General features: G+C 71.1%; 52 protein-coding genes (2 of these 52 cut by a window edge). 19 read left to right on the top strand and 33 right to left on the bottom strand.

Going from position 1 to position 57263, the window contains the following annotated elements; translation table 11 throughout:
- Both HC031_RS17275 and HC031_RS17270 read left to right on the top strand, forming a co-directional pair.
- Nucleotides 1-991 carry the final stretch of a multicopper oxidase family protein gene (locus HC031_RS17275; RefSeq protein WP_240942611.1) on the top strand. 1007 nt of this gene lie to the left of the window's left edge, so 991 of the gene's 1998 nt are visible here — the last part of the coding sequence; its start codon lies off the left edge, out of view; the stop codon is at nucleotides 989-991.
- Between the two features lie 122 nt (nucleotides 992-1113).
- Nucleotides 1114-3291 carry an MMPL family transporter gene (locus tag HC031_RS17270; RefSeq protein ID WP_205862848.1) on the top strand — a complete coding sequence of 726 codons (2178 nt, stop codon included), beginning with the start codon at nucleotides 1114-1116 and terminating at the stop codon, nucleotides 3289-3291.
- A 76-nt stretch (nucleotides 3292-3367) separates the two neighbouring features.
- Here HC031_RS17270 and HC031_RS17265 read toward each other — a convergent pair whose 3' ends face one another.
- Both HC031_RS17265 and HC031_RS17260 read right to left on the bottom strand, forming a co-directional pair.
- Entirely contained in the window at nucleotides 3368-4324 is a 957-nt protein-coding gene (locus HC031_RS17265; protein ID WP_167926348.1) for an NAD-dependent epimerase/dehydratase family protein, read from the bottom strand.
- Nucleotides 4315-5382, bottom strand: a complete 1068-nt coding sequence (locus tag HC031_RS17260; protein WP_167926347.1) for a cytochrome P450 family protein — start codon at nucleotides 5380-5382, stop codon at nucleotides 4315-4317. Before HC031_RS17260 ends, HC031_RS17265 begins: the two co-directional genes overlap by 10 nt.
- Before the next feature lie 196 nt (nucleotides 5383-5578).
- Here HC031_RS17260 and HC031_RS17255 point away from each other — a divergent pair, with 196 nt between their 5' ends.
- Nucleotides 5579-6751, top strand: coding sequence for a cytochrome P450 (locus HC031_RS17255; RefSeq protein ID WP_167926346.1), 1173 nt, complete (start codon nucleotides 5579-5581; stop codon nucleotides 6749-6751).
- 11 nt (nucleotides 6752-6762) lie between these two features.
- Here the strand turns inward: HC031_RS17255 and HC031_RS17250 are convergent, their stop codons facing one another.
- The 4 genes from HC031_RS17250 to HC031_RS17235 form a co-directional block, all read right to left on the bottom strand.
- Nucleotides 6763-8220: a class I adenylate-forming enzyme family protein gene (locus HC031_RS17250; RefSeq protein WP_167926345.1), complete on the bottom strand. Its 1458-nt coding sequence runs from the start codon at nucleotides 8218-8220 to the stop codon at nucleotides 6763-6765.
- A complete protein-coding gene (locus HC031_RS17245; RefSeq protein ID WP_338090703.1) occupies nucleotides 8220-8960 on the bottom strand; it encodes a glycosyltransferase in 741 nt (246 codons plus the stop codon). Before HC031_RS17245 ends, HC031_RS17250 begins: the two co-directional genes overlap by 1 nt.
- The gene (locus HC031_RS17240) at nucleotides 8957-9976 is read right to left on the bottom strand and encodes a 3-oxoacyl-ACP synthase III family protein (RefSeq protein WP_167926343.1); all 1020 of its coding nucleotides are present in this window, start codon (nucleotides 9974-9976) and stop codon (nucleotides 8957-8959) included. Before HC031_RS17240 ends, HC031_RS17245 begins: the two co-directional genes overlap by 4 nt.
- A gap of 334 nt (nucleotides 9977-10310) precedes the next feature.
- On the bottom strand, nucleotides 10311-11801 hold the full coding sequence (locus tag HC031_RS17235; RefSeq protein WP_167926342.1) for a purine-cytosine permease family protein: 1491 nt from the start codon (nucleotides 11799-11801) through the stop codon (nucleotides 10311-10313).
- A 303-nt stretch (nucleotides 11802-12104) separates the two neighbouring features.
- On the opposite strand from HC031_RS17235, the gene HC031_RS17230 reads away from it, so the two are divergent.
- The gene (locus tag HC031_RS17230; protein WP_167926341.1) at nucleotides 12105-13613 is read left to right on the top strand and encodes an aldehyde dehydrogenase family protein; all 1509 of its coding nucleotides are present in this window, start codon (nucleotides 12105-12107) and stop codon (nucleotides 13611-13613) included.
- Between the two features lie 38 nt (nucleotides 13614-13651).
- Nucleotides 13652-15034 carry an NAD(P)/FAD-dependent oxidoreductase gene (locus HC031_RS17225; protein ID WP_167926340.1) on the top strand — a complete coding sequence of 461 codons (1383 nt, stop codon included), beginning with the start codon at nucleotides 13652-13654 and terminating at the stop codon, nucleotides 15032-15034.
- Between the two features lie 42 nt (nucleotides 15035-15076).
- Here HC031_RS17225 and HC031_RS17220 read toward each other — a convergent pair whose 3' ends face one another.
- On the bottom strand, nucleotides 15077-16579 hold the full coding sequence (locus HC031_RS17220) for a PucR family transcriptional regulator (protein ID WP_167926339.1): 1503 nt from the start codon (nucleotides 16577-16579) through the stop codon (nucleotides 15077-15079).
- Between the two features lie 205 nt (nucleotides 16580-16784).
- On the opposite strand from HC031_RS17220, the gene HC031_RS17215 reads away from it, so the two are divergent.
- From HC031_RS17215 to HC031_RS17205, 3 genes are all read left to right on the top strand, one after another.
- The gene (locus tag HC031_RS17215) at nucleotides 16785-17378 is read left to right on the top strand and encodes a dihydrofolate reductase family protein (RefSeq protein ID WP_167926338.1); all 594 of its coding nucleotides are present in this window, start codon (nucleotides 16785-16787) and stop codon (nucleotides 17376-17378) included.
- Nucleotides 17379-17456: 78 nt separating this feature from the next.
- Nucleotides 17457-17870, top strand: coding sequence for a YciI family protein (locus tag HC031_RS17210; protein WP_167926337.1), 414 nt, complete (start codon nucleotides 17457-17459; stop codon nucleotides 17868-17870).
- Nucleotides 17867-19012, top strand: coding sequence for an RNA polymerase sigma factor (locus HC031_RS17205; protein ID WP_167926336.1), 1146 nt, complete (start codon nucleotides 17867-17869; stop codon nucleotides 19010-19012). Before HC031_RS17210 ends, HC031_RS17205 begins: the two co-directional genes overlap by 4 nt.
- 7 nt (nucleotides 19013-19019) lie before the next feature.
- Here the strand turns inward: HC031_RS17205 and HC031_RS17200 are convergent, their stop codons facing one another.
- Together HC031_RS17200 and HC031_RS17195 are read right to left on the bottom strand one after the other, a co-directional pair.
- Entirely contained in the window at nucleotides 19020-19193 is a 174-nt protein-coding gene (locus HC031_RS17200) for a hypothetical protein (RefSeq protein WP_205862847.1), read from the bottom strand.
- 607 nt (nucleotides 19194-19800) lie between these two features.
- The gene (locus HC031_RS17195) at nucleotides 19801-20571 is read right to left on the bottom strand and encodes an IclR family transcriptional regulator (RefSeq protein ID WP_167926335.1); all 771 of its coding nucleotides are present in this window, start codon (nucleotides 20569-20571) and stop codon (nucleotides 19801-19803) included.
- A 66-nt stretch (nucleotides 20572-20637) separates the two neighbouring features.
- Between HC031_RS17195 and HC031_RS17190 the strand changes: the two genes are divergently transcribed.
- Genes HC031_RS17190 through HC031_RS17175 form a run of 4 tightly spaced genes read left to right on the top strand, consistent with a single transcriptional unit; the run spans nucleotide 20638 to nucleotide 24528 of the window.
- On the top strand, nucleotides 20638-21795 hold the full coding sequence (locus HC031_RS17190; protein WP_167926334.1) for a cupin domain-containing protein: 1158 nt from the start codon (nucleotides 20638-20640) through the stop codon (nucleotides 21793-21795).
- Nucleotides 21792-22622, top strand: coding sequence for a fumarylacetoacetate hydrolase family protein (locus HC031_RS17185; protein ID WP_167926333.1), 831 nt, complete (start codon nucleotides 21792-21794; stop codon nucleotides 22620-22622). Before HC031_RS17190 ends, HC031_RS17185 begins: the two co-directional genes overlap by 4 nt.
- Nucleotides 22622-23245: a maleylpyruvate isomerase family mycothiol-dependent enzyme gene (locus tag HC031_RS17180; RefSeq protein ID WP_167926332.1), complete on the top strand. Its 624-nt coding sequence runs from the start codon at nucleotides 22622-22624 to the stop codon at nucleotides 23243-23245. The genes HC031_RS17185 and HC031_RS17180 overlap by 1 nt, the downstream gene beginning before the upstream one ends.
- Before the next feature lie 14 nt (nucleotides 23246-23259).
- Complete coding sequence (locus HC031_RS17175; protein ID WP_167926331.1) at nucleotides 23260-24528, top strand: FAD-dependent oxidoreductase; 1269 nt, start codon at nucleotides 23260-23262, stop codon at nucleotides 24526-24528.
- A 128-nt stretch (nucleotides 24529-24656) separates the two neighbouring features.
- Here HC031_RS17175 and HC031_RS17170 read toward each other — a convergent pair whose 3' ends face one another.
- Complete coding sequence (locus HC031_RS17170) at nucleotides 24657-25337, bottom strand: WHG domain-containing protein (RefSeq protein WP_167926330.1); 681 nt, start codon at nucleotides 25335-25337, stop codon at nucleotides 24657-24659.
- Nucleotides 25338-25438: 101 nt separating this feature from the next.
- On the opposite strand from HC031_RS17170, the gene HC031_RS17165 reads away from it, so the two are divergent.
- Together HC031_RS17165 and HC031_RS34415 are read left to right on the top strand one after the other, a co-directional pair.
- Nucleotides 25439-27601: an MMPL family transporter gene (locus tag HC031_RS17165; RefSeq protein WP_167926329.1), complete on the top strand. Its 2163-nt coding sequence runs from the start codon at nucleotides 25439-25441 to the stop codon at nucleotides 27599-27601.
- Between the two features lie 210 nt (nucleotides 27602-27811).
- The gene (locus HC031_RS34415) at nucleotides 27812-28426 is read left to right on the top strand and encodes a YetF domain-containing protein (protein ID WP_205862846.1); all 615 of its coding nucleotides are present in this window, start codon (nucleotides 27812-27814) and stop codon (nucleotides 28424-28426) included.
- 226 nt (nucleotides 28427-28652) lie between these two features.
- Here HC031_RS34415 and HC031_RS17155 read toward each other — a convergent pair whose 3' ends face one another.
- A complete protein-coding gene (locus HC031_RS17155) occupies nucleotides 28653-30236 on the bottom strand; it encodes a DHA2 family efflux MFS transporter permease subunit (RefSeq protein ID WP_167926327.1) in 1584 nt (527 codons plus the stop codon).
- Between the two features lie 539 nt (nucleotides 30237-30775).
- On the opposite strand from HC031_RS17155, the gene HC031_RS17150 reads away from it, so the two are divergent.
- Nucleotides 30776-31117, top strand: a complete 342-nt coding sequence (locus HC031_RS17150; protein WP_338090702.1) for an MmcQ/YjbR family DNA-binding protein — start codon at nucleotides 30776-30778, stop codon at nucleotides 31115-31117.
- Nucleotides 31118-31162: 45 nt separating this feature from the next.
- Here HC031_RS17150 and HC031_RS17145 read toward each other — a convergent pair whose 3' ends face one another.
- The 12 genes from HC031_RS17145 to HC031_RS17090 form a co-directional block, all read right to left on the bottom strand.
- Nucleotides 31163-32041 (bottom strand): 3-hydroxybutyryl-CoA dehydrogenase, encoded by an 879-nt coding sequence (locus tag HC031_RS17145; protein WP_338090701.1) that lies wholly within the window; start codon nucleotides 32039-32041, stop codon nucleotides 31163-31165.
- Between the two features lie 156 nt (nucleotides 32042-32197).
- Entirely contained in the window at nucleotides 32198-32872 is a 675-nt protein-coding gene (npdG, locus tag HC031_RS17140; protein WP_338090700.1) for an NADPH-dependent F420 reductase, read from the bottom strand.
- Between the two features lie 20 nt (nucleotides 32873-32892).
- A complete protein-coding gene (locus tag HC031_RS17135) occupies nucleotides 32893-33687 on the bottom strand; it encodes an ABC transporter permease (RefSeq protein WP_167926324.1) in 795 nt (264 codons plus the stop codon).
- Nucleotides 33684-34493, bottom strand: coding sequence for an ABC transporter permease (locus HC031_RS17130; RefSeq protein WP_167926323.1), 810 nt, complete (start codon nucleotides 34491-34493; stop codon nucleotides 33684-33686). Before HC031_RS17130 ends, HC031_RS17135 begins: the two co-directional genes overlap by 4 nt.
- On the bottom strand, nucleotides 34486-35349 hold the full coding sequence (locus HC031_RS17125) for an ABC transporter ATP-binding protein (protein ID WP_167926322.1): 864 nt from the start codon (nucleotides 35347-35349) through the stop codon (nucleotides 34486-34488). The genes HC031_RS17130 and HC031_RS17125 overlap by 8 nt, the downstream gene beginning before the upstream one ends.
- A gap of 88 nt (nucleotides 35350-35437) precedes the next feature.
- Entirely contained in the window at nucleotides 35438-36454 is a 1017-nt protein-coding gene (locus HC031_RS17120) for an ABC transporter substrate-binding protein (protein ID WP_167926321.1), read from the bottom strand.
- Nucleotides 36455-36462: 8 nt separating this feature from the next.
- Nucleotides 36463-37224: an isochorismatase family protein gene (locus tag HC031_RS17115; protein ID WP_167926320.1), complete on the bottom strand. Its 762-nt coding sequence runs from the start codon at nucleotides 37222-37224 to the stop codon at nucleotides 36463-36465.
- A 98-nt stretch (nucleotides 37225-37322) separates the two neighbouring features.
- On the bottom strand, nucleotides 37323-37877 hold the full coding sequence (locus HC031_RS17110; RefSeq protein ID WP_240942610.1) for a (2Fe-2S)-binding protein: 555 nt from the start codon (nucleotides 37875-37877) through the stop codon (nucleotides 37323-37325).
- 5 nt (nucleotides 37878-37882) lie between these two features.
- A complete protein-coding gene (locus HC031_RS34410; RefSeq protein WP_167926319.1) occupies nucleotides 37883-38749 on the bottom strand; it encodes an FAD binding domain-containing protein in 867 nt (288 codons plus the stop codon).
- On the bottom strand, nucleotides 38746-41088 hold the full coding sequence (locus HC031_RS17100) for a molybdopterin cofactor-binding domain-containing protein (protein WP_167926318.1): 2343 nt from the start codon (nucleotides 41086-41088) through the stop codon (nucleotides 38746-38748). The genes HC031_RS34410 and HC031_RS17100 overlap by 4 nt, the downstream gene beginning before the upstream one ends.
- The gene (locus HC031_RS17095) at nucleotides 41085-41381 is read right to left on the bottom strand and encodes a hypothetical protein (RefSeq protein ID WP_167926317.1); all 297 of its coding nucleotides are present in this window, start codon (nucleotides 41379-41381) and stop codon (nucleotides 41085-41087) included. Before HC031_RS17095 ends, HC031_RS17100 begins: the two co-directional genes overlap by 4 nt.
- Before the next feature lie 53 nt (nucleotides 41382-41434).
- Nucleotides 41435-42427, bottom strand: a complete 993-nt coding sequence (locus HC031_RS17090) for an LLM class flavin-dependent oxidoreductase (protein ID WP_167926316.1) — start codon at nucleotides 42425-42427, stop codon at nucleotides 41435-41437.
- A gap of 75 nt (nucleotides 42428-42502) precedes the next feature.
- Between HC031_RS17090 and HC031_RS17085 the strand changes: the two genes are divergently transcribed.
- Nucleotides 42503-43690: an acyl-CoA dehydrogenase family protein gene (locus tag HC031_RS17085; RefSeq protein WP_167926315.1), complete on the top strand. Its 1188-nt coding sequence runs from the start codon at nucleotides 42503-42505 to the stop codon at nucleotides 43688-43690.
- A gap of 10 nt (nucleotides 43691-43700) precedes the next feature.
- Nucleotides 43701-44342, top strand: a complete 642-nt coding sequence (locus HC031_RS17080) for an SRPBCC domain-containing protein (protein ID WP_167926314.1) — start codon at nucleotides 43701-43703, stop codon at nucleotides 44340-44342.
- Here HC031_RS17080 and HC031_RS17075 read toward each other — a convergent pair.
- The 5 genes from HC031_RS17075 to HC031_RS17055 are packed head-to-tail and all read right to left on the bottom strand — an operon-like array spanning nucleotide 44310 to nucleotide 49729.
- Nucleotides 44310-44795: an Atu1372/SO_1960 family protein gene (locus HC031_RS17075; RefSeq protein ID WP_205862845.1), complete on the bottom strand. Its 486-nt coding sequence runs from the start codon at nucleotides 44793-44795 to the stop codon at nucleotides 44310-44312. The two genes, HC031_RS17080 and HC031_RS17075, sit on opposite strands and share 33 nt — an antisense overlap.
- The gene (locus HC031_RS17070) at nucleotides 44792-45451 is read right to left on the bottom strand and encodes a GntR family transcriptional regulator (protein WP_338090699.1); all 660 of its coding nucleotides are present in this window, start codon (nucleotides 45449-45451) and stop codon (nucleotides 44792-44794) included. Before HC031_RS17070 ends, HC031_RS17075 begins: the two co-directional genes overlap by 4 nt.
- A gap of 30 nt (nucleotides 45452-45481) precedes the next feature.
- On the bottom strand, nucleotides 45482-46675 hold the full coding sequence (locus tag HC031_RS17065) for a CaiB/BaiF CoA transferase family protein (RefSeq protein ID WP_338090698.1): 1194 nt from the start codon (nucleotides 46673-46675) through the stop codon (nucleotides 45482-45484).
- The gene (locus tag HC031_RS17060) at nucleotides 46621-48246 is read right to left on the bottom strand and encodes a thiamine pyrophosphate-binding protein (protein WP_167926312.1); all 1626 of its coding nucleotides are present in this window, start codon (nucleotides 48244-48246) and stop codon (nucleotides 46621-46623) included. The genes HC031_RS17065 and HC031_RS17060 overlap by 55 nt, the downstream gene beginning before the upstream one ends.
- A gap of 31 nt (nucleotides 48247-48277) precedes the next feature.
- Nucleotides 48278-49729: an aldehyde dehydrogenase family protein gene (locus tag HC031_RS17055; RefSeq protein ID WP_167926311.1), complete on the bottom strand. Its 1452-nt coding sequence runs from the start codon at nucleotides 49727-49729 to the stop codon at nucleotides 48278-48280.
- A 73-nt stretch (nucleotides 49730-49802) separates the two neighbouring features.
- Between HC031_RS17055 and HC031_RS17050 the strand changes: the two genes are divergently transcribed.
- Complete coding sequence (locus tag HC031_RS17050; protein WP_167926310.1) at nucleotides 49803-50975, top strand: amidohydrolase family protein; 1173 nt, start codon at nucleotides 49803-49805, stop codon at nucleotides 50973-50975.
- Nucleotides 50976-50993: 18 nt separating this feature from the next.
- Entirely contained in the window at nucleotides 50994-52118 is a 1125-nt protein-coding gene (locus HC031_RS17045) for an MFS transporter (RefSeq protein WP_167926309.1), read from the top strand.
- A gap of 21 nt (nucleotides 52119-52139) precedes the next feature.
- Here HC031_RS17045 and HC031_RS17040 read toward each other — a convergent pair whose 3' ends face one another.
- The 5 genes from HC031_RS17040 to HC031_RS17020 all read right to left on the bottom strand — a co-directional run.
- On the bottom strand, nucleotides 52140-53252 hold the full coding sequence (locus HC031_RS17040; RefSeq protein ID WP_167926308.1) for an XdhC family protein: 1113 nt from the start codon (nucleotides 53250-53252) through the stop codon (nucleotides 52140-52142).
- A gap of 34 nt (nucleotides 53253-53286) precedes the next feature.
- Entirely contained in the window at nucleotides 53287-53877 is a 591-nt protein-coding gene (locus tag HC031_RS17035; RefSeq protein WP_338090697.1) for a nucleotidyltransferase family protein, read from the bottom strand.
- 86 nt (nucleotides 53878-53963) lie between these two features.
- Complete coding sequence (locus tag HC031_RS17030) at nucleotides 53964-54512, bottom strand: GNAT family N-acetyltransferase (protein WP_167926307.1); 549 nt, start codon at nucleotides 54510-54512, stop codon at nucleotides 53964-53966.
- A 37-nt stretch (nucleotides 54513-54549) separates the two neighbouring features.
- The gene (locus tag HC031_RS17025) at nucleotides 54550-57081 is read right to left on the bottom strand and encodes an ABC transporter permease (protein ID WP_240942622.1); all 2532 of its coding nucleotides are present in this window, start codon (nucleotides 57079-57081) and stop codon (nucleotides 54550-54552) included.
- Between the two features lie 5 nt (nucleotides 57082-57086).
- Nucleotides 57087-57263: the 3' end of an ABC transporter ATP-binding protein gene (locus HC031_RS17020; protein ID WP_167926377.1), read on the bottom strand. It continues 540 nt past the right edge of the window; only the last 177 of its 717 coding nucleotides appear in the window; its start codon lies beyond the right edge, outside the window; it ends in the stop codon at nucleotides 57087-57089.

The raw sequence follows: 57263 nt of genomic DNA, 5'->3' as shown, positions 1-57263 counted from the left end.
GGACCGTGGCGTGCGCAAGGGGCTGTACGGGACCCTCGTCGTGACGCCACGCGACACGCAGCAGGCGGACGGGGCCGCTCCCGCGAAGCAGCTGGATCTGACTCTGCCGGTGCACACATTCGACGGCACCGTGGTGATCGCCGGCCAGGACGGGCGTACCGAACACACCGCGCCAGCCGGTACGCCCGTGCGGTTGCGGTTGATCAACACCGACTCGGATCCACACCGGTTCGCGCTGGCCGGCACGCCCTTCCGGGTGGCGGCCGTCGACGGCCGGGATCTCCACCAACCCGGCGAGGCCCGTGATGCGGGACTCCGCCTGCCCGCGGGCGGACGGTACGACCTGATCTTCGCCATGCCCGACACCCCGGTGGCACTCGTTGTCGACAACGATCACGACGGCGGCGTGCGACTGCGTCCGGGAGGCGCCGCCGCCGGTGAGGATCCGACCGTCGCGGACACCTCCGGCTGGCCGGAGCTCGACCTTATGCGCTATGGCGAGCCGGCCGCGGTGCCGTTCGATGCCGGCAAAGCCGACCGGCACTTCACGATCGTCCTGGACCGGGGGGTGGCCATGGTCGACGGTGCGCCGGCGTTTGCGCAGACGGTCAACGGTCGCGGCCACCCGTCGATCCCGGATCAGCTCGTCACCGAGGGCGACATCGTCCGGTTCACCGTGGTGAACCGGAGCCCGGAAACTCACCCCTGGCATCTGCACGGCCATCCCGTGCTGATCGTGTCCAGGGACGGCAAGCGGTCCTCCGGGAGTCCACTGTGGGTGGACACGTTCGATGTCCGACCGGGACAGGTGTGGGAGGTCGCGTTCAAGGCCACGAACCCTGGGATCTGGATGAACCATTGCCACAACCTGCCCCACGCACATCAGGGAATGATGCTGCGGCTCCGCTATGACGGCGTCACCACGCCGTTCGCCGGCTCGCACACCACCCACGCGGGCGCAACGGGCAGTAGTCCGCACGGTGGCCACTGACCCACCGCCCGGACGACCCGTGACGCGTTCCCATCGGTCCGCCCCCACCAGCCACCAAATCACGCGCGCCCCGACCGCCCCCTGACCACAACCTCCGACCACGACCGCTCGAGGAGAAGATGATGACAACCGAGACTCCCCGTACGGATGGAGCGCTGGCGGGACTGGCCCGGTTCTGTTACCGGCGCCGCCGCCTGGTCCTCCTGACCTGGATCGTCGGCGTCATCGCCGTGGCGTTCGTCGGCTTCGGCTACGGCGCGGCCGCCGACAACGACTTCTCCGGCGGAAACTACGATTCCGCGAAGGCGCAGGCTCTAATCCGGGAGCACTTCCCCCAGCAGCAAGGGGACACGCTGACTCTCGCGATGAAGGCGGAGAAGGGGATCGACGACCCCGCCGCCCGGCAAAAGATCGAGAAGGTGCTCGCCGATCTGGACGCCTCACCCATCACCGGGCCGGTGGCCTCGCCGTATCAGGACAAGAGTCTGGTGACGCAGGATCGTCGTATCGCCCGTACGATCATCCCGCTGACCTCGACGGATGTGAAGCTGACCGAGGTCAAGCGCCTGGTGACCACGGTCAAGGAGGCCTCCGGTGACGGCGTGACGCTGGGGCTGGGCGGGAATCAGGCGGAAAAGGCCGAGACACCCAAGCAGGGGCCGGCCGAGAGCGTGGGCATCCTGGCGGCGGCGGTGATCCTGTTCATCGCCTTCGGGTCACTGGTGGCGATGGGCCTGCCGATCGTGACCGCGCTGCTGGCGATCCTCGGCGGCATCGCCCTGATGAAGCTGGTGGGGTACCTGGTCCCCGCGCCGGATTTCACCGTGATCCTCTCCGCGATGATCGGGCTCGGTGTCGGCATCGACTACGCGCTGTTCATCGTGACCCGCTACAAGGACAGCCTGGAGGACGGTGACGAGCCCGAGAGCGCCACGGTCAAGGCCGTCACCACCGCCGGCCGCGCGGTGCTGTTCGCCGGCACGACCGTCGTGATCGCGCTGCTGGGCCTGGTCGTCATGGGACAGCGGCTGATGACCGGGGTGGCCATCGCCACGTCGGTGATCGTGCTGGTGACGATGATCGCCGCGGTGACCCTGCTGCCAGCGTTCCTGAGCTTCACCGGTCGCAAGATCAACTCACTGCGCCTGCCCCGTCGCACGTCCCGCCGGTACGAGCCCGTCCGTGCCGCGTCCCGAGGGCGCCTTACCCTTGCCGAGCGCTGGGCCGGCGTGGTCCAGCGCAGGCCGCTGGTCGCCGCGGTGCTGGCCGGCGCGGTCCTGCTGGTGCTGGCCGCCCCCGTGCTGTCGATGCGGCTGAGCCTGCCCGACGCCAGTGTCCAGCCCCACGACAGGAGCAGCTACACCTCGTACACTATTCTCTCCGAGGGCTTCGGTCCCGGCTACGGCGCACCGCTGATCTTCGCCACCCAGGTCGACTCCACGGACGCCGACCTGCGTCCCGTCGTCGAAGCGGTCAGGAAGACCGCGGGCATCGCCTACGTCACGCAGCCTCGAGTCAGCAGGGACGGGCAGGCCGCGACCTTCATGGCCTTCCCCGAGACCGGATACCAGGATGCGGCGACCGCGGACCTGGTGCACCGGCTCCGCGACGACGTGCTGCCCAAGGCACCCGGCGGCGCAGCGGTCTACGTCGGCGGCCCGAACGCCGCCACGATCGACATGGCCGATGAGGTCGGCTCGCGCCTGCCCCTGATGATCGCGGTCGTCATCGCGGTGTCCCTGGTGCTGCTCATCGCGCTGGTCCGGTCGGTCACGATCGCGCTGCAGGCCGCCGTGATGAACCTGCTGTCGATCGGCGCCGCCTACGGCGTGCTCGTCGCGGTCGTGCAGTGGGGCTGGTTGGGCTCGGCCCTCGGTTTCCCCACCGCCATGCCGATCACGACCTGGGTGCCGATGATGATGTTCCCGGTCCTGTTCGGCCTGTCCATGGACTACGAGGTCTTTCTGATCTCGCGGGTCCGTGAGGAGTACGAGCGCACCGGCGACACCCGGACGGCCGTCACTCGCGGGCTGGCACGGACCGCCAAGGTCATCACCGCCGCGGCCGCCATCATGGTCGCCGTCTTCACGACCTCCCTGCTCGGCCCCGACGTCGCCGTCAAGCAGGGAGGTCTGGGCATGGCCGTCGCCGTGCTCATCGACGCCACCATCGTCCGGATGGTCCTCGTCCCCGCGGTGATGGAACTGTGCGGCAAGGCCAACTGGTGGCTGCCCGGACGCTGGGCACCGAAGGCGACCCCGGCTTCACCGGCCAGGGTCGGGGAAGAGGCCAGAGTCTGACCCGTTGTCGAGCCGGAGTGCGGGGAACCCCCGGGCGGTTCCCCGCACTCTCGCCGGCCTCGCGCACGTGAGCAGATCACGGCATGGAGCCGCCATCGCTGCCGGGCACGGTCGGTGCGGAAACCGGGTCGACCGTGCGCAGCCAGGCGGTGAAGCCGTCGAGGTCGTGCCGGGGCCGCCAGCCGAGCGCGGTCGCGCGAGCGATGTCGAGGACCACGCCGTGAGCGAGCTGGTCGATCGCGTACCGGGTCAGGGCCGGCGGGGTCGATCGCAGCCGGCCCGCCACGCGAGCCACCGACGCCGCGGCATAGCCCAAACCCGTTGGTACGTGCACCAGCCGAGCCGGCGTTCCCAGCGCGGCCAGTACCCGGCGAACGGCGTCGTCGCGGTGGTAGACCGTCGCGTCTGCGATGTTGTACGCGCCCGACGGCCAGGCGAGCGCGGCCAGGCAGGCGTCGGCGAGGTTCTCCACGGCGGTGAGGCTGAGCGTGGTGTCCGGGCCGGGCAGCAGCGCCACCCCGGCGCGTACCGCTCGGCGCAGCCGGGGCAACAGGTGCGGGTCACCCGGCCCGTACACCGCCCGCGGCCGGAGCGCCACCGCCCCGGCGGCGAGTGCGAGGGCCTCGCCTTCGGCCTTGGTCCGACCGTACGCGGTGCGTTGGCCGCCGACCTGGTGCTCCTCGGTGAGTGGCCGCTCGTGCCGCCCCGGCGCGTACACGCTCGCGCTGCTGACGTACACGACGGGCCGTCCGCCCGCCGCCGTCATCAGCCGCGCGGTACCGTCCACATTGACCCTCCGGAAGGCCGCCTCCACGGCTGCACCAGGCGGCGGGTCACCGACGGCGGCGGCCAGGTGCACGACGCCGTCCACGCCGGCCAGCTCCGGCGTGTCCCGCGCGGCGTCCCACGGCACGTGACGGCCCCCCGGGCCGGGCCGGCGACCCAGGCATACCACCTCCATGCCCGCCGCGGCGGCGGCGCGCGCGACCGCGGCGCCGCAGAAGCCACTGGCACCGGTCACGGCTAGCCGCACGCCGACACCTCCAGGAAGCCCCAGCCGGGCAGGGCACTGCGGCGGTCGACCCGCGCCCGCGACACGACCGGCCGGTACGGCGCGAACGCGGCGAGGGCGTCGACCAGCTGGGCACGGGCCAACCGGGCCCCGGGGCAGGCGTGCGGGCCCGCGCCGAAGACGAGCTGCGCGGTGGCGGCCGGTACCGCGGCGACGGCGTCCGGGTCGCGGTCGTGGGCGCGGGCGGCGTGCCGGGTTACCAGGATCAGCCGGTCGCCCGCCCGTACCGGCCGGCCGGCGAGGGTCCCGTCGGCCGCCGCGACCCGTGGCAGCAGCGGTGACGGGGCGAGTACCCGCAGCAGTTCGCCGGCGAGGGCCGCGGCCGTCGCCGGGTCGGCGGCCTGCGGCCACAGCCCGTCGTCGGCGCACCAGGCGACGGCGCGGGGTAGCGCCGCGACGGTCGTGTTGACCGCCGCCACCGCGAGCATCGCGGCACGCTCGTCGCCGATCAGCGCGAGCAGTTCGCCGGCCGCCGCGCGAGCACGGTGCCGGTTGCGGCTGGCCAGCGGCCCGGGCAGGTGGGCGCGCGCCGCTGCGGCGGCCGCTGCCCGAGCAGCGCCGGCGAGCCGCCGCGGCGGGAGGTCGAGGCCCAGCAGCTCGGCCGCGACCGTGCCGGACAGCTCCACCGCCACGTCGACGACGTCGACCCGTCCGCCGGTCGCCAGCGCGGCCGCCCGGCGCTCCAGCACCTCCCGACCGAGTCGCCGCAGCCGCTCGACGCCGGGCGCGCTCAGCGCGTCCGCGAGCGCGCGCCGCGCCCCGCGGTGGTCGGCGCCCGCCTGGTCGAACAGCACGCCCTCGCCGCCACTGACATCGCGGGCGATGCCGCCGGTCGTGCCGGCGGCGGCCCGGTCCAGCGGCAGCCGGGTCAGCGCATCCCGGTACGGATCGGTGCCGTGCACCAGTACCGTCCGTCCGATGCGGACGGTGGCAGCGCGGCGGGTCAGCGTCAGCAGTGCGAACAGCGCAGGGTGGCTACGCGTGTAGACGGCCCGGTCCCGGCGGCGCCCAGGCGTCATGTGGTCGCCTGCCGGACCTGGACAGCGGGGGCGCCGAGGGTCGCCGCTTCGTTGCACCCCCGGACCACCACCGACAGTGGGCGCTCGTTGCCTCGCTGCATCATCTTGCAGAAGTTTGCCACATTCATCACGTTTTGTCCGCCTCGTGGCGCATCCGGCCCGCACGGCCGGGACGGTTGCGGCATGATAGCCGATCATGGATGCCGCCGCCCGCCACGAATTTGGATTGCTGGCCGCCGCGAAGCCGGCGCTGCCGGTGCTGCTGACGCTCGGCCGCCTGGCCCGCCCGATCCGCCGGGTGCCCCGGCTCGGCTGGCTGGTCGCCGACCCGGTCACCGCGCGGGCGGTGCTGAACGACCCCGCGCACTTCACGCTGCTGGGCGAAGGTGGCGTGGGGCATCTGTGGGCACAGGTACTGGGCGACTGGGTGTACGAGCTGTTCGACGGTCCGGGCCACCACAGGCTGCGATCCCGTACCCGCGGCCTGTTCACCGACGACAACGCCCGCCCGCTGGTCGGTCGCGTGGTGGGGCCCCGGCTGGCGCAGGCCCGCGCAGATCTGACCGCCGGCCGTACGGTCGACGTCGCCGACCTGGCCCGCGTCATCGTCGGCCGAATCGTCGCGGACCTGCTGGGGCTGCGCCTGCCCACCGACGACGACGCCGAGTACCGCAAGATCTTCGCCACCGGCGAGGAGCTGGCCAGCCTGGCGCTCGGCACGACCGCGTCGACCCACCTCGACCCCGCCACGGTCGCCACGGCCAAGGCGATCGTCGCCCGCCTGACCGCACCGGTGGCCGAGTTGTGGCACAGCGCGTCCAGCGAGACCCTGATCGGCCACTGCCGCGAGCTTGGCCTCAACCAGCAGGAGACCGAAGGGCTGGCGACGCTGTTGATGGTCGCCGGCACCGAGACCGCGGCGAGCGCGATGGCCCGTACCGTCGCCCTGCTGCACGACACCGGTGAGCAGGACACCCTGCGCGCGAATCCCGAACTGCTGCCGACCGCGGTGCGCGAAGGGCTGCGGGTGACGACACCCGCGACAGTGATCGGCCGCGCGGTCCGCGCGGACACCACCGTGGCCGGCAGGCGTCTGCGCGCCGGCGACCGGGTGCTGCTGCTGACCTACACCGCGAACGTGGCGCCCGGAGGCTACCGGCTTGACCGCGCCTACCTTCCCGAGAACCGGCAGCTGTGGTTCGGCGCCGGGCGGCACCTCTGCCTCGGCGCGCCGGTGGCCCGTGCTGAGATCACCGGGCTACTGACCGCACTGCTCGACACCGGGCGGCCGTGGCGGGTCGTGTCACGACGCTACCGTCGCCGCGTGAAGATCCCGACTTACGAGTCTCTGAACGTCGCCCTGGCCTGACGCGCACCCGCTCACCCACGCCCGCTTCCCGTCAGCCTCGCCGCGAGCGCCGCGGCCGCGGCGCGGTCCGGCTTGCGGGAGCGGCCGGCCACCGGTACCGGAGCGAACACCACCGCGTCCGGCCGGGCCGAGCCCATCCGGGCGAGCGGCCCGGCGAGCGCGGCCCGGACCGCGCGTTCGTCCGCCCCCGGCTGCGGCTCCACCACCGCGACGAGTCGCTCGTCGCCGTCGCCGGCCGGCACCCCGACAAGTAGCGCGAGGTTGACGCCGGGCACGTGCAGCGCCGGCTCGTACAGGCCGGGATAGATGTTCTCGGCGTTCCGCAGGATCATGTCCTTACGCCGGCCGGCGAGCACGATCCGGCCGCCGGCGTCGAGGCGGGCCACGTCGCCGGTCGCCACTGTCAGCAACGGCTCCTCGCCGAGGTAGCGGTGCGCCGCGGACGGTCCGGCGAGCAGCAGCTGGCCGGTCTCGTCAAGGGAGGCGGAGACGCCGGGCAGCGGGGCGCCGACGAGGTCGCCCTCGCCGTCGAAGGCGGCCTTCTCCGCCGACTCCACCGCCGCGGCGGGGAACAGCTCGGTCAGCGCGTACACGCCGTACGCCGCTGTCGCGCCGGCGGCCCGCACCCGACCGAGCAGCGCCGCGCTGACCGGAGCGGATCCACTGTAGACCGTACCGGAGAAGCGGGCACCGGCGTCGAGGGCAGCGCGCAGCTGCGGCGGAGTCAGGTAGGTGTGCCGGGGTCGCAGCCGGTCGAGCTGTGCAACCAGCCGACGGGCCGAGCGGGCCGGCTGCGCGACCGCCGCACCGCTGGCGAGGGCGGGTACGAGCACGAAGAACGTCCCGCCCAGCACGATGTCGCCCGGGCGCGGCCCGACCAGGCCGGTGACCGCGGCCATGCCGGCGTTGACGCTCGCGCGGGTGTGCACGACCGCCCGGGGTCGGCTGGTGGTGCCGGAGGTGAAGACGATGACCGCGTCGCCGTCGGCGTCGGAGCGGTCGCGCACACCCGCGTCCGTGCGGGGTACCAGGGCCGGCGCGCAGCCGGGCAGCCGGCGACCCACGGTCACCACCGGGCCCAGCCGGTCGAGCGACGGCAGGGCCAGGCCGGCCCGGCCCGCGAGCCGCTGCGCCCAGCCCGCCACGGCCTGGGCCGCCGCGTCGGCCACCACGAGGTCGGGCCGGGCGAGCGCCAGCCTGGCGGTGAGCACGTCCGGTCCCGCCGACGGGTCGAGGACCGCCACCCGCAGGCCCAGCCGGTACGCCGCGAGCATGATGGCCAGGGCGCGCGGGCCGGGCCGTACCGCCACGCCGAGGGTGTCGCCGGCCGACAGCCCCCGGTGGTGGAGCGCGCCGGCGTAGCCGGCGGCGAGGTCGGCCAGCTCGCCGCGACGGATGCCGGAGCGCCCGAGCACCGCCGGCCGGTCGGGATGAACGCGGCTCAGCGCCGCTTCCAGTCCGTCGAGCATCAGCGCGGGTCCGGGGTCAGGCCGCCGCTGCCGCGGTCGAGGTACCAGCGCGCGGTGCGCACCACGCCGTACGCCCGTAGCCGGCGGGTCGAGTTCTCCACGACCATGTCCCGGCGCTGCGTGATCGACGCCGTCGTGCGCCGGACCCGGTTGAGGAAGGTGCGGTCGGTGGGCGAGGGCCGGCGGGGCATCCCGCCGCAGCGCTCGTACAGCTCGGCGGTGATCGCCATGTTGTTGCCGGCGTGCATGCGGTAAGGCGCGAGATACCCGCTGCCGCGGTGCGCCGGGCGTAGCCGGCCGAACGCCGCGGCGACGGCCACCGCGACCGCGAACCCGGCGCGGGCGAGGGGGCCGTTCTCGTCGCGGCGGGCGGTGATGCGGCCACACACCATGCCGGCGCCCGCGGTCAGGGCCGCCCGCGCGGCCGCCACCCAGCCCGGTCGCGGCAGGCAGTCGGCGTCGGTACGGGCCAGCAGCGCGGCGCCGGAGCCGATGGCGTACCGGAACCCGGTGTCCACCGCGCAGCCCACCCCCTTCTCCGGCTCCACCAGCAGCTCGACCGGCATCGGAGCGGTCGCGGCGAACTCGCGCACCACATCGGCCGTGCCGTCGAGCGAGTTGTTGTCCACCACGAGCAGCGTGAAGTCCACATCGGACTGGGCGGCGAGGGCGTCGAGGGTGGTGCGGATGCGCCCGGCCTCGTTGTACGCCGGCACCACCACCCACAGTGGTCCGATCACGACCGTTCCCATGCCATCGTCATGACGCTGACCCCACCGCCGAGGCCGACAAAGAGCAGCCGGTCGCCGGCGGCGAGGGTCGGCCACACCCGGTCGAACTGCACGCCGAGGGTGGCGCTGGCCATGTTGCCGTGGTCGGCGACGGTGACGTCGAGCAGGTCCCGTGGCGCGCCGGTGACCTCGACGAAGCGGTCCAGGTACGGCACCGTCACCTGGTGCACCAGGACCCGCGCATAGTCGCTCCAGTCCAGACCGGTGCGGTAGCGCACCCGGTCCAGGATCGAGGGGCCGATCTTCTCGAACACGCCGCGCAGTTCCCGACCATCACCGGTGAAGTACGTGTACTCGTCGCCGCGCGGGTGTCGGGACCCGCCGCCGGGGATTCCGCCGACCGCCCAGTGCTCGGAGTGGGTGTCGGTGTCCACGTCCAGGATCCCGCCGCGGTCGACCGCCTCGACCACGACCGCCGCGCCCGCGTCGCCGAACGTGAATCCGGCGAACGCCTCGCGCGCCTGGCTGACCGAGTCCAGCCGGGTACGCATGGCGCGCGTCGGAGTCTCACCGGTGACGACCAGCGCCCGCCGGGCCCGGCCGGCCAGGACGAACGCGCGCGCGGCATCGATACCGTTGAGGAAGCTGTTACACGCGTTGGTCATGTCGAGCGCGTGGGCTCGGGAGCCGAGTTCCGCCTGCACGATGTGCGCCGTCGCCGGCTCCACCAGGTCCCGACTGGCGGACGCGAACAGCAGCAGGTCCACGTCGAGCGGCTCGAGCCCGGCTGCGGCCAGGGCCCGCCGCGCGGCGTGCACGGCCAGCGTCGAGGCGTACTCGTCCGGCGCGGCCACGTGCCGGTGGCCGATGCCGCTCACCGTCTCGAACAGCCGCCCCGGCAGCCGCAGCCCGCTCGCCCGCTCGATGTCACGCTGTAGCTCCGCCGTGGTGAGCACCCGTTCCGGCAGATACGACCCGGTGGCGGTAATGCCGACTCGGCTGGACGGTTCGGCGGTGTCGATCATCAGTTGAGCTTCCGGACGGTTGGTGGGGCAGGCACGAGTACCGAAGCTTAAGTGGGCTGGTCAAGATACTCAGTCGCGCACGATACGGCGGGCCGTCCGTACCGCTTGCCATGACCCGATCGGTGGCCGTGCCTGCCGGACCGGACGACCGAAGTCACGAAGCGTGCCGGACTCAGTACCCCCCAGCACATCCGCCAGCGATACCGGTATGGCCGGCAGCGGAAGCATCGGCGGTCACCCTCGCCCCGGAGGCGTGTTTGGGCAACCGCCGATGCTTCCCCTGTCTTCACCTCACGTCACGACGACGCGCCGCACCCGACCACGAACGCCACCGTCACTCCAGCGGCCTGGCGACCGCGTCCAGGTCGCGGTCCGCCTCGGGGATCATCGCCCACTCCCGCTCGACGTCCAGCGACCGGCACAACAGCCAGTACAGCGCCCCGGCCACCGGGATCCCGACGAAGAATGCCAGGTCGACACCGTTGAGCGCGGCGGCGATGAAGCCGTGGAAGAAGCTCAGGTACATGAACGGGATCATCACGACGAAGGCGATCCAGTACGCGGTGAGCCCGCGCCAGTTCCACCGCCCGTAGATCCCGACCGGGTTGAAGATCTCCCGTACCGAGTACCGGTTCTTGCGGACCAGGAAGTAGTCGACCAGGTTGACGGCGGTCCAGGGCGCCATGAGGTACCCCAGCACGGCGAGCACCGTGTAGAAGGTGCCGTTGAGGAAGTCGTCCGGGATGAACAGCGCCACGACGCTCGCGGTGACCGCGATCAGCAGGATCGTGACGACCCGGATCACTTTGCTCGGCGCGACCCGGCGGATGCTGTCCGCCGCGCTGATGAGGGTGAGCGAGCCGCCGTAGACGCACATGCCGGTGAAGATGGCCAGCGAGATACCGCCGAGGATCAACACGGTCGCGCCCAGGCCGCCGAAAACCTGGTCGGAGGCGTCCTTCAGCGCGCCGGTGAGCCCGGCCTTCGGGAAGACGGCGGCCGCGATGGCGCCCAGCGCCTCCATCCAGTAGACGCCGATGCCCGCGCCGAGCGCGGTGTACGCGATGATCGACCGGTGGCTGGTGTTCGCCGGCATGTAGCGGGAGTAGTCCGAGACGAAGAACGCCCACGACAACTGGTACACCGCGGCCGCCGAAACGACGACGAGGAAGTTCGTCAGGTTGAAGGTCCCCGACGCCCGCAGTTGCGCGGCCGGGATGTGGCCGCCGACGGCCGCCCCGACGGTGAAGATGAGCAGCGCGACGACGAGCAGGACCGTGACGATCCGCTGTCCGACATGCAGCCAGTCGTACCCGTACACGGCGAACACCGTCGCGACGATGCCCAGGATCACCATCCAGAGCCAGCCCGGCCCCATGCCCAACTGGTGGGCGGTCGCACCCATGGTGTTGACGCCGAAGACGACATAACCCCAGTACACGAGCACGGCCACGGCCCAGATGAACATCGACCCGTACCGGCCGAACTGCGGCCGGGACTGCACCATCTGCGGCAGACCGAGGTGCGGACCCTGGCTGGCGTGCGCGGCGACCGGGATGGTGCCGAGAACGGTGCCGAGCGCCAGGGCGATCAGCGTCCAAAACAGGTTGAGCCCCGACCAGATGCCGATGGCACCGGTGGAGAGGCTCAGCAGCTGGGCGCTCCCGGCGAACCAGATCGTCGCCTGATCGCTGAGCCGGCCGTGCCGCTCACTTGCCGGCACATAGTCGATGGAGCGGGACTCGATGCCGCGGATGGGCGCCGCGGCGTCTGAGCCGGCCTGCGACGGCACCCGTCGCTGCGTCGATGTCGTTGTCTCCGCCATGTTTTCTCCAGGAAAGGTGAGCCCGGCACGGATCCGCCGGCGACGGGCCGATTGCGGGGACGATAGAAGCAGCCCCGACGCGGCCGCCATCGTGCTGGCGAACCAAGATTTGGGCGGACCTCGTGCTTTCGGACGATCGGCGCCCACGGGAGAGCCGCCGGCCGGCGCGGCTTCGTTACCGCGTATGAAAGCCGGGCCCCGGTTTAGGATCCCGGCACGGTTGCCCCTCCCCCGGCTCGCGCCCGATGCTCTTCGTCAGCTCAGCGTGCAGATCAGCGCTGACCTGACAGGGAGCCGGAGAGTATGGACGCAGCCAAGGAGTTCGCCCGCCTGAGCGGCACGCTGTTCGTCGACGGCGGGGTCCGTCCGAGCACCGCCGCCGCCCGCAGGGCCGTCATCGACCCGGCGACCGGCCTGAAGATCGGTGAGATCGCCGACTGCACGCCGGACGAGGTCGAGGAGGTCGTCGCACGGGCGAACGACGCGCAGCGGGCCTGGTGGGCCGAGTCGGCGCTGCACCGTGCGGAGCTGCTGCACGAGGTGGCCCGCGCCATGCGCCGCCTGCGCCCGGACCTCGCCGAACTGCTGACCCGCGAGACCGGCAAGCCGTACAAGGAGAGCGCGGACGAGGTCGACTGGTGCGTGACCGCGACCGACTACTACGCCGAGCTCGGGCGGCACTCGGTCGGCCAGGTACTGGGCCCGACGGTGGCCGGGCAGCTGCACTACACGCTCAAGGAACCGATGGGCGTCGTGGTCGTCATTCTGCCGTCGAACTTCCCGCTACTGCTGTTCGTCTGGGAAGCGGCAGCCGCGCTGGCCGCCGGCAACGCGGTCATCGTCAAGCCATCCGAGTTCGCGTCGCTGACCACCCTGAAGTTCATGGAGGCCTTCGCCGACCTGCCCCGCGGACTGGTCCAGTGCGTCACCGGCGGCGGCGACGTGGGGCGGCGGCTCGTCGAGCACCGGAACACCCACATGGTCGGCTTCACCGGCAGTGTGCCGACCGGTCAGGCGATCGCCCGGTCATGCGCGGAGACGTTCAAGCCCCATCTGATCGAAGTCTCCGGCAACGACCCGTTCATCGTCATGCCGTCCGCTCCCCTGGAGGTCGCGGCCCGGGCCGTCACATTCGCCGCGTTCATGAACTGCGGTCAGGTCTGCACCTCGGCGGAGCGCATCTACGTGCACACCGACGTGTACGACGAGTTCGCCCGGCTCGTGGTGGCGGAGGTGGCGAAGCTGCGCATCGGCAACGGCCTGGACCGGGTGGACCTCGGACCGATGGGCAGCGCCGCCGAGCGGGACCGCTTCGAGCGTGTGCTGGCCCGTGCCGTGGAGCAGGGTGCGACCGTCGCGTACGGCGGAGGGCGCCCGGAGGGGTTCGACGACGGCTTCTTCTTCCAGCCGACGGTGCTGACCGACGTCACTCCCGACATGGACGTCCTGCACGGTGAGGTGTACGGGCCGCTGGCTCCCCTGTGCCGCGTGTCGAGCTTCGACGAGGCCGTCGCGTTGGCCAACGCGTCGCCGTACGGTCTGGGCGCCACCGTCTACACCACCGACCTGGTCGAGAGCCACCGGGCGGCGCACGAGATCCAGTCTGGCATGGTGTGGGTCAACGCCCCGATCCTCGACAACGACGCCGGCCCGTTCGGCGGACGCAAGATGTCCGGTACCGGTCGCCAACTCGGCGCCGAAGGGCTGGACACCTTCCGGCACACGAAGCTGGTCATGGTAGATCCGGCCGCGAACCCGCAGGATTTCTGGTGGTTCCCGTACTCGGACGACGAGGCGTACCCCGCCCGCTGACCGCCGATCCGAACACCTGACGAACAGCGAGTAAGACGATGACGACCGAAACCTACCGCCAGCTCAGCCTGTGGCACGACGCCCCGTCGCTGTCCTGGGAACCCCGGCCCTGCCTACCCGGCTCCACCGAGGTGGACGTGGCGATCGTCGGGGCCGGGTACACCGGCCTGTGGACCGCGTACTACCTGGCGAAGGCCGACCCGTCCCTGCGGATCGCCGTGCTGGAGGCGGAGGTTGCCGGGTTCGGCGCCTCCGGCCGCAACGGCGGCTGGTGCTCGGCGATCTTCCCGGCCACGCTGCGCAAGGTCGCCAGCAGCAGTTCGCCGGAGGCGGCGCGCCGGATGCAGCACGCGATGAACGCGACGGTAACCGAGATCGGGCGGGTCGTCACAGCCGAGGGCATCGACTGCGACTTCGCACCCGGCGGCTACGTCTCGGTGGCCCGCAACGAGGCGCAGTGGAGCCGGGCCCGGCGGGAGGTCCAGGGCTGGCGCGACTGGGGCTTCGGCGAGGACCACATGCGACTGCTGTCGGCCGAGGAGGCGACCGCACAGGTGGGCGCCACCCGGGTACTGGGTGGCACCTTCACCCCGCACTGCGCGGCCGTTCATCCGGCCAAGCTGGTGCGCGGGCTCGCCGACGTGGTCGAGGCCGCCGGGGTGAAGATCTACGAGCGGACCCGCGTCGAGCGTATCGAGAAGCGACGGCTGCTCACCGCGCACGGCGAGGTCCGCGCCGGCGTCGTGGTCCGGGCGACCGAGGGGTACACGTCGCTGCTCCCCCGGATGCACCGCGACATCGTGCCGATGTACTCGCTGATGGTGGCCACCGAGCCGCTACCCGACGAGGTGTGGGACCAGATCGGCCTGCGTTCCCGGCAGACCTTCAGCGACAAGCGCCACCTGCGGATCTACGGGCAGCGCACTGTCGATGGGCGCCTGGCGTTCGGCGGGCGGGGCGCGCCCTACCACTTCGGTTCCCGGGTCCGGCCGGAGTTCGACCGGGACGCCCGGGTGCACGCCATGCTCCGCGCGATCCTGGCGGACCTCTTCCCCGTCGTGCGCGACACCACCTTCACCCACGCCTGGGGTGGGAATCTGGGCATCCCGCGCGACTGGTACCCGACGGTCGGCTACGACCGGGAGTCCGGCTTCGCGTACGCGGGCGGCTACGTCGGCGACGGGGTCGCCACCGCCAACCTCGCCGGCCGGACCCTGGCCGACCTCGTCACCGGCCAACCTTCCGACCTGGTCGACCTGCCGTGGCTGTCCCGCCGGTCGCCCAAGTGGGAGCCGGAGCCGCTGCGGTGGTTGGGCGTCAACGGAGGAACCCTCGTCTTCGCGACGGCGGACCGGACGGAGGCCGCCTCCGGTAAGCCGTCGCGGATGGCCTCGTACTTCTGGAAGGTGTTGGGGCACTGACCGCGGGCCCGCGATGGCCACCGGGCTGGATCGGGTGCGGGGTCAGATCTCGTGCAGCCCGGCCGCCATCGCGGCCTGCAGCGCCATCCACAACTCGGCCACGTCCGAGGTGGAGCTGAGCTTGCGGCCGGTGAGCTCCTCGACCCGGTCCATCCGGTACACCAGGGTCTGCTTGTGGACGTAGAGCCGGGAAGCGGCGCGCGTCCAGGACCGGTTCTCTTCGAGAAAGACGCGTAGCGACAGCACCAGCTGACTGCCCTTGGCCTCGTCGTACGCCAGCAGCGGGCCGAGGCAACGCCGCGCCGCCTCCTCGCAGTCGGCCAGGGTGGTGGGCAGGAACCCGGAGAACTGCCGGTCGCTTGCGTACCGACCGAGCCGGCGGTCGGAGTCACGGAGTTGATGCAGCGCCCAGGTCGCCTGCAGGAGGGCCGCTCTCGTGTCGGCGACCCGGTCGATGGGTCCGCTCACCCCGACGCGCGCCGATGGCGGCAAAGCGTCGACGAGCACGGTGAGCGCCTCCTCGTGTTCCGGCAGCAGAGCGACGTGCAGCCGGCCCCGGCTCAGCAGGGCGTTCGGGATCCCCGCGTCGTCGAAACGGTGGTGCAGATCCGCCCAGACGGCGTCGCTCCCGCCGTCCACCGCGGTCACCGCGACCACCCGTCGACCGCCGAGTCGCCGCTCGACGAGCTCGTCGAGGGCCATCGCCGAGTCGATGCTTCCATCGATCATCCGCGCGAGCAGCGACGTACCCAGGCGCCGGGCGCGCTCACGTCCCGCGGTGGCGGCGGACCGCTGCGCCGACACGACCGCCGCCGCGTGCTGCACCAGCCCGATGTCGAGCAGGTGGCCCGGTAGCGGTACCGCCACCAGAGTCGTCGCCTGCAGCCCGGGCAGCCGCACCGCCAGCGCGCCGTCCTGGAGGCGGATGACGGCGCTGCCCGGCCGTGGCTGCGCCGATGCCAGCTGGGCCAGCGCCGCGGCCACGGCGGGGCTCGCGGCGTCGCCACCCCCGGCGCCGATCGTGGCCCCGGGTGAGACCAGGGTCAGGCTCGCGCCGAGCTCCACCCCGAGTCCGGCGAGCAGCCGCGGCGTCTCGTCGACCTGCGACAGCGAACGCATGTGCTGGTAGAGCCGTTCGGTGGTGGCGAGTCGCGCCTGTTCCTCCCGGGCGTTGGCGTTGGCCACCGCACGGGCCAGCGCGACGAACGGCACCTCGGCCTGCGTGAGCAGCAGCGGCAGGCCGGCGCTGTCGGCAGCGGCGAACATCTCGGTATGGAGGTCGGGCGACTTCATCCGGTCCCCGATCGCGATACCGACGACCCCGGCAGCCGACAGCTCGGTGACGTAGTCCGCCTGACTCTTGGCGTCGGCGGGAACGCCGATGCCGGTTGTCATGAGAAGCTCGCCATCGCCCAGCCACTGCCACGGCTCCGGCAGCTCGCAGACGTGCGCCCAGGAGATCCTGCGGTCGAGGCCGGCGGCTCCGGCCACCACCCGGGTACCGAGCGACGGCACCCCGACGAGCTCCCGCACGGTGATCGCCATCATCCTCCTCGCCGGTCGCTCTCGGTAGTCACGGCGTCGCTGATCTTAGCCGTGGGCTCGTTGTCGATGACCACCCGGCTGATCGCCGGCTTCGACCGGCCCGTGGGCCATGTCGAGGATGGGCTCCTGGCTCCGTCCTAGCGGGTGACCGAGCTGTTTCGCGCCGTCAGCGCGGAGCGGCGGACGACTACCGGTAGGAGGCCGGATGCGGAAGGTGATCGCGGACGAGTTCATGACGCTGGACGGGGTGGTGCAGGCTCCCAGCTATGCCGATGAGGACGTGACCGGTGGGTTCGGGCACGGTGGCTGGCATGCCCGCTACCTGGATGAGCTGTCCATGAACTGGGTGATCGAGAACGTGCGCAACGCGGGCGGCTACCTGCTGGGGCGGGGCACGTACGAGATCTTCGCAGCCCACTGGCCGAACGCGCCGGAGGAGCAGCAGGTGCTCGCCGAGCCCCTGAACGCGTTGCCGAAGTACGTGGCCTCGACGACCCTCGCCGAGCCGCTCGGCTGGCGGAATTCGACGCTGCTGCGAGGCGACATCGGTGCGGCCGTACGCGCGCTGAAGGCGGCCGACGGTAAGGACCTGCATGTCATCGGCAGCCCTGGGCTCGTCCAGACCCTGCTGGTCCTGGGTCTGGTGGACGAACTCCGGCTGATGATCGACCCGCTGGTGGTGGGCGGCGGCAAGCGCCTCTTCCGCGACGACGGCGCACACCGGGCGCTGCGGCTGGCCGACAGCCGGGTAACCAGTACGGGCGCGGTCATCGCGACCTACGCTGCCGCTGGTGAATGACCCGATGTCGAGAAGCCGCGGCTGGTTCCGTCCCGGGTGGGACGGCGGCACGATGGCTACGGAATACGAGGAGTGACGATGCCGAAGTACCTGCTGCTCAAGAACTACACGGGTGGCCCGGAGCGCCACCCGAACTTCGCGCCGATGAGCGAGTGGACCGAGGACGAGATCACCGCGCACCTGGCGTTCCAGCGCCACGTGGGCGAGCTGCTGCGCGAGCGGGGCGAGTTCGTCGACGTGCAGGCGCTGAGCCCGGAGGGGACGTACGTGCGCTACGGCGGGCCGGGCGCGGCGCCGGTGACCACGGACGGCCCATTTCCCGAGACCAAGGAGCTCGCCGCCGGCTGGTTCATGATCGACGTCGAGTCCGAGGCGCGGGCGTATGAGATCGCGGCGTACCTGTCGTCCGCGCCGGGCAAGGACGGCCAGCCGATCTACGAGTGGATAGAGGTGCGGCCGGTGCTGAGCGACGCCCCGGCCGCCGTGGAATGAACGAGCACGTCGTTCGCGTCCTGGCACCGCAGGTGCTCAGTATCCTCGTCCGTCGCGGGAACGACTTCGCGGCGGCCGAGGATGCCGTACAGGACGCGCTGTTGGAGGCGCATCGGTCCTGGAGTGACGCGCCGCCCGACGACCCGAAGGGTTGGTTGCTCACCGTCGCGGGCCGCAAGCTGATCGACGCGCGGCGCTCCGAGGCGGCGCGGCGCCGGCGCGAGGACGCGCTGAGCCACGAGCCCGAGCCCGCACCGGCCGAGCAGGCCGACGACACGCTGCTGCTGCTGTTCCTGTGCTGCCACCCGGCGCTGAGCCCGGCGTCGGCGATCGCGCTCACGCTGCGCGCCGTCGGCGGGCTGACGACCAGGGAGATCGCCGAGGCGTTCCTGGTTCCGGAGGCGACGATGGCGCAGCGCATCAGCCGCGCGAAGCGGACGGTCAGCGGCCGGCCGTTCGCGCAGCCCGGCGACGTCGCGGTCGTGCTGCGCGTGCTGTACCTGATCTTCAACGAGGGCTATGCCGGCCGGGTCGACCTGTCCGCCGAAGCGATCCGACTCACCCGCCAGCTGGCGCTCGCGTGCGACGAACCCGAGGTCGCCGGGCTGCTCGCGCTGATGCTGCTGCACCACGCCCGCCGTGACGCGCGCACCGACGAGCACGGCACCCTCGTCCCCCTCGACCGGCAGGACCGCACCCAATGGAACGAGGCCGAGATCGCCGAAGGCGTGCGCATCCTGCAGGCGGCTCTGGCCCGCGACCGGCGCGGCGAGTACCAGATCCAGGCCGCCGTCGCCGCGCTGCACGACGACGCCCGCACCGCCGGGGAGACCGACTGGCCGCAGATTCTCGCCTGGTACGACGAACTCCGCGAGCTCACCGACAATCCGGTTGCCGCGCTCAGCCGCGCGGTCGCGGTCGGCGAGGTCGACGGCCCCCATGCCGGGCTGAGCGCCGTCGAGGAGCTCGCGACGCGGCTCGGCGACCATCACCGGCTCGACGCGGTGCGGGCCCGCTTGCACGAGCGGGCCGGACACCTCGACCTCGCCGCCGAGCACTACACCCGCGCGGCGGCCCGGGCGCGGAGCACCGCCGAGCGGGACTACCTCACCAGGCAGGCGGCCCGACTGCGCCGCGGGTAACTCTCGGCTACCTCTCCTCCACCGCGGTGCGCGCCGTGAACGGCAGCACGAGCCGGGACCGGTGGGCGGCGTCGCGGTAGATCTTGTGGGTGACGGGGCGACCCACCGGCAGGTGGAAGGCGTCCGGCGGCAACAGGGCGTTGTGCGCGTCGGCCAGCGGTTCGTCGTTGGACAGCTCCACCACCAGCCGGTGGCCGGGGTTGAACGTCGCCGCGAACGGCGCTCGCCCGGGCGAAGAACGGCAGCGCGGTCCTCGAGCGGCAGGGCCCGGGCCAGCCCGTCGATGGCCTCGAACGAGCCCTTGGTGACCAGCTCCTCGACGAGGGCGTCGGCTTTGGCGTCGATGCTGTCCTCCAGGCCACGGAGCGCACGCGGCGACAGGTTGGCGGTCAGGGCCGCCCGCAGCTGCGTGTGGAGCGGCGGGTCCGAGGCGAGGGACGTGCCGGTGAGCGCCTCGTTGACCATCGGGTTGAACCCGATCGCCCCTTGGGAGGAGAAGGTCTCCCAGTCGCCCAGGGCGTTGCGGATGACGTCGTAACTCGTGAGCACGTAGACGTCGTTCGCCGGGAGGTGGACGACGCCTCCAAGCTCGCGCAGTGCTGCGTACGAGGGGTACGGGTCGACGAGCACCGTGTCGTCGAACAGGTCGAGATCGGAGATGGGAGCGGCTGAATCGGTCATCGGTTCACCTCGGGTCGGTAATTCGGTGAACCAGTGAAGTGGCCGCGCTCACATCAAGCAAACGCATGTTTGTCATGGCGTGACATGCACATGGTGCATGGGTCCGCTCAGTCGCCGCCGACCTCGATGGCCCCGGCTGCCCCGTGGAGGGTGGCGACGAGCGTCGGAAGCTGATGGCGGTCGTAGCGGACCGCGGGCATCGAGACCGACAGCACGGCGAGCGCCGTACCGCCCGCGTCGCGGACCGGGACGCCGATCGCGACGACTCCCCGCTCCGACAGCCCGTTGTTGAGCGCGAACCCGGCCCGGCGCACACGGGTGAGCCGGCCCCGAAGGGTCGCCATGTCCGGTCGTTCGTCCGGGCGCTGGACGTACCGCTCAGCGGCGTAGAGCTCGTCCACCTCGGCCGGCTGGAGCTCGGCGAGCAGCACGAGCCCGGCCGTGGTGCGGTGGGCCGGGAACACCATCCCCTCGCGCGAACCCACCCGGAGCGCCTGCCGACACTCGACGCTCGCGATGAACCGCGTCGTGTCGCCCGTGCGGATGGCCACGTTCGCCGACTCCCCCACGACGTCGACGAGCCGCTGGAGATGCGGCAACGCAGCGGCCCGGAGCTGCGACGTGCGCGACTGCGAGTGCGTGGCGAGCTCGAGGACCGGCCCCGGATGGTAGACCCGCTGGTCGTCCTGGACGGCGAAGTCGCGGTACACGAGCGTCCGCAGCAATCGGTGGGCGGTCGACCGCGCCACGCCGAGCCGCTCAGCGACCTGGCTCACCGTGAGCCGGCCCTCCAGCTGCAGCATGACCGCGATCCGGAGCGCGTGGTCGGCACTGGTCACGACGTACGTCGGCGGGGTCTTCGGTTCCGCACTGCCCATGGCCGGTTTGTTCCGCTCTCCAGAATCTTTGGTTCCGCTGACGCGACAAGCGTCATCGTAGGCGACATGACCACGACTGACACCCCGGTCCGCCTGAAGGCGGTCTCGGCGCCGGATCAGCCGGACGTGACGCCTGCGCTCGAGGAGCTGTACCGCGGCTTCGAGCAGGAGCTGCTGGTGCCGCTGTGGACCGAGATCGGCGACCTGATGCCGGCGCACCCGCGGTCGCGCGCAGTGCCGCACCTGTGGCGTTGGGAGAACCTGCTGCGCCTGGCCGAGAAGGCGGGCGACATCGTCCCGGTGGGCCGCGGGGGTGAACGTCGTGCGATCGCCCTGGCGAACCCGACGCTCGGCGGTCGGCCGTTCGCGACGCCGACGCTGTGGGCGGCGATCCAGTACCTGATGCCCGGCGAGGACGCCCCCGAGCACCGGCACACCCAGCACGCGTTCCGGTTCGTCGTCGAGGGCTCCGGCGTGTGGACCGTGGTCGGCGGCAACGGCGAGACGGCGGTCGGCGACGCGGTCCCGATGCGCCGCGGCGACTTCCTGCCGCAGGCCGGCTGGAACTGGCACGCGCACCACAACGCGACCTCCGCGCCGATGGCCTGGATCGACGGCCTCGACATCCCGTTCCAGTACCTCACCGAGGCGCAGTTCTTCCAGTTCGGCCGCGAGGAGATCAGCGAGGCTGAGCGGATCACGCCGGAGCGCTCGCGCTCCGAGCGGCTCTGGGGCCACCCGGGCCTGCGTCCGCTCTCGGTGGGCGAGGTCGCCCCCGGGTCGCCGCTGCTGGCCTACAAGTGGGAGCACACCGACGCCGCCCTCGCCGACCAACTGCTGCTGGAGAAGGAGGGGTACGGCGGCACCGTCGAGCCCGGCCACGCGGCCGTCCGGTTCAGCAACCCCCACAACGGCGCCGACGTGCTCCCGACGATCCGCGCGGAGTTCCACCGGATCGCCCGCGGCGCCGAGACCGCACCGGTCCGCGAGACCGGGTCGTCGGTCTACCAGGTCTTCGACGGCTCCGGCACGGTGACCGTCGGCGACAGGACCTGGTCGGTCACCCGCGGCGACCTGTTCGTGGTCCCGTCCTGGGAGCCGTTCTCCGCCCGGTCCGAGGCCGGCACCACCGACTCGGATTCCGGCGCCCTCGACCTCTTCCGTTTCTCGGACGCGCCCGTCTTCGAGGCGCTCCACCTCGACCGTCAGGAGATCCTCCGATGAAGCTCGCCACCTTGCGCGTCAACGGCGGTACCCGTGCCGTCCGCCTCGACGGGGACGTCCTCGTCGACCTCGGCTACGCGGACCTCGGCGCCCTGTTCGCGCAGGACGACTGGGCCACGATCGCGGCCGCCGCGACCGGTGAGACCTGGCCGGCCGAGGGCGCAGACCTGGCTCCGGTGGTGCCCAACCCGTCGAAGGTGGTCTGCGTCGGCCACAACTACACCAACCACATCAAGGAGATGGGTCGCGACCTGCCGGCGTACCCGACCCTCTTCACCAAGTTCGCCGACACCCTCATCGGGCCCAACGACCCCATCGCCAAGCCCACCGAGACCGACGCCCTCGACTGGGAGGTCGAGCTCGTGGTCGTCGTCGGCAAGCCCGTGCGACGTGCCACCGAGGCGGAGGCCGAGGCAGCCATCGCCGGCTTCACCGTCATGAACGACGTCTCTGTCCGCGACTGGCAGTTCCGGACCATCGAGTGGACCCAGGGCAAGATCTGGGACTCCTCCACCCCTGTCGGCCCGTACGTCGTGACGCCCGACGAGGTCGGCGGCGTCCGCCCGGCGCTCGAGGTGAAGACGACCGTCGACGGCCAGGTCATGCAACAGGACGACACCGGCACGCTGCTCTTCGACCCGGTGCACCTGGTGCGGTACGTGTCCACGGTCATCCGGCTCAACCCGGGCGACCTGATCGCGACCGGTACGCCCGCGGGTGTCGGCCACGCGCGCGACCCGAAGGTCTACCTCGTCGGCGGCGAGACCGTCGTGACCGAGATCGCCGGTATCGGTGCCTGCACCAACCGGATCGTCAAGGAGTCCTGATGCCGCGCACGCACACCGACTCGCGCAACTGGGTCGAGCACGGAACGGCGCTGCTCGCCACGCAGGTCGCCGCGCTGGACGAGCAGGCGATGACCGAGCCCAGCGCGCTGCCCGGCTGGACCCGCAAGCACCTCGTGGCGCACGTCGCCGCCAACGCCGACGCGCTCGGCAACCTCGTGCGCTGGGCCCGGACCGGCGAGCGGACGCCGATGTACGCCTCGACGGACCAGCGAAACGCCGACATCGAGTCCGGCGCGAAGCTCTCCGCGACCGAACTGGCGGCGTGGATGAACAGATCCGCGCGCAACCTCGCGGTCGCGATGGACGACCTCACCGCGGACCAGTGGCGCGCCGAGGTCGTCACCGCGCAGGGCCGCACAGTCGCCGCCACGGAGATCCCGTGGCTGCGGGCCCGCGAGGTCTGCGTACACGCCGTCGACCTCGGCACGGGGCTGACCTTCGCCGACCTCCCCGACGGATTCCTTTCCGCGCTCGTGGTGGACATCCGGGCCAAACGCGGTCTCGTCGAGGTTCCCGACGGACCGCTGCCCGAGGTGGCCGCCTACCTGGCCGGCCGTCCCCACTCCCTCGCCGGGGTTGCCGACCTCGGCCCCTGGCTGTAGAGAAGGCAAGGAAAATGAGCACCCCTGACGTTGTCATCGTCGGTGGCGGAATCGGCGGGCTGAGCACCGCCTTCGCGCTGTCCCGCGGCGGACTGAAGGTGCGGGTCCTCGAGCAGGCGAAGGAGTTCGGCGAGGTCGGCGCGGGCATCCAGCTCGCACCGAACTGCACGCGGATCCTCGATGACTACGGGCTGCTCGAAGAGGCGAAGGCCCGCGGCGTCGTACCCGACACGATGGTGATGCGCGACGCGGTCGACGGGAGCGACCTGACCTCGCTCGACCTCCGTGACCTCGAGCGGAGGTACGGCTTCCCGTACCTGGTCATCCACCGCAGCGACCTGCACGGACTGTTCCTCGAGGCCTGTCGCGAGGCCGGCGTCGAACTGGTCACCGAGCAGCGGGTCACGGCGTACTCGCAGGACGGGGACAAGGCCACCGCGACGACCGAAGCGGGCGCCGTCCATGAGGGAGCCGTGGTGATCGCGGCCGACGGCCTGCACTCCGTCGCCCGCAAGCTCTTCGTCGACGACCAGCCCGTCTCCTCGGCCTACGTCGCCTACCGCGGCACCGTGCCGATCGCGGAGACCGGCCGCCCGGTCGACCTCTCCGAGGTCGTCGTGTACGTCGGCCCCCGCTGCCACTTCGTCCACTACGGACTGCGCGGTGGCGACCTCCTCAACCAGGTCGCCGTCTTCGAGTCCCCCAAGGCGCGCGCCGGGCTCGAGGACTGGGGAACACCCGACGAGCTCGACACCGCCTTCGCCGGGACCTGCGACGCCGTTCAGCAGGGACTGCCGCACATGTGGCGCGACAAGTGGTGGCGGATGTACGACCGCGACCCGATCACCACCTGGGTCGACGGCCGGATCGCCCTCCTGGGCGACGCGGCCCACCCGCCGCTGCAGTACATGGCGCAGGGCGCGATCATGGCGATCGAGGACGGCTGGGTACTCGCCGAGCACGTCAAGCGACTTCGGGGCGACGACGGCGCCGTCGACTGGGCGGGCGCACTCGCGGCCTACGAGGCGGTCCGACCGGAGCACTGCCGCCGCGTGGTACTGACGGCGCGCGCGTGGGGCGAACTGTGGCACCTCGACGGCGTCAAGCGCGAGCGGCGCAACGTCCTGCTCCGCGCCCGGAAGGTCGACGACTACTCCTTCACGGACTGGATCTACGGCCCGACCGCGCTCTTCCCCTCACACGAGCCGGCGATGTTCGAGCCGATCCCGCTGGTAACGGCGGACCGGTTGGCCGGCGACCTGGCGGACGCCCTCGCACCGTGACCTCCCGCCGTGACCTCGCGCAGTGGCCTCGCGCATGACCGCCGGGTCGCTGCGCGGGGCGCGCGAAGCCGGCGGGAGTTCGCTTCCGCCGGTCACCGTGTCCGAGACCTGCGTGCCGTGAAGGCCCGCTACGGGGCGGGCCCGACCTTGGCCGGCCCGGCGTGGCCCGCAGCAAGCGCCGCGATTCCATCGGCGACCATGTCCAGGGCCCGCTGGATGGCCGCCTCCTGCTGGTCCGGCGGGCACAGTCGCAGCGGGCCGTCGAGCAACAGATCCGCCATGCCGTGCACGGTCGACCAGGCGGCAAGTTCGAGGTACGGCCGGCGGTCCGGCGGGATCCAGCCGCAGCCGACCAGCGTATCGAGGGTCTCCACGAGCATCTGGAACGACCGGGTGCCGAGCATGTCGACCGGCTCGGACTCCATTCCGGGCGTGTCCGCGCGGCAGAACGCGGTGCGAAACAGGCCGGGCTCGGCGAGCGCGAACCGGATGTACCCGGTGCCGAGCGCGCGTAGCCGGCGCAGCGCTTCGGCGGGCGGATCCGGCACCGGCTCGCTGGTGGCGAGCTCGTCCTGCATCCGCGCGGCCAGCTCCGTCAGTGCGAGCTCCTTGACCGCGTGGATCAACTCGCCGCGCCCTTCGAAATGCCGGTACGCGGCGGTGGCCGAGACGCCGACCTTCCGGGCCGCCTCGCGCAACACCACCGCTTCCGGGCCGCCGGTGCGGGCCAGCTCGGTCGCGGCCACGGTCAGCGCGTTGGCCAGATCTCCGTGGTGGTAGCTGGCACGCGGGCTCTTGCTGTTTGGCACGCTCCCATCCTGCCCGATGTTGACACCGTTACCATCCCGTGCGATGTTAACGCCGTTAAGTTTACGCTGTGAACATCGCGCGTGCGAGGAGACGGGGAACGATGCTCCACCGATACGGCACCTTCATCTACCGCAGAGCCCGCATCGTGCTCGTGGTGTCCGCGGTGATCCTGATCGCCGCCGCCGTCCTGGGCGTCGGCGCGTTCGGCAAACTGAGAAGCGGCGGGTTCACCGACCCGGCGGCCGAGTCGACCAAGGCCCAACAGCTGATCGACTCCCGCTTCGGCGGGCAGAGCAATCTGGTGTTGCTGGTACACGCGCGGACCGGTACCGCCGACTCCCCTGCCGTCGCCCGCGCGGGACAGGCACTCGCCGAAGCGTTGGCCGGTGAACCGAACGTCACCAATGTGCTCTCGTACTGGGCGACCAGGTCGCCCAGCCTGAAGTCGACTGACGGCGTGGACGCGATGGTGCTCGCCCACATCGTCGGCGACGACGACCACCTGACCGAGCAGACCAAGGCGTTGATCGCCAAGTTCGCGGTGGACAACAAAGCGGTGACCGTACGGGCCGGCGGCCGGGCGGCAGCCAACGTCGAGGTGAACTCGCAGGTCACCAAGAGCCTGACGATCGCCGAGGCGATCGCCGTACCGTTAACGCTCCTGCTGCTCATCCTCGCCTTCGGCAGCGTGGTTTCCGCCATGCTGCCCCTGGCGATCGGCGGCGTGGCCATCATGGGTACCTTCGCCGAGCTGTACGCGCTCGGCTCGATCACCGACGTGTCGATCTTCGCGATCAACCTGACCACCGCGCTCGGGTTGGGCCTGGGCATCGACTACGCGTTGCTGATGGTCAATCGGTTCCGGGAGCAGCTCGCCGCCGGCGACAGCGTGGAGACGGCGGTCGCCCGCACCGTGGCCACCGCCGGCCGTACCATCGTGTTCGGCGCCGCGACGGTCGCGGCCGCACTGGCCGCGCTGCTGGTCTTCCCGCTGTACTTCCTGCGCTCGTTCGCCTACGCGGGGATGGGCGTCGTGGTGATCGCGGCGGTCGGCGGTCTGGTGGTCCTGCCGGCACTACTGGCCGTGCTCGGCCCGCGCATCAACAAGGGCCGGGTGCCGTGGTCGCGCGCGGCACTGGGCAGCGAGTCGCGCATGTGGCGGCGGCTCGCCGGTGCGGTCATGCGCCGCCCGGCCCTGGCCGCGCTGCCCGTGATCGCCGTACTCCTGCTGGCCACCGCCCCCTTGCGGCACATCAGCTTCGGCACCCCGGACCAGGGCGTACTGCCGACCGGCGCGGCCAGCCGACAGGTCGCCGACCGGCTGTCCATCGGCTTCGCCGGCAACGACGCTGCCGCAATCACCGTGGTGACCACCGGCCCGGTCACACCCGACGCCCTGTCGGCGTACGCGCGGCAACTGTCCAGCCTGCCCGGCGTGATCCGGGTGGACAGCAGCACCGGTACCTTCGCCGCCGGCCAGGCCGGCCCGGCGATCGGCAACAACGCCGCGCTCGGACGGCCGGACGCCCAGCAGCTCTCAGTGGTCACCAACGTGCCCACCAAGTCGGCGGCGGCGCAGGACCTCGTCGCCGCGGTCCGGGCGGTACCCGCGCCGGACGGGGTGACCCGTCTGGTCGGCGGACAGGACGCCGAGCTGGTCGACACCCGACACTCGATCGGCCAGCGACTGCCGGTCGGCGGGCTGCTGATCGTAGTGACCACGTTCGTCGTACTGTTCCTATTCACCGGCAGCGTCGTGCAACCGGTGCGGGCGCTGCTACTCAACGCGCTGAGCCTCGCCGCGACGCTGGGCGTCCTGACCTGGATCTTCCAGGACGGTCACCTGGCCGCACTGCTCGGGTTCACCGCCCGGCCGATGGACACCGCGATGACGGTACTGCTGTTCTGCATCGCGTTCGGGCTGTCGATGGACTACGAGGTGATCGTGATCAGCCGGATCAAAGAACTTCACGACCACGGTCGGTCCACCGCCGATGCGGTCAGCACCGGCATGGCCCGCACCGGGCGCATCGTGTCCACCGCGGCAACCCTGCTGGCGGTCACCTTCTTCGCCTTCGGTACCAGTACGGTGAGCTTCCTGCAGATGTTCGGCATCGGCAGCGGGCTGGCAATCCTCATCGACGCGACCCTGGTACGCGGAGTTCTGGTACCGGTGTTCATGCGAGTGTTCGGCGCGGCCAGCTGGTACTCGCCGGCCCCGCTACGCCGGATGCACACCCGGATAGCGCTCAGCGAAGCCTGACTTCCCCTGCGCCGTTGCGGCCCCGCATGCCGGCAGGGGGTGAGACCAACCCGAGCCGCCTACCCAGGCCGTACTACTCTCACCGGGCGCACCCCCACGGCTGTCGACGGAGACCATCGCCCCATTTGTTGTAGGGTCGCGCGTCGGCGACACCATAGCCACGGGCCTATCAGATGGGAGACGAGGTCGATGTGGGCTGACCTATGGCACGTGCAGATCCCGGTGCTGGAGAAGGTGCTGCGAACAGTGCTCGTCTACGGCGGACTGGCGCTCCTGCTGCGCGTCGGCGGCAAACGCGACCTCGCCCAGCTCAACAGCTTCGATCTGGTCGTGATGCTGCTGCTGTCCAACGTCGTTCAGAACGCGATCATCGGCAACGACAACAGTCTGTCCGGCGGTCTGATCGGCGCGGCCGTGCTTGTCGCGATCAACGGCGTCATGGTGCGCGTGGTCAACCGGCATCCGCGGCTGACCCGCATCTTCGAGGGAGCGCAGACTGTCCTCGTCCGTGACGGCAGGGTTGACCACAAGGCGCTGCACCGGATGGGGCTTCGCCAGGCAGACCTCGCCGCGGCCCTACGTCGCCAAGGCGCCAGCGACCTGCACGAGGTGAAGAAGGCCACGATCGCTCCGGGCGGCGCGATCGTCGTCACCCTGACCGACGAGGCGCAGGACGTCACCCGCCGAGATCTCCACAACGATCACGAAGCGCTGCTGAACGACATCCGTACCGAGATCCGCGCCGCCGTCGCAGGGCTCGAAGAACGCCTCACCGACCGGCTGCCCCAGTTGCCCACCAAGTCCCCGGGCGCGCAACACATTTGACGGTGCTGCCCGGCCCGAAGGCCGTCGTTCCGGTCGCCGATGCCCTGCGTCCGATCGGCCTGTCCGATTGTCCGGGACCATTCGGACAGGCCGATCACCATAACCGACGGCGCCGCGCGGCTGTCCGATGAAACCCGGGCCTGCAGCGCGCTGACCGTGGACGAGGCCATCTACGGCCTCCGCGCCTCCGTCGCTACCCGTCCGTTACGGGCCCCGGTCGAGCGCCTCAGTGGATCATCGCTGGGGCTCCCGCACGATCACCGCCGTCGCCCGCCGGATCGTCCAGCAGGGGCGACCGCTTGCGCTTGCGGGGCAGGAAGGCGATCGGGATGAACGTGGCCAACACCAGCGCGAAGCCGACCCAGAAGGTCGTGGCGAACGAGTGGGCCACGAAGTCCAGGCCACGCTGGATGACCGACGCGGGCAACGGCAACCGCACGCCGTGCTGATGGGCGATCGCCGCGTCGGCCTCGGTAACCGGCGCGCCAGTGCGTGGATCTTTCAGACCCGGGATCGGGGCCGATCCGTTCAGGCGGCTGGTGAGGATCACCGACATGATCGCCGCACCCACGGAGCCGCCGATCTGCTGGAGAATGTTCGTCAACGTCGACCCGCGCGCCACCTCGTGGCTGGTCAGCGTCCGCAGCGCAGAGGTCATGATCGGCATCATCGCGCCGCCCATGCCGAGGCCCATGACGAACAGCGAACCGCACAGCAGCCAGTACGAGGTGTCCGTGCCGACCTGGGTGAACGTGAAGAACCCAGCGGCGATGAGCGCCATCGCGAACGGCACGGTACGGCCGACCGGGATCTTGTCGGCCAGGGCGCCGGCGATCGGCATGGTGAGCATCGCGCCGATGCCCTGCGGCGCCATCAGTAGACCGGCGTGCAGCGTGGACTCACCGCGCACCTGCAGGAAGTAGCTCGGGAACAGCAGGCCGGCGCCCATGAACGCGATGATGAACACGAACAGAGAGATCGACGCGACCGTCAGGTTGCGGTTGCGGAACAGGCGCAGATCAAGCAGCGGGTGCCGCGGCTTGAACGAGTACAGAACGAATCCGATCACCAGGACGGCGCCGGTCAGCATCGGTACCCAGACCTTGGTGGCGGTGATCGTCCCGGTCTCCGGCAACGACGAGACGCCGTAGAGGAACAGAGCGAGCCCCGGCGACAGCATCAACATACCGACGAAGTCGAACGACTCGGACGGTTCGGGAGTGTCCCTCGGCAACGCGACAAGGGCGTACACCAGCGCGATCGCGCCGATCGGTACGTTGATCAGGAAGATCCAGTGCCAGCTGGCCGCGTCGATCAGCCAGCCGCCGAGGATCGGGCCGCCGATCGGGCCGAGCAGCATCGGGATACCGAGGACCGCCATCAGCCGGCCGATACGCTCCGGGCCGGCCGCACGGGTCATAATCGTCATACCGAGTGGCATGAGCATGCCGCCACCCAGGCCCTGCACGACCCGGTACCCGATGAGCTGGCCGATCGAGTCGGCGGTGGCGCACAGCGCTGAACCGAGCGTGAACAGCAGCAGCGCAAGCATGTACAGCCGCTTGGTGCCGAACCGGTCAGCGGCCCAACCGCTGAGCGGGATCACCGTGGCCAGCGCCAGCGAATAACCCGTCATGGTCCAGGCCACCTGGGCGTACGTGGCGTGGAACGTGGTCTGGAAGGTTGGCAGTGCGACGCTGACGACGGTGACGTCGAGGATCGACATGATCGCGCCGAGCACGACCACTCCGGCGATCTTGAGGACCGCAGCGTCGAGCTTGTCAGGCGCCGCGACGGCTTGATTGGTCACATGAATCTCCAGGTCCAGCTGGCCGGTGGTGCGAGGTCGATGCGGCGCGTGTCAAGCCACGACGTTGGAGCGGAAGCCGACGGCCCGTGTGAGCCTCCGGTCGCCAGTCTCGCGATGACAGCGTCACGTGATCTATCGGCCGAAGGGGCCAGCTTCCACGCAGACGTGATCTGGGTCACGGCCGACTCCCTTCCGAGCTGAGATCAGGACACTGAACGGGCTTCCGCACACGACTCCCTACCTACTTGGCACGGGCGATGTGATTGGGTCGTGGGTAAGACCGTCGAAGGCGCTCATATTCATCGGTCCGCCCGTAGTGAGGCAGGTCACGTCGGTTGACGCTGTCTCCGGCGCCCCTACCCGGCCCTCTGCGGGGATCCCGGGATCCCCCTTCTACGGGGAGCCCGGGATCCCCCTGACGCGCCGACCACCGGCGCAGCCGCACAAGGCCGACCCTGGGTACGGCGAACCCGCCGGATTGGTATCAGCCTATCGACATGTCCTGTTCCGGACCGCCCTCCTGCCACTACCGTCGAAGGGTGGTCACTGTCGCTGATGTGCGAGCGCTGGCGCGTACGCTGCCGCGAAGCAGCGAGCACGTCATCCGTGACCGCGTGAAGTTCCGGGTCGGCTCCTTGGTGTACGTCGCGTTCTCCCGTGACGAGTCCACGATGGGCTTCGCGTACCCCAAAGAGGAGCGCGACTCGCTCATAGCCAGCGAGCCGGCTCTCTTCTTCCTGCCCCGCCCGTCCGACCTGCGCTTCAACTGGGTGTGCTGTCATCTCGCGCCGCTCGATCACGATTACCTGACCGAACTGGTGACCGGCGCCTGGCGGATGGTCGTGCCCAAGTTCCTCGCGCGGCAGCGACTGGGCAGCTGACGGCGCCAACCGGACCGCGGATCACCGCAGCCGGTTGCGCGGCGGTCAGGAAGCGTAGGTGTAGAAACCTCTGCCGGTCTTGCGGCCCAACAGGCCCGCGTCGACCATTCGATTCAGCAGTGGCGGCGCGGCGTACAACGGCTCCTTGAACTCCTCGTAGAGGGACTCGGCGACGGCCTTGGTGGTGTCCAGACCGATCAGGTCCGCCAGCGCCAACGGTCCCTGGGGGTGGGCACAGCCACGCACCAGGCCTTCGTCGATGTCCTCGGCGGTGGCAAAACCCGACTCCAGCATCCGGATCGCGGACAGGATGAACGGGATCAGCAGCGCGTTGACGACGAAGCCGGCGCGGTCCTGGCAGTCGATGGCCTTCTTGCCCAGCACCCCCTCGACAAAGCCGCGGGCTCGTTCGGTGACCTCCGGGTCGGTCAGCAGGCTGGGTACCAGTTCCACCAGGGACAGCACCGGCACGGGGTTGAAGAAGTGCACCCCCAGCACATGGCTGGGCCGAGAGGTGGCGACCGCGAGCTTCATGATCGGAATGGACGAGGTGTTCGACGCCAGCAGTGCGTCCGGCGAAACTACGATCTCGTCGAGCCGCCGGAACAGCTCGATCTTCGCCGCCTCATCCTCCACGATCGCCTCGACGACGAGTTCGCGGTCCGCCAACGCCGCCAGGTCGTCGACGACCCTGACCCGGGCGAGCACGTCCGCCGCAGAAATGATCTTGCCCTTGGCCTCGGCACGGGTCAGGGATGCCTCGAGCCGTTCCAGACCCATGTCGGCGGCGGCGCGGGAGGACTCCGCGACCACCACGTCCAGCCCGGCCCGGGCACACACCTCGGCGATGCCTGCGCCCATCAGGCCGCAGCCGACCACACCGATCCTATCCATTAAGCTTCCTCGTTCCTTGCGGTCCGTCACGAGCCGTTTGGCTCCCTCAGGGGTCACCCCGGCCGCAATGGTCAGGGTAAAACCCAGCACTGACCTCGGGTGTCGTTTCTTCGACGGCCGAACCGGTCGTCTTCACTCGACCGAACGTCAGCCGCTGGTCGGGGTCAGCCGCCCCTCAGGACCGAGTCAACCACGTTCCCGCAGCCCGGTTACCGCGATGCCGGAGCGGGTCTTGTATCTCTTGTTGACCGCGATCAGGACCGCCGTCAACGGCTCGAGGTAGCGGGCCATGCGGAGCGGACCGGCGTCCACCCCTGGACGTCCGGACACGGTGGACGCGAGCTTGATGACGATCTCCTTCGCCCCGGCGTCGTCGCCGCAGACGAGCACGTCTTCGTGTTCGTCATGGTCAACGGTCTTCAGCAGGGTGGCGGCGGCCACGTGGTGGAACGCCGCCACGACGGTGCTGTCCGGCAGTACGGCCGCCGCCTGCTCCGCGGCGCTGCCCTCGGGAACGGCCAGACCGTAGGGGCCGGCCCGGTCGAACCCGAGGGGGTTGACGCAACTGATCACGACCTTCCCGGCGAGCGCCGGACGCAACTCCTCGAGCAGCTCGCGATGACCGTCATAGGGGACGGCGAGCAGCACGACATCGCTCGCCTCGATGGCCTCACGGTTACCTCCCCCGCGTACGACCGCGGAGGCGCCGAGCAGTCCATTGAGGTCGTCGGCGGCCTCGGTCGCACGGGTGCGCGACCGGGAACCGAGAATGACGTCGTGACCGCCGAGCGCGAACCGGTACGCGAGGCCACGGCCCTGCGGTCCGGTGCCGCCGATGACACCGATCGTGTGTACGTCCACCAGTGCTCCACCGCTTCCCATCAGCGCATCCGCCGTTCGACACGCCACAACACCGTCGTCGCGGCGAAAGAGACGATGCCGAGCAGCAGCACCGTCGCCAGCATCCGCGGGTACTGCCCCGAGGTGTAGCTGGCCAGGATCATCCGGCCGAGACCGTACTGCGTGGCGAACATCTCGGCGAGCACCACACCGACCATCGCCAGGCTCACCGCCAGCCGGATGCCGGTCATCAGCGCGCGTCGGATCGCCGGCAGCAGCACCATCCAGAAGACCTGCCAGCGCGTCGCTTCGAGCGTGCGCGCGAGCCGCCCGTAGATCGGCGGCATGTGCCGGACGCTCGCGGACACGTTCATCAGGACGGGAAACATGCCGATCAGGACGGCGAGACTGACCTTCGACGCGGTACCCATCCCGACCATCAGCAGGAGGACCGGGTACATGACGATCTTCGGCAACCCGTTGGTGGCGATCACCAGGGGTTCGAACCCGCGACGCAGCCGCGGCATCAACCCGAACGCGAGCCCGATGACGACGCCCAGGACCACCGAGAGAACGAGTGCGAGCACGGCGGCGACGGCGGTGCTCCTGAGGTTCACCAGGTACGTGTCGTCGGAAAGCGAGTCCACCAGCGCGGCAACGGTGGCGACGGGCGAGGGCACGACGAAGATCTGCGTCGAGGCCACCCACCACAGCAGGACCGCCACGGCGGCGAGGAGGACCGAACCTGCCGGGACCTTCCACGCGCCCAGCTTTCGACGCCCGCCTCGGGCGGGCGCGGTCGCGACCGGCGCGGCGGGGTCAACGGTGACTGTCATGAGCGCCCCTTGGTCGACGTGCCGAGCAGTCGCGGCAGCAGGGACAGCAGCGCGACGACGACGAGTGAGATGACGAGGGTCGCGATGATGTAGAAGTACATCGCGCTGTTGGCGAACGACTCGTACCGGTACCTGATCCGGTAGCCGAGCCCCGACTGGGCGATCATGAACTCCATCGCCACCACGCCGATGAGCGAGTAGATGCCCGCCATGGTGGCTCCGGCCAGCACCATCGGAGCCGCGGCCGGCATCGCGATCAGCCGTAGCGTCTGCCATCGCGACAGGCACAGGGAACGGCCGAGGTTGAGGTAGACCGGCCGGACCTCGGACAGGCCGACCCACGTGTTCAGCGCCATCGGGATCGCCGCCATGATCGAGCCGAGAATGATGATCGGCCACAGGTTGATCCCCAGGATGACGAGGAACACGGGATAGAACACGACCAGGGGAACCGTGTAGAAGCTGATCAGGTACGGCTCGAACATCTTGCCCAGCGTCTGCTTCCGCCAGAAGAGGACACCGGCGAGGGTGCCGAGGAGCAGGCCAAGGACTATCGATGCGAAGACGGCCGTGATGGTGGCGAGGGCGTCGGTGAAGAAGGGCCCGTCAGTTATCTCGGTCCTCCCCACCGTCCAGATGTCGCTGGGTGCGGGAATGACCCTGGCGGACCACCATTCCTGGGTGGAGCCGAGCTGCCACAGCGCAACGAGGACGACCACCAGCAGTACCGAGGGCGTCGCATCCGGCAGGCGCAGGCCGCGTCCCCGGGAACGCCCGGCCTGCGGAGCGACCTCGCTGCTAGCCATGGTTTCCTGCCAGCCCGGCGTGCTCGCTGTCGGCGAACGCCTGCATCGCTTCGCCCCGCACCAGTCCCCAGATGTGGTTGAAGACCTCGCTGAACTCCGGCGTGCCGACGCTCGAGGTGTCCCGGTTCTCGGGTAGGTCGATCACGACGCGGTCGAGGATCCGCCCCGGCCGGTACGACATCACCCAGACCTCCTGGGAGAGCAGGATGGCCTCCTGGATGTCGTGCGTCACGAAGACGACGGTCTTGTGCGTCTCCCGCCAGATGCGGCGGACCTCGGCGCCGATGAGGAGCCGGGTCTGCTGGTCCAGCGCACCGAACGGCTCGTCCATCAGCAGGGCGTTGGGGTTCAGGGCGAGGGTACGGGCGATCGCGACCCGCTGCCGCATCCCGCCGGACAGCTGCGGCGGGTGAGCCTTCTCGAATCCCTGCAGCCCGACCAGCGTGATGAACTGCTGCGCCCGCTCCAACTGCTCCCGCTTGGGAACGCCGGCCACCCGCATGCCGAAGCAGACGTTGTCCAGCACCGTCTTCCACGGGAGGGTGGAGTCCTCCTGGAAGACGACGCCGGTCGTGCGCTTGGGCGAGCGGACGACCTCGCCGCCGATCCTGACCTCCCCCGACGTGGGGGTCTGCAGTCCGGCGATCAGCGACAGCAGCGTGGACTTTCCGCACCCGCTGGGGCCGACGATGGCGACGAAACGGCCTGCGTCGACCTTCTCGTTGACGTGGTCGATCGCGCGGACCACCGTGCCGTCCTGGGTAGGGAACGACATGCTGACGTTGTCGATCACGATGTCCGCTGCGCTCCCGGCGGGTAGCGACGCGTCTGCGGCTCGCGTTGTCTGGGCCTTCATGTCCGGCCTCGTCCTCTCTCTCGTATGTCCACCCGGTCCCGGAGAACCGGGACCGGGTGGACATCCACGCCGGCGTCCGCGGGCGGGGTTAGAGCTGCGCCTTCGCGCTGTCCGGCAGGTACGACTGGTCCAGGACCTTGCTCCAGTCGACCTGCTTGGTGATCTGGCCGTTGGCGACCATGATGTCGGAGAGCGTCTCCAGGGCCTTCTTGTTGACTTTCAGCGAGTAGGCGGTCTTCAGGTCCGGCGTGTCCCGCAGGCCGTCCGCGAGGAGCTTGCTGTCGATCTTCAGGATCGGGCTGAGGTCGGCCGCGGCCGCGTCGGTGTCGGAGACGACGTAGTTCAGGGCCTTGTCCGCGGCGCGGAAGAACGCCTTGAGCGTGTCCGGGTTCTTCTTGGCGAAGTCGCCGTTGGCCGCCACCATGTCGGCGGGGAAGTCACCCACGACGTCCCGTGCGGTCACCACGACCTGGGCGTTGTCGTTCTTCACCTTGTCGGTCACGAACGGGTGCATCGCCCACCCGGCGGTGATCGAGCCGCTCTTCGCCGCGGCCCAGCTGTCGCCCATGCCCGCGCCGGCCTCGACGGTCGACACGTTGCTGCCCATCTTCTTGGCCACGTACTTGCCGAGCAGCTGGGTCGTGGAGCCCGCGCCGGTCGTACCGAGCTTCATGGCGGCGCCACTGTCGGGCTTCTTCGGCCCGATCCAGTAGAAGTCGTTGACCTGGAACCACGACCCGACGATCTTCATGGTCGGGTCACCCTGGGCCGCCAGCACCACGGCCGGCCCGCCGGTGATGGCGATATCCGCGTCGCCCGTGGTCACCGTCCGCAGCGTGTTGCCGCCGCCGGAGCCGGAGATGAACGTGGCGGAGAGCCCTTCGTCCTTGAACCAGCCCTTCTTGTCGGCGACCTGGAGGATCGCCATGAACGGCAGGCTGTCCAGGCTGGTCGCGGCGATCCGGATGGTCTTGACGCCGCCCTGGCTGCCGGACGCGGCCTTGTTGTCGCTGCCGCCGCTGTTACCGCCGCAGGCGGCCAGTCCGCCGGCGAGCACCACGGCCGTCAGGGCGACGCCCAACGGCCGTCTCAGTGAAATCGACATGCCTTTCCTCACTTTCGGGACTGCTGGGTCGGCCTGATTTCCGGACTAGCCGCGGGACGACCGGTTAGGATGCCGAGCGCGTCGGACTGCTGGAGCACGTCGCAGTACTTCGCGTTCAGGTCGAACAGGTTGACCGCGTGGCTCGTAACCACCCGGTCGAAGACCCCGTCGAGTGCGACGGCGACGTTGAATCCGTGCGAGAAGGCGTCGACGACGGTTGCGCGGACGCAACCGCTCGTCGTACCACCGCAGACCACGAGAGTCCGCACTCCGCGGTCCCGCAGCTGCTGCAGCAGGTCGGTGCCGAAGAAGCCGCTGGGCCGGGTCTTGGTGACGACGATGTCGCCGGGCAGCGGGCGGATCTCGTGCACGATCTCCGTCTCGTCCGCCCGGCGCCGCAACGCGGGTTGCTGCTTGTTGCGCCACACGCTGTCCACTGAGGACTCCGTGGCCGACACGTCGACGGTGTAGGCGACGGGAGCGCCGGCCCGCCGTGCGGCGTCGAGCAGTTGCCGGACCGCGTCGACGGCGTCCCAGGCCGCTTCGCCGCAACTGTTCGGGTATTCCGCGATCGACGTGTGGATCGGCGCCCGGAGGCCCACGAACGCGTACGTCATGTCGACGATGAGCAGCGCCGCCGTGCCGGTGAACCGACTCCGCCGCCCGTAGCCGGCCGCGCGGCACACCGCCTGGTCGGCGTCACTGACGACGCCGTCCCACGGCCAGTGGGGCTGGCCGATGTGAGCGACGTCGCACCCGCGATGCTGCATGGCCGATACTGTATCCAAAATACGACTTCCGTCAACAGATCATTTTGGACGAGTTCAGGACCGCGTACCGGGCATCGTGGACGGACCGTACGGCCTGCTCAACGCTGCTGTCCCGCAGTCGCGGCGGCGCCGGGCCCGCCGCCCCGCGCCGCCGGCTCGCCGCCCGAGGGCGCGGTTGCGCCGCCTCCGGCGACCTCGAGAACGGCTCGCACGATCCCCTGATATCCCGTACAACGACACACGTTGCCCGAGAGCACCTCGCGCACGGTCCCCTCGTCCGGCGCTTCGACCGCGTCGGCGTCGGTGAGCAGCTCGGTGGCGGTGATGAGGAAGCCGGACGTGCAGAAGCCGCACTGCAGGCCGTGGTGGCGCGACATCGCGTCCCGCAACCGCGCCGTACGCCCCGAATGCGGCAGGCCCTCGACGGTCGTGACCTCCGCGCCGCTGGCCTGAGCGGCGAGCATCAGGCATGAGCGCACGCTGGAGCCGTCGACGAGCACGGCGCACGCGCCACACACGCCGTGCTCGCAGCCCAGGTGCGTGCCGGTGAGGCCGAGTTCGTCGCGGACGAAGTCGGCCAGGCTCGTGCGCGCCGGGACCTGGCGTTCGACCAGGACACCGTTGACCGTCATCCGTACGGATACGTGGTCCAAAGTTCCTACTCCCCGCCTGCGGACACCGCGCGGTCGTACGCCGCGCGCAGGGCACGGGTCAGCGCTGCGCGCGCGACGTCGCGGACATAATCTGCGTTCTCCGGTGGGTTCGCCTGGCGTACCCATTCGCCGGCGAGATCCCGCCACAGCTCGTCGTCCGGGCGACAACCGGACATCGACGCCCCGCCGGACACCAGGAGCGGCCGGTCACCGACGTTGAGCAGCCCGGCACGGACCCGCTCGACGGTCCCGTCAGGGCGCAGGCCGACCACGGCGGCGGCACCGGCGATGGCGAAGTCACCGTGGCGCCGGGCGTACTCGACGAAGCCCCACCCCTCGCGCGGCAGAAGGGTCGGTATCCGCACCCACGTCAGCAACTCGTCGGGCTCGAGCTCGGAGGTGTAGTGCGAGACGAAGAAGTCCTGTGCCGGTATCGCCCGCCGCCCGCGACGGCGCGACTCCGCGTACATGGTCGCGCCGAGCGTGACCATGACGAGCGGCAGCTCCGCCGCGGGGTCGGCGTGCGCGAGCGTACCGCCGAGCGTGCCTTGGTTGCGGATGGCGACGTGGCCGATGTGCCGCGCGGCGTCGGCCGCGAGCGGTACCAGCCGCCGCAGCAGCGGGTCCGTCTCGAAGGCACGATGGCGCACCGTCGCTCCGACGAGGACACTGTCGGCGTCGTCGAACACGCGGTTCAGCTCACCGAGCCCGCCGATGTCGACGACCCGCGCGGGGCGCGCCAGCCGGAGGTTCATGAGCGTGAGCAGGCTCTGTCCGCCCGCCAGGAACTTCGCGTCCGGATCCTCGTCGATCAGCGCGATCGCGTCCGCCGCGGTGTCGGCACGCACGTACGCGAACGGCGCCGGCTTCACGACGCCACCGCCGCGCTACGGCGGGCGATCGCGGCGCGCACCTGCTCGGGCGCGATAGGAACCGAGGTCACCCGCCAGTCCCCACCGCCGACGGCGTCGTCGACCGCGGCCGCGATCGCCGCGTACGCCGCGATGGCGCCGCTCTCCCCGGCGCCACGGACACCGATCGGGTTACCGGCGGTCGGGACGTACAGGTGCTTGACGGCGATCTGCGGAACCTCGCACATGCCGGGCAGGAGATAGTCGGCGAACGTCGTCGACGTCGGCTGCCCTTCGGGCGAGTAGCGGAACTCCTCCAACAGCGCGCCGCCGATCCCCTGCGCGACGCCGCCGATGACCTGCCCTTCGACGATCCGCGGATTGATCTCGGCGCCGCCCTCGTGCGCGACGGCGTAGCGGAGCACCGACGTCAGCCCGGTGTCGCGGTGCACGCCGACGACGACCGCGTGTACCCCCATGGTCCAGGTCACGGTCTGCGGTCGGAACTGTGCGAGCTCGTCCAGCGACGGCTGGCCCTCCAGCCGGCCGCCCGGGCCGAACGCCGCCGCCAGGTCGGTCCAGTCGACGACGCGGCCGTCGTCGGCCCGGAACCCACCGGCACCGAGAACGACACCCGCCGCATCGGTGTCGAGCAGCATCGCGGCGTACCCGCACGCCCGGTCGGCGAGTCGGGTCGCGGCGAGGTGCACGGCGGAACCGGCGAGCACCGCCGACCGGCTGGCGAACGTGCCGACGCCGTACGTCACCGGATCGGTGTCGCCGTTGCCGACCCGGATCCGGTCCGGGCTCACCCGCAGGGCATCCGCGGCGACCTGTGCGAACGTGGTCTCGTGGCCCTGCCCGGCCGACGCCGCTCCGGTGGCGACCTCGAACCGCCCGGACGGCAGCAGCCGCACCCGGCCGGTCTCGTACGGGCCACGGCCCGTCGCCTCCATGTAGGTGGCCACCCCGTAGCCGAGGTCGTGCTCGGGGTAGTTCTCGCGTAGCTCGTCACAGACCGTACGCGGCAGCATCTCCAGGCAACTGTCGAAGCAGGCGCGGTAATCGCGGCCGTCGTAGGAGATGGGCACGCCGTCCCGGTACGGGATCGGTCGCGGGTACGGCAGGTCGTCAGCGGTGAGCAGGTTGACGCGCCGGATCTCCTCCGGGCTCATGCCCAGTCGCCGTGCGGCGGCGTCGAGGCAGCGCTCCAGCGCGAAGCACGCCTCGGGCCGGCCCGCTCCCCGGTACTGGGCGACGATCGTCTTGTTCGTGTACGCCGCACGGCCGGTGACCCGCATGGCCGGGACGCGGTAGGGGCCCATGAGATGGATGGCGGTGTTCGCGATGATCCCCGCCGTCCACAGGCTCGACGCGCCGACGTCCACCACGAAGTCGTCCTCCCAGGAGAGGACGCGCCCGTTCGCGTCGACGGCGAGGGTGGCGTGGTGCACCTGGTCGCGGCCCTGCGCGGCCGACATGAGGTACTCCTGGCGGTCCTCGACCCAGGCGATGTCGCGCCCGAGCTTGCGCGCGGCGACCGGTACGACGACCTCCTCGGCGTACACGTTCGCTTTCGTCCCGAAGCCGCCTCCGACGTCCGGCACGGCGACTCGCACCTCGTCCCGCGCCCATCCGGTCACCCGGCACAACGCCTGCTGGACCAGGTGCGGGATCTGGGTCGACGTCCACACCTCGACGCGGTCCCGGCGGTCGTCGACCCTGGCGACCACGCCTCGGCACTCGAGGGGGACGGCGCCGTGCCGCCCGATGCGCAGCGTGTCGGAGACCGTGACCGCCGCGGCGCGCCTGGCCTCGTCCACGTCGCCGAAGCCGACCTCGATGCGCGCCGCCTCGTTCGTCGGGAGGTGGGCGTGGAGCGTCGGGGCGTCCGGGGCGAGGGCCGCGGTCGGGTCGAGCACCGGCGGCAGCGTCTCGTACTCGACCTCGACCAGTTCGGCGGCGTCCTCCGCGACGTGCCGGCTCTCGGCGACCACGACCGCGATCGGTTGCCCGACGTAGTGGACGCGAACGCTGGCCAGGATGGGCAGGCGCGGGTCGCTCATCGCGAACCGGGTCACCTCGGCGAAGCCGGGATGCGGTTCGTGCAACATCGGCAGGTGCGCACCGTCGAGCCCCAGGTCCTCCGCGGTCAGTACGGCGAGGACACCCGGGAGCGCGGCGGCGCTACCGGTCTTGACACTGCGCACCCGGGCATGCGCCTGCGTGCTCCGGACGAAGCACGCGTGCACGCAGCCCCGGGCGGTGTCGGCGAGAAACCGGCCACGGCCGGTGAGCAGCCGCTGGTCCTCGTGACGGGGTAGCGACTGCCCGAGCCAGGAGGTGTCGGACCCGCTCACCGCCGTACCGCCCGGAAGTGCCGGCGTCCCCAGTACTCCACGATTCCCGCGGCGGCGACGAGCACGCCCGAGACGCCGTAGAGCACCCGTGGGTCGCTGAGATCGACGGGAAGCGCCGCCCCGCCGGCCGGCTCGGGCGTTGCACTGTCGACCGGCGCGGCGGGTGTGGGCGACGGCGCGGGCCGCACGGTCGCCGTGGGCGGGTCGGAGTCCAGCGCGGGAGGGGCGCCCGGAACAGCCGCACCTGGTGGCGGGAATTTGCTGGTGTCCCTCAGGATCTCCACGCGTGTCACGGAGCCTCCCTCTGCGCTCGGCATTCGCATCGCTCTAACGAGCAGCTGGTGGATCAGATGCTGTCGGCGATCTCGGCGAATGTCCGGATCGTCCCCGCCCGGCTCTGGCCGGGCCGTACGAAGGGCACGATCGAAACCTGGTCCACGCCCAGCTTCGCGATCTCCTTCAGCCGCTCGCGACAGTCATCGGGCGTACCGGCGAGGGCGAACAGGTCGACGAGCTCGTCGGGTACGAGGTCGGCGTGGTCGGCCTCGGTGTCCATGTGGTGGTAGTAGTCGTACTCCTCGCGGATGCGGTCGACGACCGTCTGCAGGTGCGGTGACACTTCGGCCGGCAGCGGCCGGATGACCACCCGGGACACGTGTGCACGGACCAGGTCGTGCGCCTCCACCGGGTCTTCATTGATCGCGGTCGGGGTCCAAAGCACGATGTGGAGGTCTTTGAGGGTGCGGCCGCTCTCCTTCGCACCGGCCTCGATCTGCTTGAGCGCCGCCTCGATGAAGTGGGGCGCCGTGCCGACGAGGACGACGACGCCGTCGGCGATACGGCCGGAGAGGTGCAGGATCTTCGGTGCGGACGCCGCGATGTAGATCGGGATGTTGACGGGTCCCGACAGGTAGTTGAGGTGGAACTCCGCGCCACTGTTCGGCTCCACCACGGACTCGCCGCGGAACAACGCGCGCAGCTCGGCCACGGCCTGCTCCAGTTCGGCCAGCTTCAGCGGCTTGAGCCCCATGGTGCGCAACGAGGAGTCCCCGGTGCCGATACCCAGCGCGACGCGACCGCCGGTGAACTCAGCGAGCGTCGCCCACGTCGACGCGAGCAGTGACCGGTGCCGGGTGACCGCGTTCGTGACGCCGGTTCCGAAGACGACGCGCTCCGTGCCGACCGCGGCGGCGCCCATCGTGATCGACGACTCGCGCCAGATGTTCTGCGAGTCGCCGAACCAGACGTTGTCGTAGCCCAGCGACTCAGCCAGTTGGGTGTACTCGCGCATCATTCCGACCGGTTCTGTCGGGAACAGCCCTACGCCCTTACTGAGCATCGACTAGCCTCCTGGGATTGGATCCGATATACAGAGTAAACGTAGCAGTGCGCAAACGCGATGGAAAGAGGTCCGATGGGGACGACAGCAACCACCACCTCGACGGCTGGCACCTCCGACCTGCTCGGAATGACCGCCCTCCTGTCCGAGGAGGAGCGGATGGTGCAGCAGACCGTCCGCGACTTCGTCCGGGACAAACTGCTCCCCGACGTGCCGGACTGGTACGAGCGCGGCGCGATCCCCCGGGACCTCGGCCGGCAGTTCGGGGCCCTCGGGCTGCTCGGCATGCACCTGGACGGGTACGGCTGCGCGGGCATGTCGGCGGTCGCCTACGGCCTGGCCTGCCTGGAGCTCGAGGCCGCCGACAGCGGACTGCGCAGCTTCGTGTCCGTACAGGGGTCGCTCGCGATGTCGGCGATCCACAAGCACGGTTCCGAGGAGCAGAAGCAGGAGTGGCTGCCCCGGATGGCCAGCGGTGAGGCGATCGGCTGCTTCGGCCTGACCGAGCCCGACTTCGGCAGCGACCCCGCCAACATGGCGACCCGGGCGACGCGGGACGGCAGCGACTGGATCCTCAACGGCTCCAAGATGTGGATCACCAATGGGAGCATCGCCGACGTCGCGGTCGTGTGGGCGCGTACCGACGACGGGATCCGCGGCTTCATCGTCCCACGCGGCACTCCCGGGTTCACCGCGCACGAGATCCACCGGAAGCTGTCGCTGCGCGCCTCGGTGACCGGGGAACTGGTACTCGACGACTGCCGGCTGCCCGCAGCCGCGATGCTGCCGAACGTACGCGGTCTGCGCGGGCCTCTGTCATGCCTGAACGAGGCGCGTTACGGCATCCTCTGGGGTGCGATGGGAGCGGCCCGCTCCTGCTTCGAATCAGCGCTGGAGTACGCCAAGAACCGCGTCCAGTTCGGACGGCCGATCGCCGGATTCCAGCTCACCCAGCAGAAGCTCGTCGACATGAGCCTGGAACTCGAGAAGGGCCTGCTGCTCGCGCTCCACATCGGCCGACTCAAGGACGCCGGACAGCTGCGCCCGGAGCAGGTGAGCGTCGGCAAGCTCAACAACGTCCGGGAGGCCTTGAAGATCGCGCGGGAGGCCCGCACCATCCTGGGCGCCAACGGGATCAGCCTCGAGTACCCGGTGATGCGTCACATGAACAACCTGGAGTCGGTGCTCACCTACGAGGGCACCAGCGAGATCCACACCCTGGTCCTGGGCCAGGCCCTCACCGGCATCCCGGCCTACCGCTGAAAGGTCAGCCGTGCAACTCGACAACACCTTCCACGTCCCCGTAGACGTCGACCGCGCCTGGGCGGTCCTGACCGACCTCGAGCGGATCGCGCCGTGCATGCCCGGCGCCGCGCTCGAGTCGGCGTCCGGCGACGAATACCAGGGAACGGTCAAGATCAAGGTGGGCCCGATCCTGGTGCAGTACCGCGGCGTGGCCCGCATGAGGGAGCAGGACCGCACGGCGGGGCGTTTCGTGGTGTCGGCGGCCGGCCAGGACGTCAGAGGGCAGGGCAACGCTGAAGCCGTCATCACGGTGACCCTGCGACCCGACGGCGACCTGACGCTCGTCCGGGTCGCGACCGAACTCGGCCTCACCGGCAAGGTCGCCCAACTGGGCCAGAAGGCGATGGTCGACATCAGCGGACGCCTCATCGACCAGTTCGTCACCCGGCTACGCGCGACCGTGCTCGACGACAAGGCAGAGGCGCCGGTCGCCCCGGCCGCCGCGCCGGAGGACGAGGCCCTCGACGTGCTGGGCCTCGCCGGTGCGCGGTTGCTCCTGCCACCGGTCGTCGCCGCTGCCGCGACGGCGCTGTTCGTCTGGTCGCTGGTGCGGTTGGCGCGCAGGCGCCGGGCCAGGTCATTCCGGGCGGAGCGCGACGACCATCTCTAGTTCCACCGCGGCGCCACCGGGGAGCGATGCGACACCGACCGCGGTGCGCGCGGCCGCTCCCCGGTCGCCCAGCACCTCGGCCAGCAGGTGCGACGCCCCATCGACCACCGCCGGATGTTCGGTGAAGGACGGGTCGGCGCGAACGTAGCCACGCAGGTGCAGAATGCACTCGACCCGGTCGAGCCCGACGGCCGCCTCGACCGCGGACAGCAGGTTGACGGCGGCCCGTCGGGCTTCCTCGACCGCCTCCGCCACCGTGACGTCGACCCCGACGGTCCCTCGCACCCGCAGACCGTCCGGGCCCCGGCCGGTGTGCCCCGATACCCACAGCGTGCCACCGTGCTCGCGGGTCACGGCGTATCTGCCCCTCGGCGCGAGCGGCTCGGACAGCGCGTAGCCGAGTTGGGCGAGCGCCTCCTTCGGCGTCACGACGCCTCCTCGCTTGGGCGTCACGACGCCTCCTCGCCGAGGATCTTCTTCAGCTCGTCTATGGCGTGGCTGCGGTGCTCGTCGAGCAGGTGGACGAGGCCCTCGCTGTCGCGCCGGCGCGCCGCCTTCAGGATCTGCCGGTGCTCGCGGTCCACCGCGTCGCGGTGCACGGGCTCACCGAAGTAGAGCGACCGGTACGGGTCGGACGAGTCCCACAGCTGCCGGATCAGGCGCACCATGCGGTGCATGCCGGACGGCTCGAACAGCGAGAAATGGAACCGCCGGTTGGCCGCGGTGAGGGCGACGATGTCCTTGCGGCCGCTGGCCTCGGCCATGTCCTCGATCGCCTGCTCCAGCCGGGCCAGGTCCTCGTCGCCCAGCAGCGGAACCGACAGCCGCACGGCCTCGGACTCCAGCAGCTCACGGATGCGGTAGATCTCCAGCAGCTCGTTGACATCGAGCTCGGTCACGAAGTACCCGTGGTGCGGGGAGTACCGCACCTGCCCCTCACCCTCGAGGATCTTGAGCGCCTCCCGCACCGGCACCCGGCTCAGCCCCAGCCGTTCGGCGAACGCGTCCTGCACGATCTGCGTCCCCGGCTTGAGCTCGCCGGCCAGGATGGCGCGGCGCAACTCCTCAAGGACCGCCTCCTGGGCGGTGGGCGGCCGCTTGAAAGCCACGATCAACTCCCTCGTCGACAAAAGCTCGGACTACCGTATGCCCAGCCAGTGGAGCACTTCGTCGGTATGTTGTCCAAGACGCGGTGGCGGGCGCCGGTACGATACCCCGGCGCCGGAGTAGTGGATCGGGTGTGCCACCTGCCCCACTTCCCCACCGTCGAACTGCATGGTGAACGACGGCTCCAAACCGAGGTCCCGCGCGAGCTGGAACGCCGCCGCGAGGTCGTTGACCACGCCGGCCGGCACCCCGGCGTCGACGAGCTCCGCCACCACCTGCTCGACGTCCCGCCCGCTCAGCAGCCGCTCGAGCTCCGCGACGAGGTCACCACGGTTGGCGACCCGGTCGGCGTTGCTGGCGTACCGCCGATCCTCGGACAACTCCGGACGGCCAAGGATACGGCACATGGCAGCGAACTGGCGGTCGTTGCCGACGGCGACGACGAGCGTGTGGTCACCGACGTTCAGCGCCTCGTACGGCGCGATGCTCGGGTGCCGGTTGCCGAGCGCCCGCGGTACGACCCCGGCGCTCAGGTACGCCGATGCCTGGTTCACCATGCTGGCGAGCAACGACGACAGCAGGTTCACCTCGACCCGCTGCCCGCGACCGGTCCGGCGGCGCTCCTCCAGCGCGGCGAGGATGCCGATCGTGGCGTGCAGGCCGCTCAGCACATCGACCAGCGCGACACCGACCTTCGTGGGCGGACCGTCCGGCTGGCCGGTGACGCTCATCAGCCCCCCGACGGCCTGCACGAGGAAGTCGTAGCCGGCGAGCCGGGCGCCCTTGCCCTGCCCGAAGCCGGAGACCGAACAGTAGATGAGGCGGACGTTTCGGGCGGACAGCTCCTCGTAGCCCAGACCCAACCGCGCCATCGTGCCCGGGCGGAAGTTCTCCACCAGCACGTCGGCCCGGTCGATCAGGGCCAGCGCCACCTTCCGGCCCTCGTCGCTCGACAGGTCGAGGGCGATGCTGCGCTTGTTGCGGTTGGCGGTGAGGAAGTAGGTGCTCTCGTCCTGGGCGAACGGCGGCCCCCACGCCCTCGAGTCGTCCCCGCCGTCCGGCCGCTCCACCTTGATGACGTCCGCGCCGAGGTCGCCGAGCAGCATGGTCGCCATCGGTGCCGCGAGCACCCGGGAGAAGTCGGCGACGACGAGACCGTCGAGCGGGCCGGTCACTCGAACCACCGGGGAGACGTCGTCCGGGGCGGGATCATCGATGCCTGGCACACCACCAGCCGTGGCTCCTTGCTTCCGATCGCGTCCTGGAGCGCCCGCCGGAGATCCTCGCCGACCCCCTGGACCACGGCGGCGGCGATCCCGAACGACTGGGCCAACTGGGCCCAGTCCGGTGCGAGCAGGTCGACGCCGCGATGCGGGTCACCCGCGTGGTCCTGGTCGAAACGCAGCATGCCGTACCCACCGTCGTCGACGAGCAGGACGGTGACCGGAAGCCGTTCCTGCGCGATCGTCGCCAGCTCACCGAGGGCGAACATGATGCCGCCGTCGCCGCAGATGGCGAGCACCGGGCCGGCCTGGGCGACCGCCGCGCCGATGGACGCCGGCAGCGCGTAGCCGAGCGTGCCCCAGCCCACGGGGTACTGCAGCCGCCGAGGTTGCGACACCGCACCGTACCCGCCGAACCAGTACCCCGGGATGGCCATGTCCGCCACCACCGGAGTGTCCGGGGCGAGCACGCCGTTCACCGTAGCCAGGAATCGCAGCGGCTCCTCGTTGCGCCCGTCCGCGCCGAGCCGGTCGTGGAGGGTACGCCGCAGCGCCGCCAGGTCCGGCAGGTCGCGCGCACCGTCGGGCAGGAGATCCAGCAGCCGTTCGAGGGTGATCCGGGCGTCACCGAGGACCGCCACGGCCGGCTGGTAGTTCTTGGACAGGTCCTCCGCCGCGCAGTTGACGATCGCGATCCGATCCGGAACCGGCATCTGCCAGTTGCGCGTCATCATCCCGTCAAGGTCGGAGCCCACGACGAGCAGCAGGTCCGCCTCGGCGATGAGGCGGGCGACCTCGGGCTCGTGCGGCGGCAGGCCGACCAGACATTCGTGCTCGGGGGGCAGGATTCCACGTGCGGTGTAGGTCGTGACGACCGGCGCGGCGAGCGCGCGGGCCAGCCGGCTCAGCGCATCACCCGCGTCCGCCTGGACGACGCCGCCGCCGGCCCAGATCACGACCCGCTGGGCCTGGCCGATCGCCTCGGCCAACTCCTCCACCTGGTCCGCCGGCGGCTCGACCGGCGCGAGTGCCAGGGCGCGTACCGCGGGCGCCGGGGCATCGAGGAGGTCCGTCGGGACGTCCAGGTAGACCGGCCCGCGGGGGCTGGTCATCGCGGCGCGGATCGCCTCGCCCACCGCCGCCGAGACCTCCTCGGCGGTACGTGGGCGGAACACGGCTTTGGCCAGTGGCTCGAAGATCGCGGCCTGGTCGCGGCTCTCGTGCAGGACGCCACGCTTCACGCCCGGCTTCGCGTATCGGGTCGAGATCTCGCTGGCGATGAGCAGGACCGGGGAGCCCGAGGCGGCGGCTTCACCGAACGCGCCGGCCGCGTTCGCCGCGCCCGGGCCGGTCGTGGTGAGCGCCACGCCCAGCCCGCCGGACGCGCGGGCGAGCCCGTCGGCGGCGTACACCGCCGTCTGTTCGTGCCGGACGCCGACGATGGCCGGCAGGCCCTCTCCCGCCTCCCGCCAGAACGCGAGGTTGTGCACGCCGGGCAGCCCGAACACGGTTTCGACGTTGGCAGCCGCCAACGCTTCGAGGATGCGGCGTGCGACCGGGACGTCTGAATCCATTAGTAGCCTCTCCCGTCTCGTGCGGTGGACGTCAACGTGCTGGGCGCAGGTAGACGGTCTTGGAGTGCGTGAAGAACTCGCGCGCCGCCCGCCCCTGCTCCTTGGGGCCGAGGCCACTCTGTTTGATGCCGCCGAACGGCACGTGCGGGTCCGCGCCGGCCGTCTCCGAGTTGACGTGCAGGACGCCCACCTCGAAGTGGTCGATGGCGGCCATCACCGCGTCGAGGTCGTTGGTGAAGATAGCTCCGGACAGCCCGAACTCGGTGTCGTTCGCCAGGTGCAACGCGTGCTGCGCGGACTCGGCGCGGACCACCGCGAGGACCGGGCCGAACACCTCCTCCCGCCACAGGGCCGGCGTGACGTCGGGCAGGGCCAGGACGGTCGGCGGGACGAAATAGCCCTCGCCCAGCAGCCCGTCACGGTACGGCTCGCCGCCGGTGACGGGGACGGCTCCCTGCCGCACCGCCGCGGCGATCTGGTCCAGGATGGACTGGCGGGCGTCCGCCGACGCCGCCGGGCCCATGTCGACCCCGGGCTCGAGGGGGTCGCCGACCTGGAGCCTGTCGACCCTGGCCCGAAGTAGTTCGAGGAACGGATCCGCGACAGCCTCCTCGACGATCAGCCGCGAGGTGGCGGTGCACTTCTGACCGGTGGAGCGCATCGCGCCCAGCACGACCTGGTCCGCGGCCAGTTCCAGATCGGCACCGGCGAGGACGACCGCGGCGTTCTTGCCGCCGAGCTCGGCCTGCAGCGGTTTGAGCAGCTCACCGCAGCGAGCGGCGAGCTGCCGGCCGACCGGGGTCGAGCCGGTGAAGGTGACGGCGTCGACGCCGGCATGCTCGACGAGGGCCTGCGCGGCGGAGCCCTTGGCGTACAGCAGCGACAGCACGCCGGCCGGGAGCCCGGCGTTGACGAGCGCCTCCGCCAACCGGTACGCCAGGACGGGGACCAGGCTGGCCGGCTTCCACACCACGGCGTTGCCGTAGACGAGGGCCGGGGCGATTTTCCATGCGGGGATCGCGATCGGGAAGTTCCACGGGGTGATCACCCCGACGACGCCGACCGGCCGGCGCACGACCTGGATCTGCTCACCGGCGCGCGGGGAGGGGTAGACCTCGCCGTTGGGGGTGTACCCCTCGGACGCGAAGAACCGGAGGATCTCAGCGGCGCGGCGCACCTCACCGATGCCCTCGGCCCGGGTCTTGCCCTCCTCCCGCGTCAACTCCTCCCCGAACGTCTCGGCCGAGGCGTCGAGGTACGCGGCCGCACGGGCGAGGATCGCCGCTCGCTCCTGGATCGGCATCGCCGCCCAGGCCGGCCAGGCGCGGCGGGCGGCCGCGACGGCGGCGTCGATCTCCTGGTCGCCCGCCGTGCGGACCCGGGCGACGACCTCGGAGGGCCGAGCTGGATTGAGGTCTAGCGACTCCGGACCGGCGCCGTCGACCCACTCGCCTGCGAGAAGAATCCTGGGGTGCACCTGCATGGCAACCTCTCGATTAGGAACATCGGATCATGTATACAGTGTTCCGAAGCAAATGTGAACTGAGGAGCGCGCCGTGACCACAACTCTCGTGACAGACATCGGCCTGCTCGTGTCCGGCAGCGGCGACATCCCGCCGCTCCGGGACACGACCATGACCATCGAGGACGGTGTCATCACCGAGATCGGCGGGGACGTGGCCCGACCCGATCGCGTCGTGTCCGCGAACGGGCTCACCGTCATGCCCGGCCTTGTGGACGGCCACGTGCACCCGACATTCGGCGAGTGGACACCGGCACAGAACGCGACCGGCTGGTTCCACAACTACCTGCACGGCGGCACGACCACGATGGTCTCCGCCGGCGAACTGCACGTACCCGGCCTGCCGTTCGACGACCTCACGCCCGACCTCGTCACCGGCCTCGCCATCACCTCGCGGCGGACCACCGGGCGGGTGCGGCCGTCCGGGGTCAAGGCGCACATCGGCACCGTGCTGCTCGTACCGGGGCTGACCGAAAGCGACTTCGAGCGGCTCGCCGAACACGACATCAAGCACGTCAAGTTCATCTTCTACGACTGGTCCCACCTCGGCGACGGTGAAGCGCAGCAGTACGTGCGGTGGGCGGGCGAGTACGGCATGACCGTGAAGATGCACTCCGGTGGGGTGTCCCGGTCCGGCTCGAGCCGGGTCGCCGGCCACGAACTCGTCACCGCCGTACGGCCGGACGTCGTCGCCCACATCTCCGGCGGGCCGATCCCGATGCCCGACGACGAGATCCGGCAGGTCATCGACGACCTGCCGGACGCCGGGATCGAGATCTGCAGCTCCATGAACTACCGCGCCACCATGGTGACCGTCGAGCACATGCTCGCGACCGGTCAGATCTCGCGGCTCACGCTGGGCACCGACACGCCGGGCGGCACCGGCGTCATCCCCCGCGGCATGCTCCGCAACATCTGCTTCCTGGCCGGGGTCTGCGGACTGGACCCGAACCTCGCGGTAGCGGCCGGCACCGGCAACACCGCGCGGCTCCACGGCCTCCGCGAAGGCGTCATCGAAGTTGGCCGGCCGGCGGACCTGGTCGTCCTCGGCCCGGTCGTCGGATCCCGGGCGAACGACGCGCTCGAGTGCTTCGCCCTGGGTGACCTGCCGGGAATCTCGCTGGTCATGGTGGACGGCGAACCGGTCGTCACGCACCGCAGCGAACAGACGCCGCCGCCCCGGGCACTCGCGTCCATCCGGGACTGACGCGTTGTACCGGCGCTCGTGAAGGTCTCCCGCGACGCGGCCGCCATCGGGAGCTCACTGGTCCTGTACTCGCTGTCGCTCGGCATCAGCAACGTCGCGCTGCCGCTGCTCGCGGTGCACGCCGGGTATGGGGTCGCGGCGGTCGGCGCCCTCACGGCGGCGTCGGCCGTCGCGCAGTTCCTGATGCGCATGACGATCGGCGCCGCGTCCCGCCGGTACTCCGACCGGGCGCTCGTCGGCTTCGCGGCGAGCCTGCTCGCCGCGTCCGGGCTGCTGGTGTCCGGGTCGACGGCGGTCGTCCCGTTCATCGCGGCGGAACTGCTGCAGGGGGCCAGCCGCGCCTACTTCTGGACCGGCAGCCAACTGCACGTGCTGCGCGACAACGGCTCCTCTCTGCGCGGCATCGCCGCGGTGAACGGCGCGTCGAGCATCGGGCTGCTCGCCGGGCCACTTGTCGCCGGGCTCCTCACGCAGCGCTCCGTCTCCGCCATGGCCGTAGCCGCCGTCGTCGCCGCGCTCGCCGCACTGCCGACCCGGGCGATGGCCTACATCGCCCCGGCGAATCAACAGAGCCGGACGCGACTACGGGACGTCTGGCGGATCCGGTCGGTGCTGGCCGGCTACTGGGCCAGCGCCACCGGCGGGGCGTGGAGCGGCCTGGTCAACTCGTACGGGCCGGTCGTCCTGGCCCGCGCCGGCCAGTCATCGTCCACCATCGGAGCCCTCATCAGCTGCGCGAACGCCGCGAACATCCTCGGCAGCGTCGTCATCAGCCGGCTGCCCAGGCGGCACGTGACGACCGGCTACGTCGCGTGCACCGCCACCGCCGGTATCGGAACCGTCCTGGTTGGACTCATGTCGGGGATCGCGCCGCTCACGTCGGCGGCGCTCGTACTCAGCGGCTTCGGTGCCGGCACCCTGCTCACGCTCGGGCCGTCCCTGGCGACCGACGGCGTTCGACCGGAGAGCCGCCCCGATGCCCTGGCGGCGGCGGGCACGTTCCGGGCCGCGGCGCTGTTCGCCGCTCCCCTGGGCGTCGCCGTACTGTCACACGTGCTGCCGCTCGGTCTGGCCGTCGCAGCGCTCGGCATACCCATCATGCTCACGACGCTCCACCGACCTGAACCGGGGCAGCAGCGGTAGGACGACCCGCTCGCGGACGGCTCAATCGTGGTGGATCCGACCGGCGATCGACGTGAGCCGGGCGCCGCTACCGCCCCAGCGGCCCGCGACGATTTCGGCCGCGATACTGACGGCCGTTTCTTCCGGCGTACGGGCACCAAGGTCGAGCCCGATCGGGGAGGAGAGCCGCTCCAGTTCCTTGTCGGTGAGGCCGGCCTCGCGCAGCCGGGCGAGTCGGTCGGCGTGGGTACGGCGCGAGCCCATCGCCCCGACGTACGCCAATTCCGCGCGCAGCGCCACCTGAAGCACCGGTACGTCGAACTTGGGGTCGTGGGTCAGCACGCACACCACGGTGCGGGCGTCGACCCGGCCGGCGTCGAGTTCGGCGCGCAGGTAACGGTGCGGCCAGTCGACGACCACCTCGTCGGCGCCGGGAAACCGCTTCGAGGTCGCGAACACCGGTCGGGCGTCGCATACCGTCACGTGGTAGCCGAGGAACGTGCCGATCCGCGCCACGGCGGCGGCGAAGTCGATCGCCCCGAATACGATCATCCGGGCCGGTGGCGCGTACGACGCGACGAACAACGTCAGCCCCTCGCCTCGCCGCTCGCCATCGAGACCGTAGCGCAGCATGCCACTACTTCCGGCGGCGAGCAGTCCCCGGGCGTCATCGACCGCGGCGTCGTCCAGCCGCGCCGACCCCAGCGAGTCGGAGTGCCGGTCACCCCAGACCAACAACCGGCGCCCGACCCTGTCGTCGGGCCCGTCCACGCACGTCACCGTCGCCACCGGATCGCCCGTTCCGATCGACCGCGCGAGCTCGTCCAACTGGGGAAACGTCTTCGGGTCGACCCGCTCGACCAGCAGTTCGATGACCCCGCCACAGGTGAGCCCGACCGCGGACGCGTCGTCGTCGCTCACCCCGTACCGCTGCACGCGCGTACGGCCGGTCGCCACGACCTCCCTGCACAGTTCGTAGACGGCAGCCTCGACGCAGCCGCCCGACACACTGCCGACGGCGGTGCCGTCGGGACCGACCAGCATCGTCGCCCCGGGTGGCCGAGGTGCGCTGCGCCAGGTCCGCACCACCGTGGCCATGCCGACCGGCTGACCGGTCCGCCACCAGGCGACCAGCTCGTTCAGTACCTCCCGCATGGCTCCCCCGCTGCGCTCGTCGGCTACCCGCCCGCTACCGGCCCGTGCCGGCCTGCGCCGGAGGCATGTCGAGATCGGTATCGTCGGCGACATCCTCACATGGCACACGGCGCACCTCGGTCGAATGCGCCGCCAGGTAGGCGCGCGCACCGACATCGGCCGTCGCGAGCGCCGCCACACCGGCCCAGTGGTCGCGTCCGAGGATCACCGGGTGCCCGCGCCTGCCGCCGTACGTAGCCGTGAGGAGCGCGCCACGGCCATCGGTCGCCGTGACCAGACGGGACACCGCTTCCGGGCCGATGCCGGGCGTGTCGACCAGGAGTACCGCGGCGGCGTCGACGTCGGTGTCGGCCAACGCGGCGAGCCCGGCCCGCAGCGACGAAGCCATGCCGCTCTTCCAGTCGGGGTTGTCGACCAGCGACGTGTCTGCCAGTCGTGCCTCGCCCCGCACCCGGTCAGCTTCAGCGCCGAGCACCACGAAGACCGGCGTACAACCCCCGGCGCGCAGGTTCGCCGCCGCCCGCTCCACCAGCAACCGGCCGTCTTCGTGACGGATCAGGGCTTTGGGACCGCCGTACCGTCGCCCGCCCCCCGCAGCGAGGACCAGTCCAGCTATCGTGCCCACCGGGACTCCTACCGATCTTGCGGCGCTAACCGTGCTCAGCATAGTAAGCCGGACGGAACGGACCAGCACCGAAGTCGGCGGCCCGATCATGACCGGCGATCCGCCGGCCCGACGTGGGATCCGGATTCCTGAGGGGCGGGCCCCCGCTGGTCCGAACCGGCGACCATGCCGGCGTACGCGGTCGGCGCCCACGCGGCGAGGACCTTGTGCCGCAGGGTGGCACCGAGGCGGCGATAGAAGCGCTGCGCGTCCACGTTGTCGACCTCCATGCCCCAGCGAATCAGGAGCTGCTCGGGCAGCGCGAGTGCGGCGAGGGCGGCCATCAGCTGGCGGCCGATGCCGGCGTCGCGGCAGCCGGACCGCACGTACAGGTCGTCGAGGGCGAGGACGTCGCCGCCGGTCCACAGGTGCAGCTGCCGGACGGCGGACACGTAGCCGGCGGCCCGGCCGTCGCGTTCGGCCACGAGGACGACCACGTCGGGTCGGTCGAGCAGCGTGCGCCACCGCGCCTCGGTGACGTGTACATGTGCCTGCTGGTCTTCGTGCGCGGCGATCTCGCCGACCAGGGTGGCCACGGTGGCGGCGTCCGCGCGGGTGGCACGCCGGATGGTGACCGTCGACGGGATGGTGGTCATGGGATTCCTCTCGTGGGTGGCCGGAAGCCGGCGGGGGTCAGTGGGTGGCGATGGCGGTCAGCACGTCGAGCCGGGCGGCGCGGCGGGCGGGCAGCAGTCCGGCGGCGAGCCCGGCCAGCACGGCGGCGGCGACGACCGCCAGCAGCCGCGCGACGGGTACGCGCACGACGAGCGGCATGTCGGAGCTGAGTCCACCGAGGGTGGCGGCGGCCAGCCCGAGTCCGACGACGACTCCGACGACGACGGCCACGGCGGCGACCAGCACGGCCTCGGCGCGGATCATCGAGCGCAGCTGCCGGCGGGTCATGCCGACCGCGCGCAGCAGCCCGATCTCGCGGGTGCGTTCCACGATGGACAGCGCGAGCGTGTTCGTGATGCCGAGCAGAGCGATGAGCACGGCGAAGCACAGCAGCACGGTGATCAGGCCGAAGACCTGGTCGATCGCCGCGGCCCGGCCGGCGGCGGCCTCGGCCTGGTTACGGATCTGCGCGTTGGGGAAGTCCGCGATCGCCTTGCCCAGGGCGGTGCGCGCCTGTTGTGGCTTGACGCCGTGGGCCAGGGCGACCATGACGCTGGCGTCGACGTTCTCGTTGTAGTGCGCGGCGTAGGTGGCCAGCGAGATCACGTAGCTGGTACTGAGTGCCCGGGCGCTGGCGTCGTCCATCAGCCCGACGATGCGCAGCTGCTGCTGTCCGTCGCGGGGCAAGGTCATCGGCAGGCTGTCGCCGAGGTGCAGGTGGCGTTCGGTGGCGACGTTGGCGGCGAGCACGACGCCGCCGCCATCGAGGGCAGCCAGGCTCCCGGCGGTCATCCGGACGCGGGCGACGTGCGGCAGGGTGGCCGGGTCGACCGCGGTCAGTGCGCTGGTCATGCCCCGGTCCAGCCAGTGCCCGTACCGGATCGGCGAGGCCACCGCCACCTCCGGCAGGCTGGCGGCGCGGTGCGCGACCTCCGGGGACAGCCCGCCGAGCATCTCGTTGCGGGCACTTTCGATGATCAGGTCGGCGGTGATCGCCTCCCGGTAGCTGGTGCCGACCGCGGCCTTGACCGAGCTGTCCAGCACGGACACGAAGCTGATCAGCGCCAGGCCGAGGGCGAGCGCCATCGCTGTGGCCGCGGTCCGGCGGGGGTTGCGCACCGTCGACTCCCGGGCCAACCTACCGGGCACCCCGAGGCGTGCCAGGGGCCGCCCGACGGCTTGCGCCAGCCGCGGCGCCAGTACCGGTCCGAGGACGACCAGAGCGGCGAGGAACAGTACCGCGCCGATCGCGACGCCGGCGATGTCGCGGAAGGCCGCTGCGGCGGCGAGCTGGATGACGCCGAGGCCGAGCAGTACCCAGCCGGTGATCAGCCGGCCGCGGCGGGCCGTCGCCGGCGCCGGGTCGGACAGCCGCATCGCCTCGACGGGGGCGATGCGGGCGGCGCGGCGGGCCGGGCCGAACGCGGCCAGCAGGGTGACCAGCGTGCCGGCGGCGACCGCGACGAGAAGCGTGCGCGGGTTGACCGTGAGCGGGCCGTCGGGCAGTGCCAGGCCGGCGCCGCGGGCGAGGCCGCGCAGGCCGTAGGCGGCGCCGATGCCGGCCGCGGTGCCGCCGGCGGCGCCGGTGACGCCGACCAGCAGCGCCTCGCCGAGCACCGAGGTGAACACCTGCCGGCCGGTGGCGCCGGCGGCGCGCAGCAGCGCCAGCTCCCGGCTGCGCTGGGTCAGCACGATGGCGAAGGTGTTGGCGATGAGGAACGCGCCGACGAGCAGCCCGGCGGCGGACAGGGCCAGCAGCACGATACGCAGATAGCTGATGCTCTGTTTCGCGGCTGCGGCGCTGGCGGCGGCGGTGTCCTGGCCGGTGGTGACCGCGTAGCCGCTGCCGAGCGAGGTGGCCAGGCGGGTACGCAGGTCGGCGACGGCTACGTCGGGGTCGGCGATGACGTCGATGGAGGTGACACCCGGGCCCAGTCCGAGCAGCGTCTGGGCGCATGCCAGGTCGACGAGCACCAGGTTGCTGTTGGGCAGCCCGTCGCGGTCGCCGACGCCGGTCAGGCCGACGACCCGCAGCTGCTTGCTGGTGGTGGCCGAGACGGTGACCGTGTCGCCGAGCCGCACGGCGTGCTCGCGGGCGGTGGCCGCGTCGAGGACCACCTGGTCCGGCCCGTGCGGGGCGTGCCCGGCGCGCAGTCGGTAGGCGGTGAACGGCGCGTCGGCCCAGGTGCCGAGGATCGTGGGTCCGGCCGGCAGGACGGCCCGGCCGCGGACCTGCAGCTGCCCGGCGCCGGAGGCGATCGGCCGGGCCCGGTCGACGCCGGGGGTGTCGGCGACCCGCCCGACGACGTCGGCGGGCAGCGGGGCGCGCTGCACCTCCACGCCCATCGCGCTGTTGAAGGCGGCGGCGGTGCGGACGGTGAGGTCCACGCCGGCCGCGGCGGTGCGGAACTGGTTGTCGAGCAGTTGGCTGCTGGTGTCGGTGAGCACGAGACTGCCGGCGACGAACGCGACGCCGAGCGCGACGGCGAGCCAGGTCAGCGCCAGGCGGGAGCGGTGCGCGAGCGCGTTGGAGACGGTGAGGCGCCACATCGCGATCACGCCCCCACCATCTGCGCGGGCACGTCCAGGCGCGCCATGCGCGTCAGTACGGCCTCCGGGGTGGGTGCGGGCAGCTCGTCGACGATGCGCCCGTCGGCGAGGAAGACGACCCGGTCGGCGTAGGAGGCGGCGACCGGATCGTGGGTGACCATGACGATCGTCTGGCCCAGCGT

It is taken from the genome of Planosporangium thailandense, from assembly GCF_011947195.1.
GTDB lineage: Bacteria > Actinomycetota > Actinomycetes > Mycobacteriales > Micromonosporaceae > Planosporangium > Planosporangium thailandense.
This window is presented reverse-complemented; position numbering and strand designations above follow the sequence as displayed.

Excerpts from the sequence above, each read along its gene's own strand:
- HC031_RS17205 (WP_167926336.1), top strand. The coding sequence starts at position 17,867 with ATGAACGAGCACGTCGTTCGCGTCCTGGCACCGCAGGTGCTCAGTATC.
- HC031_RS17165 (WP_167926329.1), top strand. The coding sequence starts at position 25,439 with ATGCTCCACCGATACGGCACCTTCATCTACCGCAGAGCCCGCATCGTG.
- HC031_RS17255 (WP_167926346.1), top strand. The coding sequence starts at position 5,579 with ATGGATGCCGCCGCCCGCCACGAATTTGGATTGCTGGCCGCCGCGAAG.
- HC031_RS17135 (WP_167926324.1), bottom strand. The coding sequence starts at position 33,687 with ATGACAGTCACCGTTGACCCCGCCGCGCCGGTCGCGACCGCGCCCGCC.
- HC031_RS17195 (WP_167926335.1), bottom strand. The coding sequence starts at position 20,571 with ATGGGCAGTGCGGAACCGAAGACCCCGCCGACGTACGTCGTGACCAGT.
- HC031_RS17215 (WP_167926338.1), top strand. The coding sequence starts at position 16,785 with ATGCGGAAGGTGATCGCGGACGAGTTCATGACGCTGGACGGGGTGGTG.
- HC031_RS17090 (WP_167926316.1), bottom strand. The coding sequence starts at position 42,427 with ATGCTCAGTAAGGGCGTAGGGCTGTTCCCGACAGAACCGGTCGGAATG.
- HC031_RS17175 (WP_167926331.1), top strand. The coding sequence starts at position 23,260 with ATGAGCACCCCTGACGTTGTCATCGTCGGTGGCGGAATCGGCGGGCTG.
- HC031_RS17055 (WP_167926311.1), bottom strand. The coding sequence starts at position 49,729 with ATGCAGGTGCACCCCAGGATTCTTCTCGCAGGCGAGTGGGTCGACGGC.
- HC031_RS17025 (WP_240942622.1), bottom strand. The coding sequence starts at position 57,081 with ATGTGGCGCCTCACCGTCTCCAACGCGCTCGCGCACCGCTCCCGCCTG.
- HC031_RS17115 (WP_167926320.1), bottom strand. The coding sequence starts at position 37,224 with ATGCAGCATCGCGGGTGCGACGTCGCTCACATCGGCCAGCCCCACTGG.
- HC031_RS17210 (WP_167926337.1), top strand. The coding sequence starts at position 17,457 with ATGCCGAAGTACCTGCTGCTCAAGAACTACACGGGTGGCCCGGAGCGC.
- HC031_RS17030 (WP_167926307.1), bottom strand. The coding sequence starts at position 54,512 with ATGACCACCATCCCGTCGACGGTCACCATCCGGCGTGCCACCCGCGCG.
- HC031_RS17220 (WP_167926339.1), bottom strand. The coding sequence starts at position 16,579 with ATGGCGATCACCGTGCGGGAGCTCGTCGGGGTGCCGTCGCTCGGTACC.
- HC031_RS17240 (WP_167926343.1), bottom strand. The coding sequence starts at position 9,976 with ATGATCGACACCGCCGAACCGTCCAGCCGAGTCGGCATTACCGCCACC.
- HC031_RS17235 (WP_167926342.1), bottom strand. The coding sequence starts at position 11,801 with ATGGCGGAGACAACGACATCGACGCAGCGACGGGTGCCGTCGCAGGCC.
- HC031_RS17120 (WP_167926321.1), bottom strand. The coding sequence starts at position 36,454 with ATGTCGATTTCACTGAGACGGCCGTTGGGCGTCGCCCTGACGGCCGTG.
- HC031_RS17185 (WP_167926333.1), top strand. The coding sequence starts at position 21,792 with ATGAAGCTCGCCACCTTGCGCGTCAACGGCGGTACCCGTGCCGTCCGC.
- HC031_RS17190 (WP_167926334.1), top strand. The coding sequence starts at position 20,638 with ATGACCACGACTGACACCCCGGTCCGCCTGAAGGCGGTCTCGGCGCCG.
- HC031_RS17260 (WP_167926347.1), bottom strand. The coding sequence starts at position 5,382 with ATGACGCCTGGGCGCCGCCGGGACCGGGCCGTCTACACGCGTAGCCAC.
- HC031_RS17225 (WP_167926340.1), top strand. The coding sequence starts at position 13,652 with ATGACGACCGAAACCTACCGCCAGCTCAGCCTGTGGCACGACGCCCCG.
- HC031_RS17250 (WP_167926345.1), bottom strand. The coding sequence starts at position 8,220 with ATGCTCGACGGACTGGAAGCGGCGCTGAGCCGCGTTCATCCCGACCGG.
- HC031_RS17060 (WP_167926312.1), bottom strand. The coding sequence starts at position 48,246 with ATGGATTCAGACGTCCCGGTCGCACGCCGCATCCTCGAAGCGTTGGCG.
- HC031_RS17270 (WP_205862848.1), top strand. The coding sequence starts at position 1,114 with ATGACAACCGAGACTCCCCGTACGGATGGAGCGCTGGCGGGACTGGCC.
- HC031_RS17085 (WP_167926315.1), top strand. The coding sequence starts at position 42,503 with ATGGGGACGACAGCAACCACCACCTCGACGGCTGGCACCTCCGACCTG.
- HC031_RS17180 (WP_167926332.1), top strand. The coding sequence starts at position 22,622 with ATGCCGCGCACGCACACCGACTCGCGCAACTGGGTCGAGCACGGAACG.
- HC031_RS17230 (WP_167926341.1), top strand. The coding sequence starts at position 12,105 with ATGGACGCAGCCAAGGAGTTCGCCCGCCTGAGCGGCACGCTGTTCGTC.
- HC031_RS17125 (WP_167926322.1), bottom strand. The coding sequence starts at position 35,349 with ATGAAGGCCCAGACAACGCGAGCCGCAGACGCGTCGCTACCCGCCGGG.
- HC031_RS17130 (WP_167926323.1), bottom strand. The coding sequence starts at position 34,493 with ATGGCTAGCAGCGAGGTCGCTCCGCAGGCCGGGCGTTCCCGGGGACGC.
- HC031_RS17040 (WP_167926308.1), bottom strand. The coding sequence starts at position 53,252 with ATGCGGGAGGTACTGAACGAGCTGGTCGCCTGGTGGCGGACCGGTCAG.